The organism is Deltaproteobacteria bacterium (assembly GCA_009692615.1).
Lineage (GTDB): Bacteria > Desulfobacterota > Binatia > UBA9968 > UBA9968 > DP-20.
On sequence record SHYW01000027.1, the window covers coordinates 1 to 52,765 of the forward strand.

Consider the following 52,765-nt stretch of genomic DNA (forward strand, 5'->3'; position numbering starts at 1 on the left):
GCACCTCGATGTCGGCTCGTCACATCCTGGGGCTGAAGTAGGTCCCAAGGGTTCGGCTGTTCGCCGATTAAAGTGGCACGCGAGCTGGGTTCAAAACGTCGTGAGACAGTTTGGTCCCTATCCGCCGTGGGCGCAGGATACTTGAGGAGAGTTTTCTCTAGTACGAGAGGACCGAGAAGAACGCACCGCTAGTGTTCCGGTTGTCACGCCAGTGGCATCGCCGGGTAGCTATGTGCGGACAGGATAACCGCTGAAAGCATATAAGCGGGAAGCCCCCTCCAAGATAAGGTATCCCAGGTCGTAAGGCCTCTAAAGACCCCTTGTAGACTACAAGGTTGATAGGCCAGATGTGGAAGGCCAGTAATGGTTGAAGCTAACTGGTACTAATTGGTCGTGCGGCTTGACCATATTTATCAATTCGACTCCGTGTTAATTCGTTTTGCCCGTATTCAGTTGTGAGAGAATAGCTCTCAATAATTTCCGGTGGCGATAGCGGAGGTGTCACACCCGATCCCATCCCGAACTCGGCCGTTAAGCCCTCCAGCGCCGATGGTACTATGCGGTTGCCGTATGGAAGAGTAGGACGCTGCCGGATTTTACATAAAAGCCCCAACTTCGAAAGAGGTTGGGGCTTTTGTATTTTTTTCTATTTTGTCAATCACACTCTGCACTGCATTGTGATATTTTCCATCGTCGCGCAAGCGCTCCAAAATTAAATTCATACGCTCCTATTCTTTGGCCTCCGCGATTCACGATGAATAAATTGATTCATTCAGTGTCCAATAAGATTCGCCGCGATGTAAAGATGGGTCATTGCCTTCGTTCTGAAAGTTTGCGCGTTGGGTTGACCGCAAGTCCGCTACGGAATAACTTTTGTAGGAGTAACACCATGCGCGAAGATATGGCCAAAGTCATTGTCGAGCGCCCAAGGCGCGGCGGATACAGCAGGTGCAAAGGGCGATTGGGTAAAGACCTTGAAGCGCAACCGATCAAGCAAGGAATGAAATATCGCCTGGCCGACAACAAGTCGCTAAACGAGAACCTCGCGCCGCTGCGCCGCTACCTCGCTCGTCAGGTCGGTCGTCCGTGGGCCAGAGTTTACTCGGAGATTAGCGCCAATCTCAAAGCGACGAACGCGGTGCAGCAACATGTGCGCGATCATCTGAAAGACTACGTTGCAGTTAAGATGAGCGTCAACAAAGCGGGCGAACCGATGGTTGCGTCTCGTTGGCGGCGCTCTTACGATTTCTATGTCGACCCACAGGATGGAATCTTAAAACGCGCGAAAGCCGATACCGACAAAGCACGGAAACGCGCCAAGGAACAACGCCGGCAACGCATCGCGGTTGCGCAGAGCAAAGTCAACAATATCCAATTGGCACCGGGATCAGACTTGCGGCGACTCAACGGTATCTGGTTTGCGGTGAATTACTCACGGTCTCCTGACGGGAGTGAAATCATCAAGCAAAAACGTCAGCTTTCAACCAAAGAATTACGCCAACGTAATTTGCTCAATCAAGCAGTCTGCCCCGCAATTATCTATCGAAAGAGTCCTATAGGTATTGACCTTCGCGCGCGCGCACGTTAGCGGTAGGCGACGATACCAAACTCACTTTGCTCCAAAGATGGACGCTGTCATAGATAGCGACGCTCTTGCTGCTGCGACCGATTTGATCGGTCTTGATGAAAAATGGCTGCAGCCGTTCGATGTCGAGGATCCCTTTAACGGTGATTTGCGCTTGCGCGGCTTTCTCTGCCCAAAAACCGATCACCGTTACGGCGCCTTGGCGATCACCCATGTCGGTGACTCGCAAGCGCCACAGCTGATTCTAGCCACGCCCAAGTTGCATTACCCATTTGGCAAAGATGGTTCGTTTCATTTTCCGCCGATCAAAACCGTTCATCTCTATGAAAAACTCGACGGTACCAACGTACTTGCGTATCGCTATCGCGATGGCGACGGTCAATGGCGTCTGACCTACAAGCTGCGTTTGTCGCCGACGCTGCGCAACAGCCGCTGGGGACCATTTCTCGACATGTGGAAGGAATTGCTGCAAACCCACCCAGCGATTTCGCGACTCGTCGAAGTCAACGGCTGCCACATCAGTTTCGAGATGTACGGCGCGCGTAATTTCCACCTCATCGTCTATGAAAAAGCCCTCGCGGTGGCGGTGCTTTTCGGCGTGATGCCCGACGCGAGCGTAGTGCCGCAGCATCAACTTAATTTGCTCGACGTGCCTGGCACCTTGCTGTTCGGTGAGATCGCCGCGGGTGAAGACGCGGTGGCGAAGTATGCAGAGATTCGCGCGCAGATGGAGCAAAGAAATAAACCGACGGACGATGAAAAATTAACCGGCGTCGAGGGCACCGTCTGGTACGTTGAGGAACCGAGTGGCCGCGTCACTTTGTGGAAATGTAAGCCCGAATCCGTGGAAGCGATCCACTGGGCGCTCGGTGTCAACAAAAAAGCCGTGATCTCGACTTGTTGGAATCTTCTCGAAACCAGCGACGATCTCAGCTACGAAACGCTCCTGCCCATGCTCGCCGAAGAGTACGAGGTGCGCGACATCGAAGCGTTCCGGCCGCACATCGAAGAATGCATCCGGCAAGTCCAGCACGAATTTGAGTTCAAAGAACTGGTGTTGAACGAGTACGCCAAGCTCGGCGTCTCGATCCATGCCGATAAGGCGGTAGTCATGCGCGCTCTGGCGCAGCGTTTCGCCAGAAACGAGATGAAGAAGGTCTACGCGTTGATCGTCGCGAGCGGTCAACCATCGTAGCGGGTTTTGGCTAATCGTTGCCCGCTCGTTTTATCATCGCGGCCGATGTGTTTCACCGCCTCAGGGAGTATTTCGCGCGCCGGCTGGGGCACCTTCGGGGGCGCTTTTGCCGCGCGGCGCCAACACCAACACCTGTTTGTCGTTGTCGACTGACATCTGAAAGCGACCGAGAAAGTCCATTCCCAATAATCCTTCATAATTTGGATCACGCGAAAAATCATAAATTGCTATGCTTAAGCCCTTGACGGCTGCTTCACCGACTTTGATCGATTCGATTTGGCCAACGTCGTGCGCCACGGAACCGCCGATTCCGCTGCTTTGTTGCCAACCGACCGAATGTAGTCTGAGGTCGGAGGCGATTCGCTTTGATATTGTCGTTTGATCGGCCCCGGTGTCGACCGCCAAGTTAGCGATGACAGTGCTGTTACCGTTACTAAATGTCACAGGCACAATAACTTTGGAACGTATGATCTTGACCGGAATGGTGATCACGCCGGTAGCCGACGCTTTGGCTTCACGTTCTCCGGCAGGAGGCGTGGGGGCGAAAATCATCGTCTCTTTGGGCAGTGCGCGAAAATGATCGTCGATCTTTTTCGCCGCGTCGTTATTCGCGGTTTTGATCCATCCTATGTTGCCGTTTCTGGTTTTCACCATGAACCATTTCTCACCGCCACCTCCTGTCATCTCGGCGATGGGCGACAATGCCGTGCCGTCGCGGACGGTTTCAATCAACTCTGACGCCTCATCCGCCTCGGCGAAAAGCTGAGCCGCACTACTCTGCGCCGGTGCGCTCGCGCTCGACGCCGTCCGTACCACGTCGCCGAGCAAAGTGAAGGCTAGAAACGTGACGCTCAACAAAAGCCCGCGGCAAATTTGCCAGCAACGAATCCGAACGCGTTGGAAATGTATTTCAAGGAATATACTTTCAATCGAGAATAGCATAATCGTCGATCTCCCTATTGATTGGTATAACGAGCCTGTCCCTGGCTCGCTTCCACCATCATACCACACCGGCGCCACCAATGGTCCAGTAAGTTTTACTTCTTGCGCGGGGTTAAAATCATTACCTGTTTGTCGGCATCTACCGACATTTGAAAGCGGCCGAGAAAATCGAATCCCAACAAACCTTCGGTGCGGAAGTCATAGCCACGATCATGGATACTGACGCGCATATTCTTCACTTCTGCGTCGCCGACCTTAATTGAATCCACCTGACCCACATCGACGACGATCTGGCCACCGATACCGATTCGAATCTGACTATCGATAGCAGGCAGCCTAATCTCCCTCGCCATCCGTTTGGATATCATCGTTTGAGAGGCCCCGGTATCGACCAAGAGATTGCCAGTGGAGCTACTGTTGCCACTCGTTAGCGTGACGGGTGCGACCACCCTGGTGCCGAAAATTTTGATCGGGATTGAAATCACCCCAGTCGTCGAAATTCTCACCGCCGGTTCCGCCTCACTACTAGCGGGTCCAACGGATATGGACTCCTTCGGCATGGTGCGAAAGTGGTCGTTAACTCTTCGCGCTTCGGAATTGTCGCTCGACTTGATCCAGCCGACGTTGCTGCTACGGGTTTTCACCATGAACCATTTTGTACCACCGCCGCCGGTCATCTCCGCGATGGGCGACAACACTGCGCCGTCTCGAACTGTTTCGATCAATTCGGAAGCTTCATCGGCTTCGGCAAAAACTTGCGTCGCGGTATTTTGCACCGGGACGCTCGCGCTCGAAGCTACCCGCGTCGAGCTACTGAGCATGGTGAAGGCTAGCAGTATCACCCTAAGCAAAAGCCTTCGATAATTTTCAAAACGTTGCTGTGAAATCATCATAGTAGTCGATCTCCTGATTTGCGCCGGCAATTACTCCAGTCGATAATCCGTTACACCAACGTGATGTCTCAGGCCTACTTGATCACTTTGCCGGGGTACGAAAGCCGTTCCGTGCACATCGAATAGCAATAATGCGGCAACGAAACTACGAAGCCGACGGAATTTAACGATCGATAGCTCTCATCGCATAGACTTCCCCCAATCCAAAATCTAAAAGCGGCCCCGCGGACGCAAATCCAAAATTCTTCACTCACGCCCCGGCGAATTCCGGCTCTATGTCGATCTCCGGTTTTTCCACGTTGCGCCGGTCGACGGTCAACGCGAGGCACGCGGCGATCAGTCCCATGCAACCGCCGACGAGAAAAGCGTAGTGATAGTCGCCGAAGTGCACGCGCACCCAGCCGCCGAGGATGGCGGCGGAGGCGCCGCCGAGTTGATGGAAGACGAAGACCGTGCCGAAGATGCTGCCGACTCTTTCGGATCCGAAGGTGCGGGCGATGATCGTCGTGGTCGCTGGGCCCGACGCATACCAGTCGAGACCGTAGAGCACGGCGAACAGAAATAATCCCGTCGATTCGGTAACCAGTGTGAGTAGCAGCAACGCGGTGCCGCGTAGGGCGTAGACGACGGCGAGCACTTTGCGCGGATCGATACGGTCGACGAGATATCCGGAAAATGTCGTGCCGATGAAACTCGCGCCGCCCATGATGCCCACCGCCGCCGCCGCGGTCACTTGCGGGATGCCGCTCTCGATTGCGTGTGGGATCAGATGCGTGCCGATCAGTCCATTCGCCGTCACGCCGCAGATGAAAAAGCAGCCGGCGAGTATCCAGAACGTCGAGGTCTTCACCACCTCCGACATCGCCGCCATCGACATCGGTCGAATCACGCCGCGAGTGTAACTGGATCGTGTTGGCGCGCCGCTTCCCTGTCCAGATCGGTATGGTTCAAGTCCAACATCGGCAGGACTGTCGCGCATCCAGAACCAGATCGCGGGAATCAATAGCGACGCGGTCGCGACGATCATCATCAGCGCGCTGCGCCAACCAGTGGAGAGAATCACCGACATGAGTAGCGGTAGGAAAACAATTTGTCCCGCCGCGTTGGCATTGGTCATGATGCCCACCGCCAAGCCGCGCCGGTCGACGAACCAGCGCGCCGCGATGCTCGCGCCAAGCGCGGGAGTGATTCCGGTGGCAATGCCGAGGATCACGCCCCAAAGCAAAACAAGCTGCCAAAGTTGTTGCAGGAACACCACGCCGGTGAGACCGAGCGCGATGGCTGTGAGACTGCTGAGAATCACTCGGCGCGGCCCGAAGCGGTCGATCAACCAGCCGCCCACCGGCGCGAACAATCCGAGCAACAAAAGATTGAGGCTCGCCGCCGAGGCGATCTCGGTGCGGCTCCAACCGAACTCCGCCTCGAATGGATGGATCAACACCGACGGCGCCGAGCGGATGCCGGCCGCGGTGAGGTTGGCGAGAAAACTCAATCCGACGACGAACCAGCCGTAATAAAATGGCATGGCCAGCGGCGCGCGGGGGGACGATGGCGACTCTGGATATTTGTTCATAGGTTTTCTGTAGCACAGATTACCAATGGATAGAAAATAGGGTAGCGGTTCGGTTTCAATATCATCCTATGTAGGGGCGACCCTCTGTGGTCGCCTGTTCCGGAGGGCAGACACAGGGGTCCGCCCCTACGAAGACGATTCGTTTAAATCATAGTGAACCAGTGCCGAAAATAGCTGAGCGGGTTGACGCTGCTCTAATTACTGATGAACGGATTTTGTCGAATCGAAGCTGCTTTCTTTTCGTCATTCCGGCGCAGGCCGGAATCCAGGGGCGGATGGGAAGGGCGGGTCGCGACCCGCTCTACGGAAAAAAACTGGATGCCAGCCTACGCCGGAATGACGGAATTTAATCTTGACGATTACGGCACGACTTCGATCGCTATGCGATACGCCGGCAATTTGTAGCCGAGCGCCAGGGCGGGGAAGTCGCGGGCGTAGGTGAGGAAGGGCGTTTGATAATTCCACGGCACGCGGTCTTTGCCTTTGTAGATCGCGGGATAAAGATCGATCAGGTGTGTGCCGGGTGCGCCGCTGGCGACCAGATTGATGGTGATGTCGCCGTTGCTGTTGAAACCGCAAGCGTAGCCCATCGCCGCGTTGTCGTAGGTGACCGCGACCGTATTATCGAGCTCGGTCCAGCCGCTGCCTTTGATTTGAATCGTGAAGGGCTCGCCGACTTTCACCCGCCGTGGATTTACTTTGACCAGACTCTGTTCGACGTAGAAGGGGACTTCCGCCAGCACGCGATCGTGGGCGACTAATTTAACTACGTGCCAGCCGCCGAGATCGTCGGGGATCTGAAGATTCGTCGTTAACGTGCCGTCAGCTTTTGTCGTCGCGGTTGTGAGCGCCACGTTGTCGAGATTCCAACCGCTGGGCGTCATGCGGTTGCCGCGGGCGGTGACGAAGTGCAGACCGACTTCGCTGCTGGGTGGCAATCCCTTGGCATTCATGACTGTCTTGGTATGCACAGCTCCTGACGTTGGCGACAATTGTATTGATCCGGGAGCCACCGGTTTCATGCTCATGGTCGTGCGCGCCGCGTCGGCGGAAAGTTTTGCAACTCGAGTTGCCTCCGGCCAATCTAATTTATTGGGCGGCGGACCGGCGTCTTTGGTGACATTAAATGTGAAGCGAAACTCTTGCTGGTTGCCGAGATGAGAATAGATGTAAGCCTGCGGCGACTGTTGGGTGTTGAGATAAGCGCCCGGCGCGTAGGCGGTGCTGTTGTTGAGTTGGATGACATGCTTACCCGCCGGCCCGGCGGCGCGAATCTGAAACGTCGCGCTGCCCTTGGTCGTCACCGCGGAAATCTCGCCGGTATATTTATTGTCGTAGCGCAGGCCCATGAATTGTTCAAAGCCGCGCCAGCCCATGCCGTGCACTGTAACGACGATCGGTGTTCCGACCGGACCTTCGCTCGGCGTGATCGCGGCGCTGCGCAGAATACGAAAGCCGCCGCGCACTAGGTCTTGGCCGTCGATCGCGCCATGAATGTCGTGCACCTCGCCGAAATCTTCCGGCGCGGTTAATTTCAAACTCACCCGTCCTTGGCCGTCGACGGTGGCGCTGCCGAGGGACACGCGCTTCTCGTCGTAATTGCGCTCGTGATATTCGACGTTGTCGACCAACACTTTGGTAAGATATTGCGCGTCAACGGTGGTCCAGAAAAATTCCACTTTCTTGCCTGCGGCCAGGCCTTCGGCGCTGATCGTAAACGATGCGCCAACGTACCCTTTGACCGGTTCGACTTTGAGAGCTTTGAGCGGTGCGCTATTGCTGGCGGACTTGGTTTGTTGGGCGGATACGAATGACGACCCAGGCGCGAATAAAAATAATAGCGCCAAGGCGCTGAGCGGCACTGAACGACGCAAGCGAGGCAGTGGATTCATCATGCTGAAATATTCAATCGATGATCCGCACGCGGCTGTCGGCCGTGGTGGCTTTTTGAATCGGCGGCGAGAAGGTCATCTTCCTCCCGTCTTTGGTCGCGATGTCGATGCGATAGTCGAAGGAGCCCAAAGGATAGTCCGGCGGAATGTCCCAAGAAGTGTCCCACATCCAGGCGGAGCCTGGCAGCGCCGCGCCGCCGCCGCGCATGTTCCAGCGGCCGGGAACTTCTTCGCCATGGGGCAAGACCAATTTGACCGTCGCACCGTCTTTGTCGGTGACGCGCTTGCCGGTACTGGTGTCGAGGATATCGAAGCGCACGACGATTTTCATGCCGCGTTTGAACACGCCGCTCTGAATGCACGGTTGGGTCGGCGCATAGCCGTATTTGTTCGGCGCATTGGCTGTCAAAGTTTCGACATAGAAAAAGAACGGCCCCACCGGCTCATAGTAAAAAGCTGGCGCCGTTTGCGCGACGCGCGACGGAGCCGTCGAGGGAGGAGGAGGTGCCATTTTTCTCGCGCCGAGGACCATCGACACCTCCTCGCCGCTTTGTGTTGTCGTCGCCGGTGCGCAATTGAACGCTAGCAGCGGTAGGAACCCGAAAAACGCGGCGAAGACGAAGCTGCGAAGATAACATTTGTTGAGCATGGTGCCTCCTCGAAACAATTCAAACATGGAATCGAATAATAAGGCGCTGGCGGTAAAATAGGGGATGGAGTGCGCCACTGTCAAGTTGAAATTTGGCGGCGGTAAAATTCTGGAGAAAGAAGAAAAGGAGGGGAGCAGAAGATTCACCACAGAGCACACAGAGGGTTGGGAAATTAAATTTCTCTGTGTCCTCTGTGATCTCTGTGGTGAGAACATCTTTATCCGATATCCGCAAAGATGGCGGACATCCTTCGACGGACTCAGGACAGGCTCCGGTCCGCCTCTACGAAGATCCTCGGATTATTACTTCATTGTTGGGTTAGTACTTTCATGAGTTACAGCGCTGCCAGCGCCGGCATCACCCGGTCAGTGAACAGATGGAGATTTTTGAGCGCCAGCTCTTGCGGCATGCCGCCGAAGTGGAAGGTGCCGGAGAAGGTCGTGATCCCGGCTTCTTGGTGCCAGCGTTGGATTGTGTCGGCGCAGCGTTCGGGATCGCCGACGATGATGAAGCCGCGCGCCATGTCGGCGCCGATGTCGCGTTCGGTGAGTTTTCGCGTCGGATCGGCGGCGGTGTGGAGGTCGCTGTAGTTTTTCATGAACGGTGCGGCTTCGCGCATGCCCCGTTCGAAACTATCCGAGACGTAAATGTGAAACTTGCCGAGCACGTCGCGGCTGACGAAGTCATGGCCGGCGTCGGCCAACTCGCCGCGGTAGATTTTTACCAACTCGCGTAGCGCGTCGGTGGTCGGATGGACGAAGGGCACGGTCATCAAATCGTAGCCATGCTTGCCGGCCCAGCGAAAAGTTTCTTCGCTGCGGGTGGCGCCGACCCAGATGCGAGGATGGGGCCGCTGCACCGGCTTCGGTAAAATATCGACGTTGTCGTAATTATAGAATTCGCCGTGAAAATTAACCGGTCCATCGGACCAAGCTTGGCGGATGATCTCGGCGCATTCGATGAAGCGCGCCGTCGCTTCGTCGCGGTTCATGCCGAACTTGCGATACTCCACCGGTTCGCTGCTCTTGCCGATACCGAAATCCAAGCGCCCGCCGGAGATCACATCGGCTATGGCGTAAGCTTCGGCGAGTTCGATCGGGTTGTGCAGCGGCAACACCGCGACGGCGACGCCCAAACGAATGCGCGTCGTTCTGCTTGCTAGCGCGGCCAAGAACGTCGGCGGATGGGGCAAGCTGCCGCCGTAGACGCCGAAATGATGTTCGGTGATCCACGCTTGATTGAAGCCGAGCTTTTCAACTTCGATGATCTGGTCGTACATCTGCCGGTAAAAGTCCGGCAGCGGCCCTTCGACGTCCGGCATGTAGGTTGGAAGAATGTGAATGCCAAATTTCATGTGACCTCAATCATCCGATCGGAAGGGCAAGGCACGCCTTGCCCCTACGCGTCCGATTTCTTGTTTGCGCTCTTTGCGTCCTTTGCGGTTAAATAATCCCCGTCCGAGATCCACGGGCGCGATGAATCCCGTCACTACATTCGACTAAAACAGTACGCTCTTCAACTTCGCCAACACCGCTGGGTCGAGGTTGAAAATCGCGTCGACGGTTTTCTTCATATCCTCGGCGGTGACGGGTGCTAAGCCGAGACGAGCTTTTTCCGCTTCGGCGATGAACTCGGGATCTCTGACCGTCTCTTGCAAAGCTTTTTGCAGTAGCTGGGCGCGATCGAGCGGCGTGCCCGGCGGCAGCGCGAGAGTCTTGGTGATCTTGCTCGGAAAGTGAATGCCGATTTCGATCAGCTGCTTGGCTTCCGCTGTCTTCGCTAGATCGATGGCCAAGGGAACCTTGGGCAAATCGGCGAACGGTTTGGGCACGGTTTGCAGCACGATACCGACCACGCCTGTCTCTAACGATTTTTGCCAGGCGCCGCGCATGGTGTCCCAGCCCCAAGTGGTGCCGTCGATCTCGCCGCTCTCGGCGGCCAGCCGCATGTCGGCGGTGCCTTTGTAACCGGAAATAATTTGGATCGGCAAGTTCAACGCCGCTTTGATCACCTTGATGACGTTGTCGGTGCCGAAGGCGCCCGGCCCGGTGGTGCCCATCTTCACCGGCGTTTTCGCTGCGAACCATTTTTCCATGCTCGAAATGCCGCTCGCTTTGGTGAGCGCGATGGCGCTCTCGTCGCGCGCGGCGGCGCCGACGTAAACGAATTTCTTCATATCGAGAGCGATGCCCGGCTGTCCGGTCGCTTGGCTGAAAGCGAAGCCGCCGCTGAAGTGGCCCATGGTCAAACCGTCGGGCTTGGCGACTTTGTAAAGATGATTGGCCGCCAGCAAACTGCCGGCGCCGGCCATGTTGTCGACCAAAAACGTCGGATGGCCGGGAATGTATTTACCCATATGGCGCGACAGCATTCTTGCCAAGGCGTCGTAACCGCCGCCGGGCGAGTAGCCGACGATGATGCGAATGGTTTTGCCCTGATAGTAGTCGGATTGCGCGTCAACGTTGCCGACTAGAATTCCCAGCGCCAAGAGAACTTGACTGAAAATGTTTTTGCTCATGACAAATATCCTCAAGGACAATTTAGACTTGCAGCCGTCAATAATTTCCCGTCAGCGAATTCAAATTGCCGAACACTTCAATCAAACGCTGGCGCACCGGTGCGGGCAAGGCGGGCCGCAGCAGCGATTCGACATTAGCTTTGAGATGGGCTGGATTGCCTGTGCCGGTGAGCACGCTGTCGACTCCCGTCTCGTGACGGCAAAAGCGATAGGCGCCGTCTTGGATCGAAGTCGCGCCGCCTTCGTTGAGCAAAAAATCCAGCGGTGCGTCGGCGTTCACGGCATCGGCCGCAAGGGCGCCTTTGGCGATCAGCTCGGCGCAGAGTTTTTTCAAACGCTCCGGCTGACTCAAGGCGCGGCGCAGCGCGTAGCTGACCAGCACTCCAACGTCGTTCGCCTTGGCCAGCGGCAAGATGTTTTTGCGCGCGCAGGGATTGAGCAGGTTGAAGCCGACCATGATCACGTCCCAGACATTGTCGCGCAGCGCCTGTTCGAGCATGGTGTGCAAAGAGTCGACGACGAAACGCTCGGTGATGCCGAGCGCGCGAATCTTGCCTTCGTCTCGCAAACGCAACATGGTTGGCAGGTGGCGCTCCACGGCGTTGCGATAATCCTTCGGCTCGGCGCCATGAACATGGTAGACATCGACATAATCGGTGCCGAGATTTTTCAAGCTCTGTTCGAGCGAACGGCGAATCTCGCCGGCGGGATCGCCATGATCCTCAGGCACGATATTTTTCTTGGTCGAGATCACCAGCCGGTCGCGCGCCACGCCGGCAATCGCCTTGCCGACGACGGCCTCGGTGCCGTACCACTCCGCCGTGTCGAAAAAATTAATTCCTAGATCGATGGCGCCACGCACATGGGCGACGACATCGTTTTCGCTTTTGTTTTTGTCCTTGAGCCCCAAGCGGCTCGGCCCGCCGCAGCCCAAGCCGGCGATGCTGACTTTCAACTTTGTCCGACCTAGCGTTGTGTATTCCATTTTGGCAATTGCTCAACCGGTAACAATCTAGCGCAATCCTTCGCCGGCGTTGCGCGCCATGGTGAAGTCGAAAACCCGCTCCGGTGCGATCTGCGGCGGCGGTTTGACGCGCTGGGCTGCGGTCGCGATCATCTCGCGCTGCAATTTTTCATCGATGATGCCGGTGAGCGAGTAGCCTTGCACGGCCGCTTCGTAGGCGCGTTCGGCAAATCGTTCGCGTTCCTTGCCGAGCTCGACGTAGTTTTTTTGGATCAGCGTTTCGACGGCATAGCGCTTGTCGTTTTTTAACAAGCGTAGGGCGCGCAGCGTGGCGCGGATGACTTTGGTCACGACTTCGGGTTTCTCGCTGAGCAGCGCTTTGGTCACGGCGAGTCCGCCTTGCACGGCGCGGTAGTAGTCGCCGCCCGAGGCGACTTTTCGAAAGCCCTCGTCCTGGGCGACGAAGGTATTCGGTATCTGCAACATCACCGCGTCGATGACGCCAGCGCGCAACGACATATACGACACGTCGCCACCACCCAGCGATAAGAATGTAACCTGGTCGACGGGAATTTGATTCGCCAACAAGATTTGCCGGATGATTAACTCAGGTAAGCCGCCGACGCCGCCGAAGCCGATGCGCTTGCCGCGCAGTTGGGAGATACTCGCGATGCTGGCGTGGCCCATTAAATCGAAAGAGGGCCGCTCGCTCATCGCCATGACGACGCGCACGTCGGCGCCGTTGACCGCGGCGCTGAGCGCGGTGCCCGTGGCAGTGCCGAAATCAATGCTGCCGCCGAGCGTCGCCTGTACGGTTAGACTAGCTTTGAAAAGAATGATCTCGGCGTCGATGCCTTCGTCGCGAAAAAAACCGCGCTCGCGCGCCACCCAAAATGGCAAGTCGAGGGTGCCGCGCGAGACTACGGCGATGCGGATAGGAATGAGTTTCACCGATTTCTCCGCGGCGCATACTCGGGCAGCGACAGGGCTGGTTGCGATGATGCAAATTAATAGCAGCGACAGGCGCGCGACGCGATTCATGGGAGTCTCCGTGCCGCGAAACTAGTGCAAAGCGATCCATCCGTCAAATCGAAAACGCTGATCACGGCTCGTATCCGTAAATCTGCAATCTGCAATCTGCAATCTGGAATTTGGAATTTGTAATTCGCGCATCGCGCCGCCATTGACGCTTATGACGAAACTTTGTTAGAAGTTACGCAGCTGACTTAGGAAGGAGATTCGTTATGGCTTACACGCTCGAATCGTTTGCCTCGGAGATACAGGGGATACTCAAAGCGGACCCGGGCCGCACCGGTCGCGAGCAGGTTAAAAACCTGGTCCAGGAAGCGCTCAAAGACGAAAAGTTCGTCGCCGCTTACGTCAACGACAACACGCCCGACCGCCAGGTGATCTACGAAGACGCCGATCTCGGATTTTGCGTCTGCGCCCACGTCAACCGCGAGGCCAAAGAGGCCAATCCCCACGATCACGGCAGCTCCTGGGCGATCTACGGCCAGGCTTGGGGCGAAACCCAAATGAGCGACTGGGAAGTTATTGAAGCCGCCGCTGAAGGTAAGCCGGGAAAAGTCCGGCGCGGCCAAGTGTACATGCTCAAACCGGGCATGGCGCATATTTATCACGAAGGCGACGTGCACTCGCCCAAACGCACCGCGGCCACGGGGTTGCTGCGCATCGAAGGCAAGAACACCACGAAGTTGAAACGGTTCCCTTACAAAGCGGTGTGAGCGTCAAACGCCAAGCGCGCGCATTCACGCTATTGAATGTGCGAGGCTCGAATCACGCGATCAATTGTACGGGTTCTTGAACAGGCCGACGAGACCGGTGGTGCCCTTGGTGCGGCCATTCAATTTTGCCAAAAGCTCGTCGCGGGTGAGACCAGCCGGCAGTTCCGTCGGTTCGAGAGCAGTGGTAAATTCTCTTCATGGACATAGCTCGCCATCAAGATAGATCTTTTTTACGATGAAAAAGCTATCGCAAACGCGGCGAGATCTGTCAGGGCGATATCGGCGTCGGCGATAATCAAGCGCGCTATCGCGAGTGACCGGAGCAAAAAACAGGCTCTGGAAATTTTGCAATCTGAGATTTGTAATTTGAAATTGCCAGCGCAGCGGGCCTACGCGCGCGCCGCTTCGGCGCTCACCGGAAGGACGGGCGCGGCATCTCGATCCCGACGAATCATCAGCGCCATGCCGGCCGCCAGTAAACCCATCACCGCGCCGGTCAAAAAAGCATAATAGTACTCGCCGAAATGGCTGTAGAGCCAGCCGGCGCCGAGGGCGGCGATGGCACTGCCGATTTGGTGCGACACGAAAACCAAGCCGAAGATCACGCCGACCCGGTCTTGGCCAAAATGTTTGGCGATCAACGCGACGGTCGACGGTCCGGTGGCGAACCAGTCGAGGCCGTACAAAACCGCGAAGACGAAAAGACCCGCGGCGTCGGTCACGTAGGGCAGAACGAAAAGCGATAGGCCGCGAAACAAATACGCCGCCGACAATACCTTGCGCGCGTCCATGCGATCGCAGAGCCAGCCGGCGAAGGTCGTACCGATAAAACTCGCCACGCCCATGATGCCGAGCGCGGTGGCCGCCGTCACCTCCGGGATACCGCGCTCGATGGCGTGCGGGATCATGTGCGTACCGACTAGACCGTTCGACGTCATGCCGCAGATAAAAAAACTACCGCTCAACAACCAGAACGTCGGCGTCTTAATCGCGTCGCCGAAAGTGGCAATCGAGAAAGCGCGCGGCGCGGCGCGCGCCTGAGTGCGTTGCTCGGCGGTGGTCGTGGCATCTGTGTAAGGTTCGAGACCCAGTTCGCCAGGATAATCGCGCAGCCAGAGCCATATCGCCGGGAGCAGCAACAACGCAGTGCCGACAATCAACATCATCGCCGGCCGCCAGCCATGGGATAAAATCAGTGACATGAGGATCGGCAGAAAAATAACTTGGCCAGTGGCGTTAGCGTTGGTGAGAATGCCCAACGCCAAGCCGCGCCGGGCGATGAACCAACGGCTGGCCACGCTCGCCGACAACGCCGGCGTCACGCCGGTGGCGATGCCGAGCACGACGCCCCAGAGGAGAATGAATTGCCAGAGCTCGCGGACGAATACCGTGCCGGTGACGCCGAGTGCGATAGTCGAGAGACAACCGATCACGACCCGCCGAGCACCGTAACGGTCGAGCAACCAACCGCCCACCGGCGCCATGAAACCATAGGTCAGAAGATTCAAACTCGCCGCCGCGGAGATCGCCGTGCGGCCCCAACCGAATTCTTTCTCCAATGGATGGATCAGCACGGACGGCGCCGAGCGCACCGCCGACGCCGCCAGGTAGGCGAGAAAGCTGAGCGCGATGATGAACCAGCCGTAGTAAAAGGGAAACGCGAAAGGCACGCGCCGCGCCGTTGTCTTGGTGGAAACTTCCAACATCGCTTGTCCTTACCACAAAGAGCCAGGATGCATAAGGCCGGGTAGTGGTTCAGCCTGGCGAGATCCCTCACTTCGTTCGGGATGACCACCGTTCGCAATTTGTCATTTCGAGCCCAGCGAGAAATCTTGCTCACTCCATGTACCGACACCGTAATCTTACTGAACCATTACCTAAGGCCGAGGTCGGTTTTTCGTGCCGCGCCAAGCGCCACTTTCGTTCTTGATCCAACATTGATATGCACTCCAACAGTTCGAGTGCCGCGCCGCTCAATCTCGCTAGGGGGTGCTTATGTTACCGCTTGCCACTTCGAGGAAAATTTTTTCGCTTTGGCTATTTTTGCTAGTTGCCTGCGCACTCGCCGCGCCGCTTGGCGATATTCCGTTTAGCCACGGCGCTAGCGCGCCGACGCGGGTAACCATCGCTTATCCCAGTCCGAGCCCGCGCGTCGCGCCGCTGTGGGTGGCGCAGGATTTGGATTTCTTCGGCAAGTACGGCATCCGCGCGCAGACCGTGCTGGTACGCAATAACCAAATGCTCACCGCCGGCCTCGCCGCCGGCGATCTCGATGTCGGCTACACCGGCGGCACCACCGTGCTGCAAGCCGCGCTGGCGGGCGTGGAACTTAAAATGATCGCCAACCTCGTCACCCGCGGCAGAGGCTATCTATTGGTCCGATCGGATATCAAGAAAGCCGCTGACTTGGCCGGCAAGCGGATCGGCGTGCAGAGCATTGGTGGGACCATCTGGATGTACGTCATCCTTGCCCTCGAGCAGCTCGGCGTCGACGTGGCGCGCGACAAAATTCGTCTGCTCGTCATCGGCGACCAAACCGTCACCGTCCGCGCGCTGGAAACCCAGGTGATCGACGCGGCGGTATTCACTTCACGGACTTATATTCCGAGCCTACAGCAAAAAGGGTTTGCCATTTTGACCGACGTCTACCCCGCCATGGCGGCCACCGGCATCGTCACGCGCAAGAGTCATTTGGAAAAAAACCCAGCGATGATCGAGAATGTCGCCAAAGCGCTGATCGAAGGGGAATTCTTTGCTCTGGCGCAGAGCAACAAAGCTTTGACCGTCAAATCGATCATGAGTCATCTAAAACTCTCCGATCCGACGTCAGCCGAGGAAGGCTACGGTGAATTGGCCAAGGAGCTCGATACCAAACCCTATCCGTCCATCGATGGATTGAAAAACATGCAGCGGCTGATGGCGATGCAAAATCCCAAACTCAACGACGTCAACCCAGCCAATCTGATGGACGGTTCGATCTTGCGCAAACTCGAAGACAGCGGATTTCTTGCCCAGATGGCGGCGCGCTATCGGGAGTGAATGGCGGCGCTATTTAATTTTTTTTTGGGAAACTATGTTGGAATATGCGAATGAAGATGTCGGCAACATCGTGTTGTTGGAACATGTCAACTTGCAGGTTCCCGACCAAGCGTTGGCGACGCTCTTTTACATGGTCGGCCTCGGTTTGACTCGCGATCCCTATTTCAACATCGGCGTGCGCAACATGTGGGCCAATGCCGGCGAGCAGCAGTTTCATTTGCCGATCCGGCCGACGCAGGTCCTGCATGGTCACATCGGTGTCGTCCTGCCGGACCTCGATTCTCTCAAAGAGCGCTTGGCTTCAGTGGAAGAGCCGCTGGCTCAGACGAAATTCTCTTGGTCGGCGCAGGCCGATCATATCGCCGTCACTTGCCCGTGGGGAAATCGTTTTCGTTGCCACGCCGCCAGCCCAAGCTTTGGCGACATGGCGCTGGGCATTCCCAACGTCGAGTTTCTCGTCGAGCGCGATCGCGCCGCGGCGATCGCGCGTTTTTACGATCAAGTGTTGATGGCGCCGGCAAAAGTGGAAACCAGCGATGCGGGTGCGGTCGCGCGGGTGAAAATCGGCCGCCATCAAGCGCTGGTCTTTCGAGAATCCAACGAACCGTGGCCCGACTATGACGGCCACCACATCGCGATTTACGTATCAAAGTTTTCTCGTCCCTACGATTTTCTCAAACACCGCGGCCTAATCAGCGAAGAGGTGCGCAATCATCAATTTCGCTTCAAACAACTGGTCGACCCGACCAACGATCAGGCGATTTTTCTCGTCGAGCATGAAGTGCGCAGTTTGCATCATCCGATGTATCGCCGCGTGATGGTCAATCGCGATCCCAACGAGTCGGCGCGCCGCTACCGGCGCGGCCGCGACGATTTGAATCCGTACAATTAAGGTTTTTCAGGTTTTACCGTGAAGATGTTTTCACCACGAAGGACACGAAGAGCACGAAGTCCGGAGTCTTAATCATCCAACCCTTCGTGTCCTTCGTGCTCTTCGTGGTGAGCAAGATAAATTGAACGGCATGCATATCGATACTAAAGCCGGTAGAGCCACACTAAATTCATACGGACGCTTTATGAAATCATCCATCGCATGGTTCGGTTTACTGATCGCGTTACTCAACGTTACTACCGTCGCGGCGCAATCCGCCGGCGATATTTTAAAGACCTACGAGACGCTGGGGAAATCCGACAAGCGCGCGCGGTTGATCGACGGCGCCAAGAAAGAAGGCCGTTTCGTTTTCTACGGTACCTTGGGCGTCGATGCCGCGGCGCCGATGCTGGAAAAGTTTCGCCAAGCGCATTCGTATCTCACCATCGGCCATTACCGCGGCAACGGCTCGGGGCTGTTTAACAAAGTCGTCACCGAAGCGCGCGGCAGCAAGTTCGAAGCCGATGTCATCGAGATTTCCGCCGGGCCGTCGGCCGAGCTGATTCGCGCCGGCTACATCGATCCCTATCGCTCCACGGAGATTGAAACCGTGCGGCCGGAATTTCGCGACGGGAAAAATCTCTGGCATGCGTATCAATACCTGGTCGTTGCCCTTGCCTATAATAAAAATCGCGTCAAAGAATCCGAGCTACCGAAGAACTATCAAGACTTGTTGTCGCCGCGCTGGAAGGGCGGCAAGATGTCCCTCGACACGGATGACGCCGACATCTTCGCTGGGCTGCTCGACAGCTGGGGTGAAAAGCCGGGGCTCGAATATTTTCGCCGCCTGGCGAAGCAAGAACCGGTGCTGCGCAACGGCCACACGCTGCAAGCTCAACTGCTCGCCGCTGGCGAAGTCGATCTCCATCCCTGGTCCCACGCCCAACGTCCGCTCTTGATGGCCGACCGCGGCGCGCCGGTGGCGATCGAATTCATTCAGCCGGTGGTGTCGAAAGCCCAGGGTTTGCTACTAGCGAAAAAATCGCCCCATCCCCACGCCGCGGCATTGTTCATCGACTGGGCGCTGTCCGAGGAAGGGCAAACGTTTATCGGCATCGACCTAGTGCGCAGCCCGGTGCGCGCCGGCACCAAACAAAAATACACAGTGCTGGGAACACCCAAGACCAAAGTCCTCACGCCGGATTTCTTAGGCCGAGATTTCGAGCGGTATAGTAAACTGTATCGCGAGATATTTGGCGTGCGGTGAGGCACGATCAGATCCGCTTCGATGCGACATATTTAACAATTACTCATTTCGTGATCGCCCGCCACATGGTCCAGGTCGGGGTGCCGATGATTTCTTCCTCGTGCTTTACGGTGAAACCGAATGTTTTGTAGAACTGGACGTTCTCGGGTTTATCGGTCTCAAGATAGCCGGCGGTTTTTTCTTGGTCGAGATGTTCAATGTAGCGCGCCATCAAGGCGCTGCCGATGCCTTGGCGTTGTCGTTGCGGATCGACGCCGATGGGACCGAGGTGGATGTGCGGTTCGGCGGGATCGAGATGGCACCAGCGGCTGTACCAGCGGATGACTTTTGGAATCGCTTCGCCCAGCGGCCTGAGCGTGGTCGCCGCGGCGAGGGGAATCTCTTCGGGCAGCGGCAGACAATCGGGCGCGGCGTTGAAGTGCATGTAGCCGCCCACCGTGCCGTCGATCAGTGCGACGTAGGCTTGGCCGAAAAACATGTGGCGCAGGCCGATGCGAAAAAACAGACGGCCTTGATCCGTGCGCCCGGCGCCGAAGGCCGATAAGTGGAGCGGGTTGGTGACGAAGGCGTTGGCGAGCATTTCGACGCACTCGTCCAAGCGCGCGGGAGAATATGTCTTTACTTCAAGCACGCGGGCGATGGCGCTGTGGAGATTTCAACTCGCGGCTGTTCACTTGAATGTCTTCAACCGTTCTTGCATTTCACGGGCGGAAATTTCTTGGCCGTATAACGGTCCGCCTTGGGCGAAAAACTTCGAGCGTTCGAGGGAACCGATGACCACCGGCTCGAAGCCGGCGTCGCGCACTAGTTTCGCGGCGATTTTCAATGCCTCTTGATCGTCGCTGGCGATGGGAATCGCCATGGGCTCGCCCGGTCGTTTGGCGTTGTCGGCGAGGCGGCGCACGCCCATGGTGTTGAAGGCGCGCACTATGCGCGCGCCGGCTATATATTTTGCCGTCGTGATGCCGACGCCGACCTCTCGCGCTTCTTTGCCGGCTTCACCGTCGCGCGCCAACACGGCGTTGGAAGCGTCGACGACGATCTTACCAGCGAATTCTTTGGCGTAATCTTTACCGAGCTGGGGAATCGCGCCGTAGGGGACGCCAATTAAAAACACATCGCCGAAGGTTAGAGCATCTTTCACCGTGCCGGCGCGTGCCAACGGTCCGAGCCCGTCGATGAGCGGCTTCAACTCTTCGGGATGGCGCGACGAGAACATCACCTGATGACCGGCCTTGACCCAAAAGCCGCCGACGGAGCCGCCGATGTTGCCGGAACCGATGACGCCTATTTTCATCGCCGCGCTTGGCACTTGCGCGAACAGCGAGTGGGGCTGCGCGCTAAAGATGAATGTCAGCACGACGATGACAAAGCTTGGGAAAAAAGTTTGAAAATATTTGTTCATATTGACTTCCTCAGGTTGAGCTAAAAGCGTCCTTCGAGTTCCAGTTTCTTGACAAACCGTTCGTCGACCAACTCTTCGGCTTTCAAGGCGCGAATCTTGTCGTTGCTGGCGCCGAGAAAGCGGATGGTCGAGCGAATGCCGTCGACGTTGGGGAAAATTCTTCTCTGATACATGTTGCCGAGCCGCTCGTAGCCGCCGAGCGCATCCTCGGCGCGCGTCAGACGCAGCCCTTTGGCGATGCTCTTCAGCACCAGCGCCTTGTTCTTCGGCTCGAGCACGAAATTGACCGAGTCCGACATGGCGCGCAATAATCTCTCGACCATCTCCGGTGCGCTGCTCAAATATTTCCGCTGGGCCAACAGAGCGGTGTTCTGATAGGGGATGTTGAGTTTGGCGAGATCGGCGAGGACGCGAAAGCCTTGGCGTTCGAGCACCGACGCGAACGTGTAGTTGAAATAGGCGCCGTCGATGACTTTGTTGGGCAGCGCTTGGGCCAACAACGATTCGTCGCCGACCACGCGCAGATTGATTTTATCGCGCTGGGGTTCGAGCCCCCAGTATTCGAAGGCGAGCATGGAGCGCATCCAGACGCCGCCGCCGATGCTGGTGACGCCGATGCTTTTGCCTTTTAAATCCGCCGGCGTTTTGACTGCCGGTATGACGACGAAGGTGCCTTCCAATTTATGAATTAAACTAGTCACGAACACCGCGTCCATACCGCTGGCGATGGCGCCGAGCGTGGAGCCGGTGGCGGCGCCCATGTAAAATTGCGCTTCGCCGCTCGCCAGCGCGGACAACGCTACCGCGCCGTTGCGCACATGCACCGGGCGAACGTCCAAGCCATGCTTGGAAAAAATTCCGTAATCCTGGGCGACGAACAACACAGTCTCGCGCTCGCTCAGGCTGCCGAAGGTAATCAGCAGCTGGTTCGATGGCACCGCGGCACTGGACGGCGACGCGCTGGCGAAAAACAGCAAGCACAGCACGAACATTCGCATGATCATCTTCATGGGTTCTTCCCGCATCCTGAGTTAATGAGCCTGATAGCCCGGATTATTCACCCTACGAGGCAACATGACGACACTCTGTCGATCAAGGTGTGACTCTAGAGGAACGAAGGCATCGGCGCAATTGTTTCATTTTCTGTTCGGCGCTCGGCACGACGGTTGAACTTTTCGCCGCTAATTTCACAGCAACTCGCCCCGCTGGCATCGGCAAGGCACAACTGCCGCAAGGCAATCGTCCGCAGAACCGCGCGCCGCAACCGACCGGGCTGTTCGCTATTGCGCTGGCAAAAGCGAAGCAGAAAAAATAACCGACGGCTTACTGGCCGCGAAACAGCTGAGCCAGAAAACCGTCTTTGTCCAACTCGTCGATGAAGCGGTTCGAGATGTAATCGCGGGCGCGAAGATTTTTCGCGTCCGGACGGCTTCTCTTTAGAACTTCCAGCGCGTACTCCATGCCCTCGGCGCTGGGATAAGGCCGAGCCGGGAAAATCTTGCCGTAGTAGCGAAAGGTTTCGTCAAGCTGTTCGCGGTCCTTGTCGCGGTCGAGTTTCAAAAATCTCGCCACAGCGCCGGTGATCAGTTCCTTCTTCGCCGGATCTTTCCAGTAGCTGGTACCCTCGATGAAGCCTTTCAGGAATCGAGTTACCGCGTCGGGATAGCGTTCGATGAATTCGCGCCGCGCCGCGACATGGAGATGCGGATAGGCGATGCCGGTTTCGGAAATATCGATCAGATCGCGGAAGCCCAGCCGCCGCGCCACTAGATTGAACGGCGGACTGACGATGGTCGCATCGATGGCGCCCGCCCGCAGCGCGGCAAAGCGTTCGCTCTGCCCGCCGATCTGCAGAATCGTCACGTCTTTGTCGGGCCGCAGCTGCTCGCGCTCCAAGGTCAACCGCGTCGAAGTATCCGACGCCGAGCCGAATCGGCTGATGCCGATCTTCTTGCCCTTCAAGTCCTGGGCGCTGCGAATCTCGCTCTTGGACACGATGTTGTATGGAAACGTATTGACGTTGCCGGCGATAAACACCAGGTTGGCGCCGCCGAGATTCGCCGCCAAGATCGGCGGCCCATCGATCAACCCCAACGGCATCTCCCCCGACAACATCGCCTGCACCAACTGCGTGCCGCCCTGAAAAGCGACCAGCTCGACGTCGACGTTATGCTTGTTGAACAACCCAAGCTGCTTGCTGACAAACGGATGGGAGTTGCTGCCGCTGATGCCGGCAACACCGAAGCGAATCGTTTGAGCGGCCTTTGCGGCTTGGGCAAACAAAGGCCCTGGCAGACAAAGCAGAACCAAAGCGAACACCAGAGCGCAAGACCTGGAAGCCAAAGAAATCAATGACGGAAACCATTTCATGAATCTAAAACCGCCCTTCCTGTTCCAGCTTCTTGACGAACCGGTCATCGACCAAATCCTCCGGATTCAAAGCGCGAATCTTTTCGTTGCTGGGACCGAGGAAGCGAATCGTCGAACGAATGCCATCGACATTGGGGAAGATGCGCCGCTGGTACATACTGCCGAGCCGTTCGTAACCACCAACGGCATCTTCAGCGCGGGGGAGACGCAGTCCCTTGACCATACTTTGCAGCACGCGTTCCTTGTTTTTCGGATCCAGGGTAAAAGCGACGGCATCGGACATCGCCCGGATCATGCGCTCGGTCACATCGGGTGAGCCATTGACGTATTTCCGCAGTCCCAGGAGCGCGGTGTTTTGATAGGGGATATTGAGTTTGGCAAGGTCAGCGAGCACACGGAAACCCTGGCGTTCAAGCACTGACGCAAAGGTATAATTAAAATAAGCGCCGTCGATGACTTTGTTGGGCAGCGCCTGGGCTAAGAGCGACTCATCGCCAACGACGCGAAAGTCAATCTTGTCGCGCTGGGGCTCCAATCCCCAGTGCTCGAAGGCGAGCATGGAGCGCATCCACACGCCGCCGCCAAGACTCGTGACGCCAATATTCTTACCTCTTAGTTCCGCCGTGGTTTTGATCTTCGGTTGGACCACGAACGTGCCTTCCAAGGTGTGAATCAAGCTGGTGACAAACACCGCGTCCATGCCGCTAGCAATGGCGCCGAGCGTCGAGCCGGTGGCCGCGCCCATATAAAACTGTGCTTCGCCGCTTACCAACGCCGACAGCGCGACGGCGCCGTTGCGCACATGCACCGCGCGCACGTCCAACCCATGTTTGGCGAAGAGGCCATGATCCTTAGCAACGAAGATCGCGGTTTCGCGCTCGCTGAGGCTGCCGAAAGTGATGAGTAATTGATTAGCAGGTGTGGCGGCATTGGCTTTTGCCGCAACCGCAGTGAGTAAAATAAAAACTGAAAGTGCTCTAAGCATCATCGCCGTTCTCTCCTCAAAATTGTCCCCGATGCCATGGCTGAACCTCAGCGGAAACATAACACAGAGCATAGCTTCAAGGAACAAACACCAATGATAGCGTGCTTTGACCAAGCTTCGCTTATCGCACCGTCGAAAGATTTGACATCAAATTCTCAGAAATGTTAAAGAGTGATAGCTAGATCGGGTGGTGGTTTAGCGAAACTCTTCTATGAGGAGATACGATGGCAAAATTAGAAACGATCGCAGACGTTCCCGACGCTCCTAAAAAGGACAGCCCCGGCATGTACGGGCCAATTGTCGGCGCCATGATTATTTCAGAGGATGAAGCCTCTGGCAGAACGTACACACACAGGGGAGGCGGCAGATTACCTGGGAGCCGGCGTTATGGCTTCTTCGATAATGAGAGAGGCATCGCCTTCAGTGCCAGCATGTCAGTCTTTAGCCGGGAACGCATGAACCCGCGTCATCGCCATGATTTCGACCAAGTGCGATTTTTCCCGAAGGGCGGGGAGAATTACGGCAAAGAAGTGCTAGGTCTCGGTGATTGTATATATATTCCTGAAAACTGTCGCTACGGGCCGACATTCACCGCCGAGGGTTGCGACGAAAACGTCAGAATCAACTTGCAATTTCCCGGACCGTCGCGCCGACCGTACCAGCATTCCTACGACATCATGCGCGCCACTGAAGAATTGTCCAAGATCGCAACCATCGAAAAAGGTGTCTACCGCTTCCCCGACGGGCGCAGACAAGATAGCTACGAGGCGATCATTAGACACTTGACCGGCAAACCGGTCGATTACCCATCCCCCCGTTACAAGAACTACATCGTAATGCACTCAAACCATCATACCTGGCTTCCGCTCGAAGACCGGCCGGGCGTTTCAGTCAAACATCTGGGTTATTTCAACGAAGTCGGCCCGAATATCAAGCTGGTCAAACTGGAACCCGGGGCGACGTTGCCGTCGAACACCGCACCGTTTCAACAAGTGCGCTTCGTGCTCGACGGCGAAATTATTTACGGCGAGAGGCAATATGATGCGGTCTCATGCATGTACTTCCCGGCCAATCAAAGCTATCCGGCGATTGCGAGCCCAAACGGCGCAACCCTGTTCGTGGTGCAAACGGCCTGGACCGATATGAAGCCACTGCCATTTTGCCTGATTTAATCCCGCACTTGGAGAGCGTAGCGGCGACTGAAGCCGCTGCGCTCGCTAGTCGAGCTTCATCAGCTTGCGATACAGTTTGAAGTATTCGTTGTAACGCTCACCCATCTCCGGCCGCACCGGCACGATCTTCATACCTTGGGGAAGTTTTTTGAGCACGTAAGAATCCACATCTTTGCGCCCGATGGTGTAGCCGTAATTGGCGATTTCCTGCTGAGCTTCTTTGGAGAGCATAAAATCAATGTAGAGCTTAGCGGCGTTAGGGTGGGGCGCGCCCTTGGCCAGCGCCAGCGCGAACTGACGGCTAATCAACGGATCGAGCGCAATCCATTCCACCGGCGCCCCTTCACGTTTCTTTTGTTCCAGGCCATGGACCAGAGAGACCACGATGATCGATGCTTCGCCCGCCGCCACCAGCGTATGCATCTGCGAGTGGCCGCCGATGACTTTAATATCTTGCTCTGCGAGCTTGCGCAGGAACTCCGCCGTTGGATCTTCCTTCCACACCGTCATCACACCGGCCATCCATTTGCTTTCATTCTCGTCGATCAACATCTTGCCCTTCCACTTGGGTGATGTGAGATCAGCAAAACTTTTGGGCACATCCGCAGTTTTGACCAGATTGGAATTGTAGGCGAGAACCGAGAGGGTTTCACTGGCTATTGTCCAGAACCCCTTTTCATCTTTATACTCCGGTTTAAACGCCACTCGCTCCGGCGATTCGTAACGATCGATGAAACCCTTTTTAAACAGGCCGTAAAAATCCATCTCCGATTCGGAAATCACATCCGCTTGCACGCTCTTGGCTTGTGCTTCGGCTGTGACTCTAGCGGCCAGCCGCTCTGAGCCAAGGCGAATGAAATTGGTTTTGATGAACGGATACTTTTTCTCGAATAGCCCAGCGAGTTTGTTGGACAGCTGCAACTCCATGGTCGCGTAGAACGCTAACTGTCCTTCCTTCTTGGCCGCTTCGATCATCACGCTCCCCTGCGCTCCAGCGAGGGACAATGAGGCGATAAAAAACCCTGCGACAATAAGAAAATGGAGAACATTTTTATTAATGTTCATAGTTAACTCTCCTTGATCGATTCATATCCCCCAGGCGAGAGCGCAGCACATCTACAATCCCTGCGCCGCGGCGTGCCTGCCGGCCAAGCGCGAAAACACCACATTGCGGGTCTGCCCGGTGCAGGATGGATAGTTATGGAAGAACAAACCGATGATATCGCCTGAAGCGAACAAGCCACGGATCGGATTGCCGCTGGCATTAACCACCTGGGCGTCGCCGTTGATCTCGATGCCGCCGAAAGTAAAAGTGATACCGCCGGTCACTGGGAACGCTTGAAAAGGCGGCTCATCGATGCGCTCGGCCCAATTGGATTTTCGCGGCGCGATGCCCTCGGTGCAGCGGCCATCGGTTTTCGAGGCATCGAACGGAATATCGTCACGCACCGCTTTATTGAATTCGCTGACCGTGTGGCGCAGCACCGCCGGTTCGATGCCGATCTTGCACGCAAGCTCTTCAATGGTCGGCGCTTCCAGCGGCGCGGCGAATTGATAATAGCTGGCATCTTGCAACGCTGCGCCGCGCTGGTCGAAAATCTGATAGGCAACGCCGCCCGGCTCCATCAATACAGCCCAGCCGGTCTTGGCGTAGGTGTAGGAGATATGCGCTTCGCCTTCGTCGAAGAAACGCTGGCCGAGTGAATTCACCGTGATGCCGAAAGTATAGCCGTAGCGGTTGGCTTTGTTGCTCAACTCGACGTCGCCGAAAGTTGCGTCGATGGGAGTCGCGTGGGCGCCCTGCCAGTGGCCCGAAGCTTTGCAGCCCAGTGCCAGGGCCATTTGCAGCACTTCACCGGTATCGTGACGGCTGCCGCGCACCTTCATCAAGTCGGCGTTGGCGCCGAGATAACGCGCGCGCATTTCCGGATTGGCTTGAAAACCACCGGCGCAGAGAATCGTCGCGCCAGCGCGAATCTCATATTCTTCTCTGGGGTCGGAGACACGCACGCCTTCGACATGGCGATCGTTGCCGAGCAGCTCGCGCACCCGCGACTCGTAGCGAATCGCCACCCCCATGCGCGTGGCGATATCGCGCCATTGATTGAGCTGGCTGATGCCGCCGCCGATGCCGCCGGTGGGATGGATGACGATACCAGGCTCAAAATAATGTTTGCCGGCGATCTCCACATGGCCGGCAGGTTCCCACTGCATGCCGAGTTCATCCATCCAGTGGACGGCGACGTTGGATTCGTTAACCAAGACTTCAGCGAGTTTTTTGTCGATCCGCCCGCGCGTCACACGCATGAGATCGGCGGTGAAATCCGCCGGCGTATAGCCGGGCAAGTGCAATCGGTCGATCTCGCCAGCGCTCATGTTGGGCATAAAGCCGCGAATTTCCGCTGCGCCGGAATAGGCAAAGCGAAATCCGGTGTGCGAGAAACGCGCGTTGCCACCGAACTCCGGCTCGGGCGCTTTTTCCAATATGACGACTTGGCGCGCACCGCTTTGCTTTGCTGCCACCGCCGCTTCAAAGGCGGCGCTGCCGCCGCCGACAACTACGACTGCGCTATTCTCGACTCTCATAATTCTCCGCGCGCAACCCTGGGTTGAAATTTTTAAGAGTTCACCACGAAGGACACGAAGGTTCGGAGGTTAAGTCTCCTAGCTTCGTGGTCTTCGTGCCTTCGTGGTAACAGTTCTAGGGTTAGCGCTTTTTCGTCACGCTCTGGACGAAACCGGAAGTTTCGAGTTTGTGAACAAAGCCGTCGTCGATCAAAGTTTCGACTTTGACCTCGCCCAGTTTTGGGTTGATCGCCAGGAGCAAGCCATGCAGTCGCTTCATGCCGTCGACCGTCGGTGTCGGCACGCGTTCATAGGATTGAGTCACCGCCCGATAAGCTTCGTCAGCCTCGCTCGGATTGGACAGACGTAAGTTCGTCGCCATGATGCGCGTTACGTTTTCCTTGTTGCCGGAATCGAGCATGTAACCGATCGCCTCGACAAGTCCTTTCAAGTACCCTTCGATAACCTGTGGCTTGGCTGCGGCAATACGGCGGGTCGTGACCAGCATGGTCTGGGGCATAGTCACCCCAGAACCCTTAAAATTGTAAAGCACGGGATAACCCTTGTTGGCGTAAGTATCGCCGACTGAACCGTTCAACGTGGTAGCGTCGATGCTGCCGCTCTCCAGCGCTAGACGGCGGGTGATCTCGGTGCCGGAAATCGTCAGAAACGTAATCTTCGCTTGGTTCGGATCGATGGCTAAGTTTTGTAACGCCAACAGCGAAACCAGATGGGAGGTCGCGCCGGGGCCGCTGATGGCGATCGTTTTGCCGCGCAGATCTTCTTTCTTTTTAATGTCCGGCCGCACGTTAAGCCGGTAGTCTAGTTTCTGAACGAAATTGGCAACACCAATCACATCGGCGCCGCTAGCGCCAGCGTTAACCAGGTGGCCCGGCCCAATCACCGCCACATCGATTTCGTTGGCCAGCAACGCGGCCACGGCAAGCGGCGAGCGCGGCATGAGGATATACTGGGACTCAAGGCCATATTTCTTGAACAAGCCTAACTGCCGCGCAACCCAGACCGAGGCCATGCTCTCACTGGTAATGCTGGAGGCGAAGTTGGAACGAATCTGAGCACACAGCTCGGCTGGTAACAGCGCAAACGCTACGAGCAGAAAAAGCAATCCACGGCGCATCACTAGTTTCTCTAGTCACGAATAAAGTTCAAACCGTTTGAACTTGCGAACACGGTTTGAACGGGTTTATTGTTTCTTCTTGTCGCCGACCAGCTCGACGTTGAGAAAGCCATGCTCGGAGATATCGAAAAAGTTGCCGTCAATATCGGAGCAACGGGTTTCCGCGTAGGGACGGTCGTTTGGGCGCTGTTTGGGCAACTTATTGGGGTTGATCTTTTTCAATCGCTCAACGATCTTCTCGCCGTTTTCGACCTCGAAGCCAAAGTGATAAAGCCCGTTGGGCGAGTTCTGCTCTTTATTGGGCAGAATAGCGAGATTGAAATAACCGTCGGTCAAATAAATCACGCCGCCTTCGTCTCGCTCCTTGTGCAGTATCTGCATCTCAAATACATCCATGTAAAACGCCGCTAACTTCCCGGTATCTTCTGTTCGAATCGCCAAATGGCGTAGCTTGGGCATAGGAACCTCCTTAGAATCGATTTAGCTTCAGCATTAATGCGGCGGACCCGGCGCTGTCAAGCCAAGGCGTTTTGCTCGTTAGCGTAACCTTCCCCAGCAGGACGATAGTGGGTAAAATCATGGGTTCGATGAAATCGATCTTTTTGCCGTTAATTTCCTGCGTGCTGAATCACTTCGTGCATCTCGAACACATTCGGCCCGGCGAAGATCTCCGCCGGCGGGCGCTTGTTATGAGCTTCTTTAAACTCCGCGCTGTCGGTCCAGGCGCGAAACGAAGCTTCGTTGTCCCAGTGAGTCAGGACGATGTAGTAATCGCTTTTCACCGGCCGGAGAATTTCCAGGCGCACGAAGCCCGGCATGTTTTCGACCAGCCGCGCGCGCCCTTCGAAACGTTTTTCGAAATCGGCTTCGTGACCTTTGGCTACCTGGAGCCGGTTTGAAACGACGATCATTATCAATTTCCTTTTGATGGACGTTTATTGGATTTACCGTAAAGATGTTTTCACCACGAAGGACACGAAGATCACGAAGTTCGGAGGATAAATTATCCGAACCTTCGTGTCCTTCGTGCCTTCGTGGTGAACAAAATGAATGGCAGACGACAGAGTCCCGACACGACAATTTAAAGAACTCATAATTGCTTCTGCTTCGAGCGCCGGGGTTAATTCGCCCAGCCGCATTCCGACACGACAACGCGATTGTCTTCCGGGTCGTTCAACTGGATTTCCGCGGCGGACTTCTCGGAGAACTCCACGCCGGCTTCGCGCAGGCTCGCGCGCACGGCGGCGAGGTTGGGGACTTCGATGCCGAAGTATTGAATGCCGCTCTTCGTGCGGGTTTGTTCTTGAGTTAGCTTCAAAGTGATAGTGCCGTCGCTCAAGCGAATCGATCCATCGGCGTCGCGGCCGAGCAGGGTCAAGTCGAATTGACCTTGATAGAACTCCCTCGCCTTTTCCACATCTGGGACGTGGATCACCGCCAAGCGCACGGCGGGAAGTTTTTTTTCTTCCCGGCCGAGAAAGCCCTTCGCCGACAAATCGACGTTGTTGCCCCAGGGATCGATGAAGCGCATCTCCGCCGGCCGCGCCCCTTCGGCTCCGCCGACGCCGTCCGAGGCTTGCGGACTGTTGGCGCGATTGAGCGATGGCGGCAGTTTCGCCACGGCTTGATCGAGGTTGTCGACCATGAAGCCGTAGTGATGGAGGCCGGGCTCACGCTCCAACTCGGCGCCGTCGGCGCGATGGGTGCCGATCACCTCGGCGACTTTGTCGCGCCGCTTCAAAAACGCCAGGTTAAAAAGTCCGTCGATGACCATGCGCGAGCCGCTGGGAAATACTTTGATTTCCTCCAGCGAAAAATGTTTTTGGTAAAAATCGCTGAGCTTTTTCGGCTCAGGGGAAATAAACGCGATATGTCTAAGTTTCGCCATGGTCTTCTCCTTCGCGATCTTGGTAGTGAAAAAAATTATGCCAATTTGTAAAAGCGCGCGACGTTATCATGTAGCATCTTTTGCTTGACGCCGTCGGACAAGTCTTGGCGCGCGCGGACGCCTTTCACGGTGCGCGGCCAATCGCCGTCCCAGTGCGGGTAGTCGGAGGAGTAGAGAATCGTATCTTCCAAACCCCAGCGCATGGCGTCGGGAATGGTTTTCTCTTCGCACTCGACGCCGAAGTAAATCCGCCCGCTCTTGACGTACTCGCTCGGCAGTTTCGTCAGATAGGGCGCTTCGACCGCGCCGCGCTTTTCCACTTCTTCGTCGAGGCGGTCGATCATGTAGGGCACCCAGCCGATGCCGGATTCGAGATAGCCAATGCTTAGTTTGGGAAAGCGCTCGAACACGCCGCCGATAATCGTCGCGATCAACGCCATCATCTGTTCGGCGGGATGATCGATGGTGTGGGCCGAGAGAAACTTGCGAAAGCGTTGGCCACCCAGAGAGTCGCCGGAAGTGCCGGTGTGAAAGCCGATGCCGACGCCGAGCTGTTCCGCCGCGGCGTAAATCGGATCGTAAAAGCTGTCGCCAAAGTCCGGCATCTGCGGCAAATAGGTCGGCAGCACGCCGGCCAAAGCGCCGCGTTCGTTGACGGCGCGCTTCAGCTCTTGCGCCGCCGCTACTGGATCTTGCGGCGCAAGTAAGGCGACGAATTTTAACCGTCTCGAATCCTTATTGCAAAAATGAAACAGCCAGTCGTTGTACGCGCGGGTGATGCCCGTGGCGTAATCTCTTTCGTGCAGCGCGGAGACGTGCAATCCAGCGGTCGGATAAAGCACCATGACGTCGATGCCCTCTTCATCCATGGCCCCCAGTTGGTCTTCCGGTCCCTCCGGCTTTTGTCCTAATTTGCCATGCAGGTCACGATCCCACTCATCGTTGGGAAACAAATTGCGCCGCTGCCAGCGCGGCTCCAAAAATTCGCGCATGCCAGAAATAGACTCACGCACATGCCCATCGGCATCGATCACTGTGTAGCTCGCCATTGTTCCTCCTTTCGCACATGTAAGGGCGGGTTTCAAACCCGCTCCTACTCTATAGTCTACCGGTCTTCCAGATAATTCTGCCAGACATGCTGTGGTTTGAATCCTAGCATGCGGCGCGCTTTTGTCGAATCGACGCAGCTCCAGTGCGTGCCGGCGACTTTTTTTATTTTTGCGCCGCTCGGCAGAAACTCTTTTACCAGCGTCTTGGTCGGTTGAATCATGCAGTTGAGCGGTGCCGAGGCGATGAATACTTCATGGCCGGTGAACTTCGCTTCCAGCGCGAGGCGGCAAGCGGCGGCCGCGTCGCGGGCATCGATGTAAGTCCAAAAGCCGCTGGCCCGCGTTTGCGGGTTTTTCCAGCGGTCGCGGAAGCTTTCGTAACCGAGATCGAAGTTGACGCCGGGGAAGCGCATGCTGCTGACGGTCATCTGTTTGTGCACCGAGACGATGGAGTCGGCGATCTGCTCGCCGAGAACTTTCGATAGGCCGTAGGAATCCTGCGGCTTGGACGGATGGGCTTCGTCCAACGGCAAATATTCCGGCGCCCACAGTTTGTGCGCGTAGATAAATCCGAAGGCCGCCGTGCTCGACGCCATCACGACTTTCTTTACACCCATGTCGGCGGCGGCGCGCAGCACGTTGTAGCTTGCCGACACGTTGTTGCTGAGGGTCTCGGCATCGGGCGCCAGATTGGGCGCCTGATAAGCGCCGAGATGAATGATGCCGTAGGCGTCGCGCAGCGCTTCGAATAGATCCCCTGATTGGCGCAGATCGACCAGCCAGCTCATGCAAAGTTTTTCCCGCGGCGGCACGCGGTCGAGACTCAGCACCTGATAACGATGCGCCAGCAGTTCGCCAATGACAAACTGACCCAATCTGCCGCTGCCGCCGGTGACTACAACTTTTTTCATTGGTGGAGAAGCTCCGTCCGCGCCTTCTTGTTATCGCTGCGCCAACGCGCGCACGGGCGACCGGCCGGTCGCCCCTACATCGAAACGCGCTGAACCCGCCTTACCCTTCACGACTCACCGCTTAGCGCTTCGGTATCAATATATCTTTCAACTTAGCGATCAGCGTCGGACTGAGATCGTACAAGCTGGCGAAAGTCTTCGCCGTGGTCGGGCCGTCGATGGGCGCGACTTCCAACTGCGATTTGTCCGCCTCGGCGATCAGTTCGCGGTCTTTGAAAGTTTTCATGAATGCCTGTTGCAGCGCCGCTAAGCGCTCGGGCGGCGTGCCCGGCGCGACGGAAAAAGGGAATTGATAGACATGGACGTTGTCGGCGACGCGTAGCAAGGTTTTCGCTTCCTCGGTCTTGGCGTAAGCGATCGCCAGCGGCACCTTCTTCAATTCCGGATGGGATTTGAAAGTCGCTTGCAGGACGACGTTGATCTTTCCCGCTTCCATTTGGCTGCGCCAGGAAACTTTGGTCGCCTGCCATGAAGCGCACAGCCCGTCGACTTCGCCGCTTTCGACGGCGATGCGCGCTTCGGCGCCGCCCTTGTAGCCTTCGACCATTTCCAGCGGCAGATTGAGCGCGGCTTTCAAGAGTTTCGGCACATCGGACAAACTCGTGCCTGGTCCGATGGAAGCGATCTTCACGGGCCGCTTGGCGTTGACCCAGTCGTCCATGGTTTTGATGCCGCTCTGACTGTTGAAATGACAGGCGGTGTCGTAGGGACCGGGAATGCCGACCCAGCCGACTTTACGACCGTCGAATTTGATCGCGTCGTTGCCCATCACATGTTGGAGAATCAGCGGCGACGCCCAGGCGGCGATGGTCAAGCCATCCGGCTTGACGCGATTGTAGAGGTGATTGGCAGCGATGATGCCGCCGGCGCCGGGCATGTTTTCGACGATACGCGTCGGAGTGCCGGGTAAATATTTGCTGATGTGCCGCGCCATCAATCGCGTGTACTGGTCGTAGGTGCCGCCCGGCGAATAGCCGACGATGAAAGTCAGCGTCTTGTCTTTGAACGCGTCCTGGGCAAATGCCGCCGATGCGAAAGCGGCCGCTATCGAAACCATCAAGCCAGTGAGAATAGCGCGAGTCCTGTCAGCCATGTTGTCCCCCATCAATTCACTGAAAACCTACTACAACTTCCCGCCGTGTTCCACCGCCATCCGTATAGCCGCAAGGTGAAATGAGCGGCAATTTGAAATTTGGAAATCTGTAATTTGAAATGCGCCGCGCCAGCGGCACTACTTGAGCGCGTCGCGCAACTTAGCGATCAGCTTCGGTGACAGCTTGAACATATCGCCGACCATTTTTTGCACTTCTTGGCCGTCGATGGGTTCGAGATCGATGCGCGATTTTTTCGCGTCGGCGACGAACTCGGGATCTTTCATGGTCGCGTTAAACGCATTGCGCAACAGCTGCACGCGCTCCTTGGGCGTTCCCGGCGGGACCACGTAAGGACGGTTGGTGATGGCGGGGATCGTCACGCCGTACTCGATCAGTTGGCGCGCCTCTTCAGTCTTGGCATAGCTGATTGCCAGCGGCACCTTGGGCAAATCGGGATGCGGCTTGGAAACCATTTGCGTGACCATGACGGCGTCGCCGCTGTCGAGGGCGCGCGCCCAGGTCGACTTGATCGAATCCCAGCCCCAACAGCCACCGGCCAATTCGCCGGCTTCGGCGGCGAGACGAATGTCGGCGGTGCCTTTGTAGCCGGAGACTAAATGGATCGGCAGGCCGAGCGCCGCTTGCAAAATTTTCGGTCCGTCGTGGACCAGATCGCCGGGGGCGGTGGCGCCGACTTTGACCGGCGTCTTCGCCGCCATCCAGCGTTCCATGCTGGTGATACCGCTCGCTTTGGTGAAGACGCAGGAGCGATTGTCCTGCACCGGCACGCCGAGAAACTCGAACTTGAGCGCGTCGAACTCGATGCCGACGCCGCCCTTGAGTTGCTGCATGAACAAGCCGCCGCCGAAGTTGCCGATGGTCAAGCCGTCGGGGCGCGCCGCTTTGTAAACATGATTGGCCGCAATCAAGCTTCCCGCGCCGCCCATGTTCTCGACGATGATCGAAGGATTGCCGGGAATATGGCGGCCCCAGTAGCGTGCGATGGCCCGCGAATAGGTGTCGAAGCCGCCGCCGGCGGCGAAGCCAACGACGATGCGCACTGTCTTGCCGCGAAAAAATGGTTCCTGGGCGGAAGATGCGAGGGGCGGGAAAGAAAGCAATGCGGTCAGAATCGCGAAAATGCTTCGAGAGAATTTATTTTGCACCGTGAAACCCTCCTAGCCGCTGGGTTAGTTTTGCAGCCTAGTCAGCTTGGGCATGCGCGTCAAGGCGCACGATTCTTCTCTTACCCCTCTTTGGAAAAGAGGGGTAAGGGGAGATTTTCTTTGCGCTCGCATGGCGCTGGCGTCTCGGAGAATTACCGAACAGAAGACCGCACCACCTCCCAACCAAATCCCCCTTCGATCCCCCTTTTCCAAAGGGGGTAAAGATAGGAACCGATGCTCGATTCACGGTCACTGCCGATTTCGATTCTCAGCTCTGGTGCAACGTGATCGCGGCGTGATACAAGGCGGGCGAAACGAATTTTGCTGAACGATCCAATTCGCACTGAAGGAGTAAAGCCATGGCCAGTATCATTGCAATCGATGCCGACGGGCATGTCATCGAGAAGGAAAGCGACATCCGCAAATATTTATCCGAGCCGTGGAATCGCCGCTCGACCGGGTTGCGGCCGGGCGATCAACCTTGGGATAACTACATGTTCGATCACTTCGTTACCGAGCGGACCTGGAGCCGGCTTTCGGCCAGCGAGCAGGTCAAGCGTTGGGACGACATCATGGACGAGCACGGGATGGAGTACGCGGTTTGTTTTCCCACCGGCTCAGGCAGCGTCGTCCGCTTGCAAGAGCAGAAGTTTCAGATCGCCGTGGCCAGCGCGTGCAACGATATGTTCGCGGCGGAATATAACGCGCTGTCCAAGCGCGTTAAATGCGTCGGCGTGTTGCCGATGCGTTCGCCGCAAGCGGCGGCGGAAGAGTTGGAGCGGGCGGTGAAAGAAAAGGGTCTCATCGGTTTTGAAATTTTACCGGTGGGTTTGTCGCACGCGTTGGGCGATAGTTTTTACGATCCGATTTACGCCGCGGCGGAGAGGTGCGGCGCGGTGCTCGGCATCCACGGCACGCGCAGTTGGTCGCGGGAGCTTGGCGCCGAAGGATTGAATACGTTTGCCGAAGTTCACGCTTACGCGTTTACCGCCGGCATTTTGCTCCAGTTCACCAGCATGATCTGCCAGGGCGTGCCGGTGCGTTTCCCCAAGCTGCGTTTTTCTTTCTTGGAAATCGGCGCGACTTGGCTGCCGTATTACTTGGACCGCCTCGACGAGCACTGGGAAAAGCGCGCCGAGATTGAAATGCCCTTGCTCAAACAAAAGCCCAGCGAGTTGGTGCGCCAGTCGGAAGTTTATTTCAGCATCGAGTCCGGCGAATCGCAGTTGCCGGCGGCCATCGATTACGTCGGCGCCGACCATTTTCTCTACGCCTCCGACATTCCCCACTGGGACTGCGAGTTTCCGGGGAACTTGCAGCAGCTGCGCGAGCATCCGCAGTTATCGGCTGAGGTCAAAGAAAAGATTCTCTACAAGAACGCCAAGCGGCTTTACAACTTGTAATTGAGAAACAAGTTTTCACCACGAAGACGCGAAGAGCACGAAGTTGTAGGGGCAAGGCGTGCCTTGCCCTTTCGACTTCGTGTCCTTCGTGTCTTCGTGGTGAAAATGTGAACCCTACCTAACGGAGAACAAAACATGAGCCCGACTCACTCTGCGATTCAACTCGACGATCCGCTGATCCCCGTGGCGATTCCGGAACAGGTTGCGGCCAAGGAGGGATTGGCCGAACTTCCCGGCACGCGGCTTTGGTATTGGGATACTGGCGGCGACGGTGTGCCGGTGATTTTTCTTCATCCGACCACTGGCAGTACGTTGATCTGGTTGTATCAGCAACCGGTGTTCGCCAAAGCCGGCCATCGTGTCATCGCCTACTCTCGGCGCAATCATTACAATTCGGATCTCGCCAGCGAAGACAATCCTGGCTGCGCTTCGGAGGATTTGAATAATCTCGCTGGCTATCTCGGTGTGAAAAAATTTCATGCGGTGAGCTCTGCCGCCGGTGGCAGCGTGGCGACGGATTACGCGCTGTCTCATCCTGAACGTTTGTTGAGTCTGACGGTGTCGAGCAATAACTTGGCTGCGCGCAATGGCTACATCGAACAAACCGCGGCGCGGATTCGTCCCAAAGAAGAAAAAGATTTGCCGCGTTGGTTTTGGGAGCTTGGGCCATCCTATCGCGCGGCCAACCCCGCCGGCGTGGACAAGTGGAACGAACTGACGCGCCGCTCGGTGAGCGGCAAAGGGGCGCGGCAAAAATTAGCCAACGAAGTCACGCCGGCGAAGTTAGAAACGATAAGAGTTCCGACGCTGCTCATCACCGGCGCCGCCGATCTGGTCACGCCGCCGTCGATCATGCGCATGATCGCGCGCCATGTTCCCGATAATGAGCTGGCGATCGTTTCGGAGTCGGGCCACTCGCCCTGTTGGGAGCAGCCGGAGGTTTTCAACCGCACGGTGCTGCATTTCATTTCACGCCATGGCGTGAAATGAAACTGTGATCGTGTTCGTGCTCGGGGGGTAATTCCTATCACGTCCACCAACACGATCACGATTCCGCCACGTTAGTTAATCGCGAAACAGTAGAACAATCCGTTGCCGCCGGAGCTGCGTAACGCTTCTTGGCTGCAACCGCGGGAGGGGTGGGATGCGTTCCACGACCTCGACGCCTCGTCGTCGTTCAAGCCTTGGCGGTTATGGTGGCCGAGCATCGCCGCGCCGATGGTGCTGCTGGTCCAGTTGCTGCACGTCATGTCGGCGTTGCCTAAAAACGCCCGACCGTCGGCTTGGGAGCCGGTGAGTATATCGTGCATGTTCGGTTTGTCGCCGCTGCCGTTGATCGTTGCGCCTTTTTCACTGAGCGCGGTTTCTTTATTGAGATTATTTTTGCCGTGCAGTTCGTCGACGTTGTGGGCGATGATTATTCTATTGGCATTGTGCCATGGGCCGTTGCCGATGCGATCGCGGGCATTGACCGACGGCTGACTGCCGGCGGGACTGACGCTTAAGTAGGAGCGCCAAGTGCGGTCGCCGGCGCCGACGGATTGCGCCAGCGCTTGGCAGCGCCGGTCGGCGCCCGCCAAGCCGCCCAAGTCGGCGCCTTTGCCGGAGCCTTCGCTGGTGACGAAAAAAGTCATCGGCGGCGGCTGGCTCTGCATGGCGGCGCAGGAAGCCGAGAAGAATAACGCCAGCGACAAAATAAATTTTCTTTGCGCGAAACGATTCATGGCAACCCTCCTATTAGGGAGGGCGGACACACCGGTCCGCCCCTACGATAATGCCGGGATTGACAATCTAAATCCCAAACAGCCGGCGTGCGTTGGCGCCGAGAATATTTTGCCGGACCTGGTCGGGCAGCGGCAGCATTTGTTCTTCGATTACCGTTTGCGAATTGGGCCAAGTGCTTGCCGGATGCGGATAGTCGGAGCCGAACATGACTTTGTCGGCGTCGAGCACGGTGCCGACCATTTTCACGCCGAGGGGATCGTCGACGAAGCTGATCCAAATTTGCCGGTGAAAATATTCGCTCGGCAAAAGTTTCGGCAATGCGATCGGCGCGTTGCCGGTGAGCCGGCGGCCGTCGCGGGTGCGCTGATACCAAATGTCGAGGCCCTGGATCATGCTCGGCACCCAGGCGAGTCCGGCTTCGGCCATGACGATTTTTACCCGCGGATGACGGTCGAGGACGCCGGTGAAAATCAATCCGGTGAGCGGTTCGAGCAGCTGCATGCCGGGCGGCTCTTGGGCGTAGCGCGACGCGGTGGAGACGACGAGATTGGTAATTTCTTGACTGGAATCGGTGAGCCGAGTTTTTTTGACTAACACGGCGAGATGAAATCCGATGGGCACGTTCACCTCTTCGGCCAACGACCAGAACGGCTCCCAAGCTTTGTCATAAACCGGCGGCGTTGCCCGCGAGGCAAGAATGTTGACGTGGCGCAAGTCGCCGCGTTTGGCGAGCCGTTCGAGTTCGTCGCGCGCGGCCAATGGATCGTCGAGGGAAAGTTGCGGCACGCCGATTAGCCGCTCGGGCTTCGCTGCGCAGAATTCCGCCAACCAGTCGTTGTAGGCTTCGTTGCAGCACCGTCTGAGTTCCGCGTCGGCGACCGGCATCGGATCGGTGGGGCCATACATCACCGACATGTCGGCGCCGTCGCGGTCCATGTCGGTCAAGCGTAGTTCCGCCGTGGTTGGACGGATCTCGCCTTGACGCATCACGCCGCCGCGCTCGATGGCCCACATGGCGCCGCTGCCCTGGGCCGCGGTGTAATAGCCGTGGGGGCTAAAAATGTTACCTTCCCAAGTCCAGTAGAATCCATTGTCCTTTTCGACCACCCGCGGGCCGCGCTCGCGCAGGCGCGCCGGCAATCGTTCGCTCCATAATTCCTTCGGCAGCCAGCGCAGATCGATGTGATCGTCGGCGGAGATAAATCGGTGCATCATGTCCTACTATAGTTCACAGTTTACACAGCCTGTGCAAATGTTCCGGGCCCCTGTTCTTAAGCCGCCTGCTTAACTACAAAATACTCCCTCACCACGAAGGACACGAAGGTTTCGGAACCATAATTTTCCGAACTTCGTGATCTTCGTGTCCTTCGTGGTGAAAAACTCTTTCCCAATTGGTTGCGGCTGTGACGTGCTAGGCTATCTGCCATAGACAGCCTCGATAAAACCGCTCGCTTCGATTTCTTTGACGATGGAGTGGTCGATGAAATCGCGCGGATCGGCGTCCTTGGCTTTCGGTAAATCTTTCGCCAAGGCGTCTAGGGTATCCTTGATCGCGCGCACGGAAGGATAGGGCACCTTCAAATAATACGGGCGCTGATAATTGTAGCTCTGCTTCAACACTTCGCGATCGCTGAGCCGGGTGTGCTTGGCCAGCGCGCGCAGGGAAAACTCTTCATCGCTGGCGAGAATTTTCGTGCCTTCGATCATGCCCATGACGAACTGCCGTGCTTGCAAGCGATCGGCGGCCAGGAAAGATTTTTTCACGCCGAGGCCGGAAGAAACGTAATCGACGCCGAGCGTCGTCATGTCGAAAAGAATTTTGAAACCGGCTTTGAGCGCGACGAAAGACGAAGGCGGCGACAGCGTGCCGGCATGAATGATTTTCGCGCGCAGGGCCGCGACTGTTTCCGGCGCACCGCCGACGCCGCGGATGGCCACGTCCTTGTCCGGTATCAGGCCGGCTTCACGAAGCGCCAAGCGGCTGGCGAAATCAGTGGTGCCGCCGATGCCCGAGACGCCGACCACTTTGCCTTTCAAGTCGAGGATCGAAGCGATCTCCGGCGCGCCGAGCATGGTGAACAAGAGTTTATCGGTGAAGTTGGCGATCAACACCGCGTCGGCGCCGCCGAGGACCGCCGCCGGCACGGTGCGGCTAGAAACGCCTTGGGCGAAGTGCACCGAACCGCCGACCAACGCCTGAATCGTCCGCGCGCCGGTGACGATGTAGCGCACCTCCATGCCGTATTTTTTGAAAACGCCGGCGTCAATGGCGACGAACAACGGCGCTTGCAACAAAGACACGGCCGGCACCGCGACGTTGATGATTTTCAACGGCGCGTCCGCCGCGAAGAGCGGCGGTGCGTGGAAAAAAATGCAAAAGGTGAAAAACAGTCCTATCAGCCGTCGGTTCATCGTCATTCCTGTGGCAATCGACGTATGTCCCGATTACTGCAAGCCAGGGCAAATGTCTAGGTCGAATTCTGGTTTGAAGGTTAACCGAGGTGATTTCGAGAAGTAGGAGCGAAAAAATTTACGCCCTCCGGCTTCAGCGCTTCTTGTAAAGCTTGTCGACAAATCCTTCGCGCACCAGTCGGTCGACGATGGAATTATCGGCGACGGTTTCCACGGCGATAGGTTTTTTACCCATGAACTCGACGATCGGCGCGATCGCTTCCGCTTCGAGGCGCGGCACGCGATCGAGGAACTTCACTGAGTCGCTGTACAGCTCTTCGATCAATTTTTGATCTTTGAGGCGGGTATATTTTTGAATCACCTTGAGGGCTTTGTCTTTCTGCTCGTGGGCGGCGGCGACGCCTTCGAGGTAGCCGCGCACGAAGGCGTCGAGGGTTTCCGGGTTGCGCTTTTGAAAGTCGCGCGACACGGTGATCACCACGTTGGAGTAGAGAAAGTCGAGCTCGGACAGGTCAAGCAGCATACGCATGGGCGCGTTGACGCGTAGCGCCGAGATCACCGCGCCGGCGATCTGCCGGTGCAGAAACGCCGCCGCTGTCTCCGTGGTGCCGCCGAACTGGCGCACAATGACCGTGCCTTCGAGGTTTTTCTTGCGCAGCAAGATGCGCGTCATGTTGTCGTTCACCGAGCCGAAGCGCGACACGCCCAAAGTTTTGGCGCGCAATTCTTCGACGCGGGTAATTTCCGGCTGCACCCACAGACGATAGTAAGGCCGGTTGATCAAACTCATAATCGACACCAGCGGCGCGCCGCCCAACACCGCCGCGATCACCGCATTGGTGGCGGCGAAGCCGCCTTGCAGATCGCCGCCGAGCAGCGCCTGCACCACCACCGGCCCGGAAGAAATAAAAATCAGATCGGCGTCGATGCCATATTTTTCAAAGGCGCCGATCTCCTTGGCCATCCACAAGCCGGTGCCCGCCGGGCCAACGGTGGAATAGCCGAGGCGAAACTTCTTTAGCTCGGCTGCGTCGGCGGTGATCGCGAAGAATAAAATCGCCAGCGTGTTCAGTAGCGCGCGGGCAACCTGGTGTTGTCGATGTTTCATAGTTTTTATTGCCGGTCGATTGCTTGATCGGCATCCTAGCAAACATCCAATGGCTGTACCAAGGGAGCGCGATGGTGGTTTTTTGCTGCGGAAGCTTACAGCGGTCATGCGATTGCGTTAAGATCGCCGCGATGGCGCCGATCATTTCTATTTCCAACTTGACCAAGACCTATGCGTCGGGGCATCAGGCGCTCAAAGGTGTTGACCTGCAAATCGACAAAGGCGAAATCTTCGCGCTCCTAGGTCCCAACGGTGCCGGGAAAACTACGTTGATCAGTATTGTCTGCGGCATCGTCACGGCCACCGAGGGTGCGGTGGTCGCCGATGGCCACGATATTACCGGCGATTATCGTGCGGCGCGTGGGATGATCGGTTTGGTGCCGCAAGAGCTCAGTACGGATGCCTTTGAGTCGGTGTGGGCGACGGTGAGTTTTAGCCGCGGTTTGTTCGGTCTCGCGCCGAATGCCGGTTACATCGAACGGGTGCTGTGCGATCTATCTTTGTGGGATAAGCGGCAGAATAAAATTATGACGCTTTCGGGCGGCATGAAGCGGCGCGTGATGATCGCCAAGGCGCTGGCGCACGAACCGCAGATCTTATTTCTCGACGAGCCGACGGCGGGCGTCGATGTCGAACTGCGCCGCGATATGTGGGCGCTGGTGCGCCGGCTGCGCGACAGCGGCGTGACGATCATCTTGACCACCCACTACATTGACGAGGCGGAGGAGATGGCCGACCGCATCGGCGTGATCAATAAGGGCGAGCTGATCCTGGTCGAGGAAAAAACCCGGCTGATGAAGAAGCTCGGCAAAAAACAATTGACGCTCAATCTAGTTGCGCCGCTGGCGGCGGTCCCGGCGGCATTGAATGATTGGCATTTGGCACTTAACGCCGGCGGCACAGAATTGGATTACACCTTCGACGCCACCGAAGAACGCGCCGGCATTCCAGCGCTCTTGCAGCGGCTGAGCGATCTCGGCATCCGCTTCAAGGATTTGAACACACGCCAAAGTTCGCTGGAAGATATTTTTGTTAGCTTGGTCAGCGACCGATGAGAAAAATTCGGATTCGGATTGATCAACCGCAAAGTACGCAGAGTACGCAAAGGAAGCCCAATGAGTTGTATTTGGAATTCTAATCCGAACTTTGCGTTCTCTGCGTACCTTGCGGTGAAATATCCTATTCTGAATGGCCGAATGAGAAAATGAGCAACCTAGCCTTCAACCGGTACAGCGTCTGGGCGATTTATAGATTCGAGATGGCGCGGGCGTTGCGCACGCTGTTTCAGAGCGTGATCGCTCCGGTGATCACCACTTCGCTTTATTTCGTCGTCTTCGGTTCCGCCATCGGTTCGCGCATGACCCAAGTCGACGGCGTCGACTACGGCGCGTTCATCGTGCCGGGGTTGATCATGCTTTCACTGCTCACCCAGAGCATTTCCAACGCTTCGTTCGGGATTTACTTCCCCAAATTCACCGGCACGATCTACGAACTTCTGTCGGCGCCGGTCTCGTACTTGGAAATCGTCATCGCCTACGTCGGCGCCGCGGCCTCCAAGTCGATTGCGCTGGGATTGATCATCCTCGCCACCGCCGCGCTGTTCGTGCCGGTACGTATCCAACATCCATTCTGGATGATCGCTTTTCTCGTCCTCACCGCGGCCACTTTCAGCCTGTTCGGTTTCATCATTGGAATCTGGGCTAAAAACTTCGAGCAGTTGCAATTCATTCCGATGCTGGTCATCACGCCGCTGACTTTTCTCGGCGGCGCTTTCTATTCCATCGACATGCTGCCGCCGGTCTGGCGCACCGTCACCTTGTTCAACCCGGTGGTCTATTTGATCAGCGGCTTTCGCTGGAGCTTCCACGAATCGGCCGACGTGAGTGTCGAGCTGAGTTTGGCGATGACGCTGGGATTCTTCGCGCTCTGCCTTTGTGTGGTTGGCTGGATGTTCAAGACCGGCTTTCGGTTGAAAAGCTGAGTTATTAGAAGCCCATTCCTGCCTCCAAGTGTGGTGGACCACTGCACTATACTCCGCATGATATGCGGTGGATATATTGCCAATGCGGTGATTAATCGTTATATTCACCGAATAAGGTGCGGTGAATGAGCGAGTTTATTCATGAATTGCCGGATTGGCCGAACTTTCGTTGGGATTCGACCCTGATATCGAGCCCACTTGCGGCACTACGCCACCGGCAAGGGCGGCTGGTTGGACGAATGGAAGCGCTCGGGGTTTCCCTACGCGCCGAAACGACGCTCCAGGCGTTGACCCTAGAAGTTGTAAAATCATCCGAGATCGAAGGGGAGATTCTCAACGGCGATCAGGTGCGCTCTTCGATTGCCCGTCGGTTGGGTATGGATATCGGCGCCCTCGCTCCCGTCGATCGCAATATCGAAGGTGTGGTCGAAATGATGCTCAATGCCACACAGAATTTTGCCGCGCCACTGACTGCGGAGCGATTGTGCGGCTGGCATGCCGCGCTTTTTCCGACCGGCCACAGCGCTATGCGCAAGATCGCGGTGGGCCGCTGGCGCGACGATTCCACCGGACCTATGCGGGTGGTTTCCGGTCCATTGGGGCAGGAGCGGGTGCACTTTACAGCGCCGGCGGCTGAGCGCCTCGAAAAAGAAATGTCGATATTTCTTCAATGGTTCGACGGCGCAACGACGACCGATCCAGTCCTACGAGCCGCGCTTGCCCATTTGTGGTTCGTCACCATTCATCCATTCGAAGACGGCAACGGGCGCATTGCGCGAACGCTCGCCGATATGGCGTTGGCACGCTCTGAACAAAGCGCGCAACGATTTTATAGCATGTCGGCGCAAGTCAGGATCGAACGAAGCGGTTATTACGACGTACTCGATAAAACTCAGAAGTCGGACCTCGACATCACGCCTTGGCTGGAGTGGTTTCTCAGCTGTCTCAACCGCGCCTTTGACGAAACCGAAAACCGTCTCGGCGGCGTGCTCGGCAAAGCGCGGTTTTGGGAAACCCATGGGCAAAAGTCTTTCAATGACCGCCAGCGTTTGATGCTGAACAAATTGTTGGACGGCTTCGAAGGTAAATTGAATACATCCAAATGGGCGACCATCGCGAAATGTTCTCAAGACACCGCCCTGCGCGACATCTTTGACCTGGTTGCGCGCGGCGTGCTTGCCAAAGATCAAGGCGGTGGGCGTAGCACAAGCTATTCGTTGGCTCCGGCGACAGCACAGCCGAATATTGAATAGCCGATAGCGCGCATCTTCTTTATGGTCATACCTCGCGCGACCCTCCTTGACATAGAACCGATTCTAATAAAAGCATGATTGATTCATCCACCGAAAGCTTCGAAAAAGGATTTTTCAACACCCAATTCTTGTCGGTGTAGTGGAGAGAGAAGCATGCCAGCGCAGACTCATATCGCCAGAACCATTTTGTCAGTTGCGCTCATTGGCCTGCTGCTATTCGCGACCGCCGCTTACAGCCAACAAGGTAAGGCCGCGAGCTCGGCGGAATGGGACAAGTTAGTCGAGGCGGCGCGCAAGGAAGGCAAGATCGCGATTTCACTGCCGGCCAGCGCCGAATTGAAAAAACAGATCGAAGAGCAATTTAGAAAACGTTTCGCCATCGAAGTGGAAGTTTTTACTTCGCGCGGCGCCACCGGCGTGCGCCGCATGGCGGACGAATTCAAAGCCGGCGTGCGCTATTTCGATCTGCACATCGGCGGTTCGTCGTCGATCCTCTCCGGCATGTACGACGAGGGGATTATCGATGCCATCGATCCCTGGCTGGTGCTGTCCGAAGTGCGCGATCCGAAACAATGGTGGGGCGGTCATCTATGGGTCGATAGCGCCAAACGTTTCATTTACATGTTTCAAGCCTATTTGCCGGAAAGCATTTGGTACAACAGCGATCTGGTCAAACCGAGCGAGCTACGCTCCTTCGAAGATCTTCTCAATCCCAAGTGGAAAGGCAAGATCGGCTTTCTCGATCCACGCACACCCGGCGGCGGTGACAGCCATTGGTCGTATATGTGGCAGGTCAAGGGCGAGGACTACTTGAAGAACTTGGCGGCGCAGGATTTATTTCTCGGCCGCGATCAACGGGTGCTGTCGGAGAGTTTGGCCAAGGGACGCATCGCCGTGTTGGTCGGCAATACTTTCTATTCATTCCAGCCGTTCGTGAAAGCCGGACTGCCGGTGAAGCCGCTGCCGACTCCGAAAGAGGGAACCTTCGGCACCGGCGGCAGCGGCAACTTAGCGATCATCAAAGCGCCGGCGCATCCCAATGCGACCAAAGTGTTCGTGAACTGGCTGCTCAGCCACGAGGGGCAGGAAGTGTTTTCCCACGGCCTAGCGCAAGCGACGAGACGTAACGACGTTGACACCAAGTGGCTGCGCGAAACCGGCACGATCGCGGCGAAGGATACGATGTCGGTGGAAGAATTTTGGAAAGTGGAAAATCAGTCGGAAGAAAAATTTGAGAAAGTACGCAAGCCGGCGGCCAAGGCGGCGCAGACACTGTTGAAATAGCGCGCTTGGTTTAGAATAGAATGAATAAGGCGCGGCCGCCAATGAAAGGATTGTCAATGGCGACGAACGGAACAAATAAAACTAACTTGGATATCTTGGAGGGATATTTCAAAAGATATCCTGACGTTCACAAGGAAACGATTCTCAAACAACACATGTTGAGCCTGGGCCACTGGTTCAGCGACTCGGCGCTCGAAGCCTGCGAGGGCGCGCTGGTGAAATCTTACCGGCTGTTCTCCTACGATCTGGTGCCGATGTCCTATTTTAAAAGGAACGAGCATCGGCGCGTGCCGGAGCATTTCGTTCTGATCAACGGGCCGCACGACATGCGCCCGGTGGCGATCCAAACTTCATTGTCGCCCGATTCGCCTTATCTCGTCGACATCGTCGAGGGCCGGATGGTTTTGACCGTCGATGGTCAAGAGGTGTCCGAGGTGCGCGTGCCCAAGACGCCGGATTATTATTCTAAGAGCTTGCCCGACGGTACGCCCTATCATGAGATCGTCGCCTTTGCTTCGTTCATCACGATCTTTCGCAACTGCCAATACTGGGGTGCGAAGGAGGAATGTAAATTTTGCGACATCAATGAAAATGCTCGCCAGATGAAGCTGTCGCGCGACTTTACGCTGTCGGCGCCCGTGAAATCGGTTGAAGATGTCCTGGCCGTTTGTAAATACGTCGCCGAAGACGCCAAAAAAATTGGCGCGGGCCAGGGCTTCGTGCTGAGCGGCGGCACGATTACGAAAACGCTGCACGGCAAGAGCGAAGCGGATTTCTACGTGCCCTATATCGAGGCGATCAAGAATCTCGACAGCCATCCACGCATTACCTTCGAGGTCAACGCGCGGCCGCGCGAGGAAGTGAAGCGTTACAAGGACGCCGGCGCCGACAACATTCACTTCAACATGGAGACCTGGGACAAAGAGCTATTCGCCTGGATCAATCCCGGCAAGGCCGAGCGCGTCGGCTGGGACAACTGGGTGCGCTGGATGGAAGACGCCGTGGAGGTCTTCGGTCCTGGCCAGGTGCAGCCGAGTTTTGTTTCCGGTATCGAGATGGCGCGGCCGCATGGCTTCAAGACCGTCGAGGAAGCGGTCAAGTCGACCACCGGCTGCTTCGAATATCTGATGTCGCGGGCGATCATGCCTCGGCCGCAGCAGTGGCGTCGCGAACCGTCCACCGCGCTGTGCAAAGAAGCCGAGCAACCGCCGGTGCCTTTGGACTATTATATTCAGATGACCCGCAATTGGTACGAAACCTATCAGAAGTATCGCGACAAGCTGCCCAAGTTCGGCACTCGCAAGGCCGGTTTGTTGGCCGAGCGCAACCTATTGGGACCGGTGCACGGCGCCTACGGCGATTTCGCTATGTTGAAAGAAAATTTATTTCCGGCCGACGTCGAAGAACAGATCAATCGGCGCAGCGTGCCGTGGGAAAGTATCGAGGTGACCGCCCATGTTTAGTAATATTTCCCCGGCAATGCAGCAAGTGATGCGCGCCATGGAAGAACAACTGGCGCGCGATCAAGCGTCGCTGCGCAGCGTCGACACCGACATGGGACGGCTGTTAACTCTGCTCGCCATGTCGGCGCCGGCGGGGGCATTTCTCGAACTCGGCAGCAGCGGCGGCTACTCGAGTATCTGGCTGTCCCTGGCCGCCCGCGCCCGGGGCGTGAAGCTGACCACGGTCGATCTGAATGAAAAAAAAGTCGCTCTGGCGAAAGATAATATTTCCCGCGCCGGCGCCGCCGATGTCGTCGAAGTGCATCACGGCGACGCTTTTGATTTCGCGGGCCGCAACGAACCCTTGGCGTTCTGCTTCTCCGACATCGAGCCGCCGGAGCTAAACGCCAAGATCTACGAACTCGTCGTGCCGCGCCTGGTGCCCGGCGGCTGGCTGGTCGTCGACAACGTCACCTCGCCGCGCCACCAAAAAGATTTTATCGCACGCGCCTACAGCGACCCACGCGTCGACTGCGTGCTCCTGCCGTTTCCCAAGGGCGATATGATTTGCCGCAAGTGCTGAAGTTTAGCAGTGGGATTGAACGGGAATATATCGGCGAGAACATTCACAGACAAAACCAACCTTAGCGGTAAACACTTGCGACAAATCCACTTTGATCGAGTTGCCGGATGATACTGGCATCGACGAAGTCTTCCGGCTTGTAGTTCTTCGCCTTCGGGATTTGGCCGGAGATCTCGTCCAATATCGGCTGAAGTCCTTCTAAGGCCGGATAAGGAGTCTTTTCATACAGCACCGAAAAAACTCTGTAGGTTTCCTCGAGTATCTCGCGATCGTTGGACCGCAACATTCTCCCCAACACTTTGATGGCAAATTCTCGATCCGTCTTGACCCGATGAATACCCTCGATGACTGCCTTGGCAAATTGCCCGAATGTTTCACGCTCCCTGCGCAATTGGCTTTCCCGCGCAACGATAACCGTCGTGGCGTATTTGAACTCCTGGCCGAGATTGGCCAGTTCGGTAAAACCGAAATTCTTCCTGCCGATGTATGCCCGCGGTGGATCGAGCACGGCCGCGTGGACGCGCCGTTTTTCTAAAGCGGCGACACTTTAGACATAGCCGCCGGTGCCGAGAAATTTGACGTCTGATTCGATGCCCCATTTTTTCAGCAACCGTTGGGTCAACAGTGTCGGTGAGCCGCCCAGGCTGCCGACACCGATCAGCTTGCCTTTGAGATCGCTCGGCCGTTTGATTTCCGGCACCGTCATGACCGAGAGCGTGAATGAGTTCAGCAGTGCCATCATGATGATGGTATCGGCGCCTTCGATGCGCGCTCTGACGGGAGTTGTTCCGGATAGGCTCGCTGCCAAGGTATCTCCGGCGTAAAGCAGCTGCACCTGGCGGGCCGCGGACTGTAGGCCGAGCAGCTCGACATTTAGGCCGTGCTTGGCAAACAATCCGGCGTCGCGCGCCGCCCAAAGCGGCAGCTGCACCGATCCGAGACTCAATGAGATGCGCATGGGTTTTAGTTCTTGAGCCTGTATGGCGGGCAAAAATCCGCACGAGATCGCGCAGACAATCGCTAAACACATTTGTCTTGTCTTGCCCATGAACACTGCGGCTCCTAAAGCAACTACTTGATAACGCCGGCCTCGGCGAAGAATTTCTCCGCCCCCGTGTGTAAGGGAATCGCCAGCCCGCGCAAGCCCGTTGCCGGCGACTCGCCGCGAAAACCGTCGTTCATCTTTTGCAATTCAGCCATGCGCGAGTAGACGATCTTCAAGATTTGATAAACCACGTTAGGGTTGACGTCGTCACGCGCCACCAGCGGCCCGGGCAGTCCCACGGCTCGCGCGGAATAGGGGTAAGCGGGATAGTAAGTCTTGATATCGACGTCGAGATAAAGCGGCGAGCGCTTTTGCAGCGCTTGAATACGCGCGCCATCGAGCGGAATGATCTTTAGCGTTTTTTGCTTGACCATCTCGTCGTAAGCCGGCACTGGCAGACGGGCGATGCTGAAGACGGCGTCGATTTCTTTTTTCTCGAGAGCTTGGCGCGCCTTATCGGTGTCTCCCCTGGTTGCCGTCACCTCCGCGGCGATACCGTAGACATCGAGTATCTGTTTGCCCAGCAGCGCCGAGCCGGTGCCGCCACCGTAGACGATCTTTCGCCCCGTTAAATCGGCGATGGATTGAATGTTCGAGTCGGGATGGGTGTAGATGAACAGGAGACTGAAACCGAAACTCGCGACGTGGCGGATGCGCTTTTGCGCCCGTCCCTGAAACTCTCCCGTCCCGTCGTAGGCTTCCTTGACCGATTCCGCGGTACTGGTGCCAAAAGAAGCGCGTCCTTCATTGACCGAAATCATGTTGCTCGGTCCGCCCTCGGACGGCAACGTGACCAACGTAAAATCGCTGGCGTATTGGTTCACCAAGTTGGCGAAGTAGAGCATATTCACGTAGACGCTGCTGTTGAGACCCGAAGTGTGAATTGAATATCGACCATCGGCTCCGTGCGCGGCCACGGCGCAAAGCGCTTGCAATAGAAAGCCGCACAGCGAAATATTTTTTATTGCGAGCATCGAAGTTTACGGACCGGCAATTCAAAGTTAATAGAGATACCCCGGTCGTAAGTCAAGGTAATATTGCGCTCACCGGTTGACAGGCTCCACGTCGCTGATCTACCTGTATTATTCATTCATGAGTCGAAGATTATTTGTTGCACCGCGTCGCACGTTGAAGGGAGAACAGTGACCATGGCAGCTAACTTTTTACAGTCGATGGCGGTATTAGAGGGCGCGCGCGCTGCTTTGAAAGTGGGCGCGGTCAGCAAGGGCGAACGGGTCGGTTTTATTTGCGATCTGCGCGTCGAGCCCGATGTCATTTACGCTTTTTTCGCCGCCGCCAGCGAGCTTGGTGCCACGGCTTTTTTATGCATGGTCGAGCGCGGCCGCGGCTACGGTCCGCCGGACGAGTTTGTCGAAACGATTAAAACCGCCAACGTGCTCTATTTTTCCTGGGAGATGGCCAACTCTTTAGTCATCAAAGCGCTACGCCAAGAGCGCGGCATTCGCTGCGTCGGTTTTCCTCATTGCCGCACGGCGGCGTTGCTCTCGGACGACGCGGTGCGCTTCCCGCTCGATGTGCTCTCCGCTTTATACCCAAAAACCTGGGATGTATTTCGCAGCGGCAAAGATGTCGATGTGCAAATTACGGACCCCAAGGGAACCGACTTTCGCGTCACTCTCACGAAAGAGAATATCGAGGAGAAATTTGCCCAAGACCCGCGTTACTCCGGGCAGATCGTCGCCAACAAGCCGGGTTATGTCAGCCACCTGCCGGTAGGCCACGGGCCAAACGTTTTAAGCCCGTCTGAGCCGCATAACGCAACCAGCGAAGGAATCATTCGTCTCGACGCCTTGACGCTCGCACCGGGGGTTTATCGCGGCTGGGCCGGCGATTCCGCCTATCAGGAACCGGTGACTTGCCACATGAAGCAAGGCCGCATCGTTTCAATTGACGGCGGCAAAGAAGCCGACATGTTTCGCCGCGTCATTGCCGAAGATCTCGATAACGTTTGTCAGCTCCGTGAAATCGGCGTCGGCCACAATCCCAAAGTGCCGACCTTTCGCGGCGAACGCGGCTATCACGGCGCCAATCACGCCGGCGCCGTCCATTGGGGTTTTGGCGGCGGCCATCAGAAAAAACGCATTCACGTCGATGCGATTATTTTTCAAACTACCGTGAAAGCCAATGGCACAGTGATCATCGATCGCGGTCGCCTCAAGGCTCTCGACGATCCTGAGATCCGCCAAATGGCAAGCCAATACGGCGATCCAGATCGCGTTTTGGCGGAAGCGCTATAACGGTCTGGTCGCACTCGGCCTACCAGGCGGGTTTCCTGCGCCCAGCGCTGATGACATCGCGAGACGAACCCGCGAGGCAAACAGACGGCGCGACAACGAGTCAGATGAGGAGCGGAGTCGGCCAAGACATGGCAACTCCACAACGAACATTAGCCAACCGATCGGCCTTCGCCTGCGCCCGGCAACCTGCCCCGCTCATTTGAAAACCCCGTCTCGTTCGAGCTTGCGCACGATGCGCTCGTCGACGAGTGACTCGGCTTTCATGCGGCCGAACTTGGGATCGACGCGGTCGAGGATGCGCAGCGCGTTGCGCACGCCGTCAGTGGTGGGAAAGATCCGGCGGGTGTAGAGATTACGCACGGCGTCGTAGCCGGCGGCGGCATCTTCGATTTTTTGCAGTCGCAACCATTTGGCTAGGATCGCCACCACTGTCTGTTTATTGGCCGGGTCCTGGTAGTAGGCGATGGTGCGGCTCAGCGCTTTGAGCGTGCGCTCGGCGACATCGGGGGATTGATCGAGAAAAGCCTTGCGCGCGACGATGCCGATACCTTGGTAGGAAAGCTCGACGTTGGCGAAATCTTGCAGCACGCGAAAGCCTTGGCGCTGGACCAACTTGCTAAAGGTATAGCCGAGAAAAGCTGCGTCGGCGGCGCCGCTGATCAGTCCTTGAGCGATCACCGATTGATCGCCGAGGATGCGAAACTGAATCTTGTCGCGCTCAGGGTTCAATCCCCAGTGATCCAGCGCCAGCATGGAAAATGTCCAGATGCCACCGCCGATACTCTGGACGCCGAGATTTTTTCCCTTGAGATCGGCCGGCGACAAAATCTTCGGCGACGCCACGAAGTCGCCGTCCAACTTGTTGATGATGCCGGCGATGAAAACCAGATCGAGGCCGCCGGCCATCGATCCCAGCGTCGAGCCGGTGGCCGAGGTCGTGTAGAACTGCGCTTCGTTTGCCGCCATGGCGGCCACAGCGACGGGACCATTGCGCACCTGAACAATCTGCAAGTCCAAGCCCTGCTCTTCGAAAAAATGGCGATCCTTGGCGACAAAGATAAAGCTGGTGCGCTCGTTGAAGCCGGAAAAGACGAAGACTACTTTTTGCAGCGCCGCGGCAGCGTCCACCGCATTCGCTTGAAACAAAGCGATCGCCAACGCGATGACGCCGGCCCACCGGTATAAAAAGCGCTCTTGCCGCATGGCAGCCCTCCTGGCCAAAGTAGATTTCAACCGACCCATACCCATGTCCTTGAATCTAGCTACACGAGTGCGGTCAGTGCAGTCAATGACGGGGGAGAACAAGTCAATAAGACCTCAAGCCAATGAACCTA

49 protein-coding genes and 2 rRNA genes are annotated in these 52,765 nt (G+C 56.8%); 18 read left to right on the forward strand and 33 right to left on the reverse strand.

What is annotated here, in order from left to right:
* From EXR70_08660 to EXR70_08675, 4 genes are all read left to right on the forward strand, one after another.
* Positions 1 to 410, forward strand: a 23S ribosomal RNA gene (locus EXR70_08660); the annotation flags it as partial.
* 69 nt (positions 411 to 479) lie between these two features.
* Positions 480 to 595 (forward strand): 5S ribosomal RNA (rrf, locus tag EXR70_08665).
* A gap of 294 nt (positions 596 to 889) precedes the next feature.
* Positions 890 to 1,588, forward strand: coding sequence for a hypothetical protein (locus tag EXR70_08670; GenBank protein ID MSP38547.1), 699 nt, complete (start codon positions 890 to 892; stop codon positions 1,586 to 1,588).
* Between the two features lie 37 nt (positions 1,589 to 1,625).
* Positions 1,626 to 2,780, forward strand: coding sequence for a hypothetical protein (locus EXR70_08675; protein MSP38548.1), 1,155 nt, complete (start codon positions 1,626 to 1,628; stop codon positions 2,778 to 2,780).
* A gap of 60 nt (positions 2,781 to 2,840) precedes the next feature.
* Here EXR70_08675 and EXR70_08680 read toward each other — a convergent pair whose 3' ends face one another.
* From EXR70_08680 to EXR70_08720, 9 genes are all read right to left on the reverse strand, one after another.
* Positions 2,841 to 3,722, reverse strand: a complete 882-nt coding sequence (locus EXR70_08680) for a hypothetical protein (GenBank protein MSP38549.1) — start codon at positions 3,720 to 3,722, stop codon at positions 2,841 to 2,843.
* A 95-nt stretch (positions 3,723 to 3,817) separates the two neighbouring features.
* Positions 3,818 to 4,615 carry a hypothetical protein gene (locus EXR70_08685; GenBank protein MSP38550.1) on the reverse strand — a complete coding sequence of 266 codons (798 nt, stop codon included), beginning with the start codon at positions 4,613 to 4,615 and terminating at the stop codon, positions 3,818 to 3,820.
* A gap of 250 nt (positions 4,616 to 4,865) precedes the next feature.
* Entirely contained in the window at positions 4,866 to 6,188 is a 1,323-nt protein-coding gene (locus EXR70_08690; protein MSP38551.1) for an MFS transporter, read from the reverse strand.
* A 359-nt stretch (positions 6,189 to 6,547) separates the two neighbouring features.
* On the reverse strand, positions 6,548 to 8,083 hold the full coding sequence (locus EXR70_08695; GenBank protein ID MSP38552.1) for a hypothetical protein: 1,536 nt from the start codon (positions 8,081 to 8,083) through the stop codon (positions 6,548 to 6,550).
* Between the two features lie 10 nt (positions 8,084 to 8,093).
* Entirely contained in the window at positions 8,094 to 8,729 is a 636-nt protein-coding gene (locus tag EXR70_08700) for a hypothetical protein (GenBank protein MSP38553.1), read from the reverse strand.
* A gap of 335 nt (positions 8,730 to 9,064) precedes the next feature.
* Positions 9,065 to 10,084 carry an LLM class flavin-dependent oxidoreductase gene (locus tag EXR70_08705; GenBank protein MSP38554.1) on the reverse strand — a complete coding sequence of 340 codons (1,020 nt, stop codon included), beginning with the start codon at positions 10,082 to 10,084 and terminating at the stop codon, positions 9,065 to 9,067.
* Between the two features lie 144 nt (positions 10,085 to 10,228).
* Entirely contained in the window at positions 10,229 to 11,248 is a 1,020-nt protein-coding gene (locus EXR70_08710) for a hypothetical protein (GenBank protein ID MSP38555.1), read from the reverse strand.
* Between the two features lie 37 nt (positions 11,249 to 11,285).
* Complete coding sequence (locus EXR70_08715) at positions 11,286 to 12,233, reverse strand: aldo/keto reductase (protein ID MSP38556.1); 948 nt, start codon at positions 12,231 to 12,233, stop codon at positions 11,286 to 11,288.
* A gap of 27 nt (positions 12,234 to 12,260) precedes the next feature.
* Positions 12,261 to 13,253 carry an ABC transporter substrate-binding protein gene (locus tag EXR70_08720; protein MSP38557.1) on the reverse strand — a complete coding sequence of 331 codons (993 nt, stop codon included), beginning with the start codon at positions 13,251 to 13,253 and terminating at the stop codon, positions 12,261 to 12,263.
* A 203-nt stretch (positions 13,254 to 13,456) separates the two neighbouring features.
* On the opposite strand from EXR70_08720, the gene EXR70_08725 reads away from it, so the two are divergent.
* Complete coding sequence (locus tag EXR70_08725; GenBank protein ID MSP38558.1) at positions 13,457 to 13,957, forward strand: hypothetical protein; 501 nt, start codon at positions 13,457 to 13,459, stop codon at positions 13,955 to 13,957.
* A 389-nt stretch (positions 13,958 to 14,346) separates the two neighbouring features.
* Here EXR70_08725 and EXR70_08730 read toward each other — a convergent pair whose 3' ends face one another.
* A complete protein-coding gene (locus EXR70_08730) occupies positions 14,347 to 15,663 on the reverse strand; it encodes an MFS transporter (protein MSP38559.1) in 1,317 nt (438 codons plus the stop codon).
* A 289-nt stretch (positions 15,664 to 15,952) separates the two neighbouring features.
* On the opposite strand from EXR70_08730, the gene EXR70_08735 reads away from it, so the two are divergent.
* The 3 genes from EXR70_08735 to EXR70_08745 all read left to right on the forward strand — a co-directional run bounded on the left by EXR70_08735 (position 15,953) and on the right by EXR70_08745 (position 19,134).
* The gene (locus tag EXR70_08735) at positions 15,953 to 16,996 is read left to right on the forward strand and encodes a hypothetical protein (GenBank protein MSP38560.1); all 1,044 of its coding nucleotides are present in this window, start codon (positions 15,953 to 15,955) and stop codon (positions 16,994 to 16,996) included.
* Between the two features lie 34 nt (positions 16,997 to 17,030).
* On the forward strand, positions 17,031 to 17,888 hold the full coding sequence (locus tag EXR70_08740; GenBank protein ID MSP38561.1) for a hypothetical protein: 858 nt from the start codon (positions 17,031 to 17,033) through the stop codon (positions 17,886 to 17,888).
* A 121-nt stretch (positions 17,889 to 18,009) separates the two neighbouring features.
* Positions 18,010 to 19,134 (forward strand): extracellular solute-binding protein, encoded by a 1,125-nt coding sequence (locus EXR70_08745; GenBank protein ID MSP38562.1) that lies wholly within the window; start codon positions 18,010 to 18,012, stop codon positions 19,132 to 19,134.
* 43 nt (positions 19,135 to 19,177) lie between these two features.
* Here the strand turns inward: EXR70_08745 and EXR70_08750 are convergent, their stop codons facing one another.
* From EXR70_08750 to EXR70_08770, 5 genes are all read right to left on the reverse strand, one after another.
* Positions 19,178 to 19,714 (reverse strand): N-acetyltransferase, encoded by a 537-nt coding sequence (locus EXR70_08750; GenBank protein MSP38563.1) that lies wholly within the window; start codon positions 19,712 to 19,714, stop codon positions 19,178 to 19,180.
* Between the two features lie 90 nt (positions 19,715 to 19,804).
* Positions 19,805 to 20,431 carry an NADP oxidoreductase gene (locus EXR70_08755; protein MSP38564.1) on the reverse strand — a complete coding sequence of 209 codons (627 nt, stop codon included), beginning with the start codon at positions 20,429 to 20,431 and terminating at the stop codon, positions 19,805 to 19,807.
* A 128-nt stretch (positions 20,432 to 20,559) separates the two neighbouring features.
* A complete protein-coding gene (locus tag EXR70_08760; protein ID MSP38565.1) occupies positions 20,560 to 21,564 on the reverse strand; it encodes an ABC transporter substrate-binding protein in 1,005 nt (334 codons plus the stop codon).
* A gap of 298 nt (positions 21,565 to 21,862) precedes the next feature.
* Positions 21,863 to 22,957, reverse strand: coding sequence for an ABC transporter substrate-binding protein (locus EXR70_08765; protein MSP38566.1), 1,095 nt, complete (start codon positions 22,955 to 22,957; stop codon positions 21,863 to 21,865).
* Entirely contained in the window at positions 22,914 to 23,966 is a 1,053-nt protein-coding gene (locus EXR70_08770; GenBank protein ID MSP38567.1) for an ABC transporter substrate-binding protein, read from the reverse strand. Before EXR70_08770 ends, EXR70_08765 begins: the two co-directional genes overlap by 44 nt.
* A gap of 152 nt (positions 23,967 to 24,118) precedes the next feature.
* On the opposite strand from EXR70_08770, the gene EXR70_08775 reads away from it, so the two are divergent.
* Positions 24,119 to 25,066: a hypothetical protein gene (locus EXR70_08775; protein MSP38568.1), complete on the forward strand. Its 948-nt coding sequence runs from the start codon at positions 24,119 to 24,121 to the stop codon at positions 25,064 to 25,066.
* 45 nt (positions 25,067 to 25,111) lie between these two features.
* Here the strand turns inward: EXR70_08775 and EXR70_08780 are convergent, their stop codons facing one another.
* The 10 genes from EXR70_08780 to EXR70_08825 all read right to left on the reverse strand — a co-directional run bounded on the left by EXR70_08780 (position 25,112) and on the right by EXR70_08825 (position 34,937).
* The gene (locus EXR70_08780) at positions 25,112 to 26,131 is read right to left on the reverse strand and encodes an extracellular solute-binding protein (GenBank protein ID MSP38569.1); all 1,020 of its coding nucleotides are present in this window, start codon (positions 26,129 to 26,131) and stop codon (positions 25,112 to 25,114) included.
* Between the two features lie 51 nt (positions 26,132 to 26,182).
* Entirely contained in the window at positions 26,183 to 27,652 is a 1,470-nt protein-coding gene (gene tcuA, locus EXR70_08785) for an FAD-dependent tricarballylate dehydrogenase TcuA (GenBank protein ID MSP38570.1), read from the reverse strand.
* Between the two features lie 121 nt (positions 27,653 to 27,773).
* On the reverse strand, positions 27,774 to 28,769 hold the full coding sequence (locus tag EXR70_08790; GenBank protein ID MSP38571.1) for an ABC transporter substrate-binding protein: 996 nt from the start codon (positions 28,767 to 28,769) through the stop codon (positions 27,774 to 27,776).
* A gap of 66 nt (positions 28,770 to 28,835) precedes the next feature.
* Positions 28,836 to 29,228 (reverse strand): VOC family protein, encoded by a 393-nt coding sequence (locus tag EXR70_08795; GenBank protein ID MSP38572.1) that lies wholly within the window; start codon positions 29,226 to 29,228, stop codon positions 28,836 to 28,838.
* Positions 29,229 to 29,377: 149 nt separating this feature from the next.
* Positions 29,378 to 29,680: an antibiotic biosynthesis monooxygenase gene (locus EXR70_08800; GenBank protein ID MSP38573.1), complete on the reverse strand. Its 303-nt coding sequence runs from the start codon at positions 29,678 to 29,680 to the stop codon at positions 29,378 to 29,380.
* A gap of 209 nt (positions 29,681 to 29,889) precedes the next feature.
* A complete protein-coding gene (locus EXR70_08805) occupies positions 29,890 to 30,657 on the reverse strand; it encodes a hypothetical protein (GenBank protein MSP38574.1) in 768 nt (255 codons plus the stop codon).
* Between the two features lie 35 nt (positions 30,658 to 30,692).
* A complete protein-coding gene (locus tag EXR70_08810; GenBank protein MSP38575.1) occupies positions 30,693 to 31,706 on the reverse strand; it encodes a hypothetical protein in 1,014 nt (337 codons plus the stop codon).
* Between the two features lie 56 nt (positions 31,707 to 31,762).
* Positions 31,763 to 32,617, reverse strand: a complete 855-nt coding sequence (locus tag EXR70_08815) for an NAD(P)-dependent oxidoreductase (protein ID MSP38576.1) — start codon at positions 32,615 to 32,617, stop codon at positions 31,763 to 31,765.
* A gap of 121 nt (positions 32,618 to 32,738) precedes the next feature.
* Positions 32,739 to 33,782 (reverse strand): hypothetical protein, encoded by a 1,044-nt coding sequence (locus tag EXR70_08820; protein MSP38577.1) that lies wholly within the window; start codon positions 33,780 to 33,782, stop codon positions 32,739 to 32,741.
* Positions 33,783 to 33,908: 126 nt separating this feature from the next.
* Positions 33,909 to 34,937: a hypothetical protein gene (locus tag EXR70_08825; GenBank protein ID MSP38578.1), complete on the reverse strand. Its 1,029-nt coding sequence runs from the start codon at positions 34,935 to 34,937 to the stop codon at positions 33,909 to 33,911.
* Positions 34,938 to 35,296: 359 nt separating this feature from the next.
* Here EXR70_08825 and EXR70_08830 point away from each other — a divergent pair, with 359 nt between their 5' ends.
* On the forward strand, positions 35,297 to 36,340 hold the full coding sequence (locus EXR70_08830; GenBank protein MSP38579.1) for an amidohydrolase: 1,044 nt from the start codon (positions 35,297 to 35,299) through the stop codon (positions 36,338 to 36,340).
* A 135-nt stretch (positions 36,341 to 36,475) separates the two neighbouring features.
* Positions 36,476 to 37,330: an alpha/beta fold hydrolase gene (locus EXR70_08835; protein ID MSP38580.1), complete on the forward strand. Its 855-nt coding sequence runs from the start codon at positions 36,476 to 36,478 to the stop codon at positions 37,328 to 37,330.
* 71 nt (positions 37,331 to 37,401) lie between these two features.
* Here the strand turns inward: EXR70_08835 and EXR70_08840 are convergent, their stop codons facing one another.
* The 4 genes from EXR70_08840 to EXR70_08855 form a co-directional block, all read right to left on the reverse strand.
* Positions 37,402 to 38,064, reverse strand: coding sequence for a hypothetical protein (locus tag EXR70_08840; GenBank protein MSP38581.1), 663 nt, complete (start codon positions 38,062 to 38,064; stop codon positions 37,402 to 37,404).
* A 67-nt stretch (positions 38,065 to 38,131) separates the two neighbouring features.
* Complete coding sequence (locus tag EXR70_08845; GenBank protein ID MSP38582.1) at positions 38,132 to 39,280, reverse strand: amidohydrolase; 1,149 nt, start codon at positions 39,278 to 39,280, stop codon at positions 38,132 to 38,134.
* A gap of 201 nt (positions 39,281 to 39,481) precedes the next feature.
* The gene (locus EXR70_08850) at positions 39,482 to 40,483 is read right to left on the reverse strand and encodes an ABC transporter substrate-binding protein (protein MSP38583.1); all 1,002 of its coding nucleotides are present in this window, start codon (positions 40,481 to 40,483) and stop codon (positions 39,482 to 39,484) included.
* A gap of 127 nt (positions 40,484 to 40,610) precedes the next feature.
* Positions 40,611 to 41,693 (reverse strand): ABC transporter substrate-binding protein, encoded by a 1,083-nt coding sequence (locus EXR70_08855; protein MSP38584.1) that lies wholly within the window; start codon positions 41,691 to 41,693, stop codon positions 40,611 to 40,613.
* A 23-nt stretch (positions 41,694 to 41,716) separates the two neighbouring features.
* On the opposite strand from EXR70_08855, the gene EXR70_08860 reads away from it, so the two are divergent.
* The 6 genes from EXR70_08860 to EXR70_08885 all read left to right on the forward strand — a co-directional run bounded on the left by EXR70_08860 (position 41,717) and on the right by EXR70_08885 (position 48,128).
* A complete protein-coding gene (locus EXR70_08860; GenBank protein ID MSP38585.1) occupies positions 41,717 to 42,640 on the forward strand; it encodes an ABC transporter ATP-binding protein in 924 nt (307 codons plus the stop codon).
* Between the two features lie 149 nt (positions 42,641 to 42,789).
* Positions 42,790 to 43,566, forward strand: a complete 777-nt coding sequence (locus EXR70_08865; GenBank protein MSP38586.1) for an ABC transporter permease — start codon at positions 42,790 to 42,792, stop codon at positions 43,564 to 43,566.
* Between the two features lie 125 nt (positions 43,567 to 43,691).
* Positions 43,692 to 44,819 carry a Fic family protein gene (locus EXR70_08870; GenBank protein MSP38587.1) on the forward strand — a complete coding sequence of 376 codons (1,128 nt, stop codon included), beginning with the start codon at positions 43,692 to 43,694 and terminating at the stop codon, positions 44,817 to 44,819.
* A gap of 153 nt (positions 44,820 to 44,972) precedes the next feature.
* The gene (locus EXR70_08875; GenBank protein MSP38588.1) at positions 44,973 to 46,103 is read left to right on the forward strand and encodes an extracellular solute-binding protein; all 1,131 of its coding nucleotides are present in this window, start codon (positions 44,973 to 44,975) and stop codon (positions 46,101 to 46,103) included.
* Between the two features lie 20 nt (positions 46,104 to 46,123).
* Entirely contained in the window at positions 46,124 to 47,566 is a 1,443-nt protein-coding gene (locus tag EXR70_08880; GenBank protein MSP38589.1) for a radical SAM protein, read from the forward strand.
* Complete coding sequence (locus EXR70_08885) at positions 47,559 to 48,128, forward strand: O-methyltransferase (protein ID MSP38590.1); 570 nt, start codon at positions 47,559 to 47,561, stop codon at positions 48,126 to 48,128. Before EXR70_08880 ends, EXR70_08885 begins: the two co-directional genes overlap by 8 nt.
* 61 nt (positions 48,129 to 48,189) lie before the next feature.
* Here EXR70_08885 and EXR70_08890 read toward each other — a convergent pair whose 3' ends face one another.
* Genes EXR70_08890 through EXR70_08900 form a run of 3 tightly spaced genes read right to left on the reverse strand, consistent with a single transcriptional unit; the run spans position 48,190 to position 50,147 of the window.
* Positions 48,190 to 48,636 (reverse strand): hypothetical protein, encoded by a 447-nt coding sequence (locus EXR70_08890; GenBank protein ID MSP38591.1) that lies wholly within the window; start codon positions 48,634 to 48,636, stop codon positions 48,190 to 48,192.
* A 39-nt stretch (positions 48,637 to 48,675) separates the two neighbouring features.
* Positions 48,676 to 49,176, reverse strand: a complete 501-nt coding sequence (locus tag EXR70_08895) for an ABC transporter substrate-binding protein (GenBank protein MSP38592.1) — start codon at positions 49,174 to 49,176, stop codon at positions 48,676 to 48,678.
* A 23-nt stretch (positions 49,177 to 49,199) separates the two neighbouring features.
* The gene (locus tag EXR70_08900) at positions 49,200 to 50,147 is read right to left on the reverse strand and encodes a TAXI family TRAP transporter solute-binding subunit (GenBank protein ID MSP38593.1); all 948 of its coding nucleotides are present in this window, start codon (positions 50,145 to 50,147) and stop codon (positions 49,200 to 49,202) included.
* 174 nt (positions 50,148 to 50,321) lie between these two features.
* On the opposite strand from EXR70_08900, the gene EXR70_08905 reads away from it, so the two are divergent.
* Positions 50,322 to 51,431: a hypothetical protein gene (locus EXR70_08905; GenBank protein ID MSP38594.1), complete on the forward strand. Its 1,110-nt coding sequence runs from the start codon at positions 50,322 to 50,324 to the stop codon at positions 51,429 to 51,431.
* A gap of 195 nt (positions 51,432 to 51,626) precedes the next feature.
* Here EXR70_08905 and EXR70_08910 read toward each other — a convergent pair whose 3' ends face one another.
* Positions 51,627 to 52,679, reverse strand: a complete 1,053-nt coding sequence (locus EXR70_08910) for a hypothetical protein (GenBank protein MSP38595.1) — start codon at positions 52,677 to 52,679, stop codon at positions 51,627 to 51,629.
* Between the last annotated feature and the right edge of the window lie 86 nt (positions 52,680 to 52,765).

Excerpts from the sequence above, each read along its gene's own strand:
- EXR70_08670 (MSP38547.1), top strand. The coding sequence starts at position 890 with ATGCGCGAAGATATGGCCAAAGTCATTGTCGAGCGCCCAAGGCGCGGC.
- EXR70_08675 (MSP38548.1), top strand. The coding sequence starts at position 1,626 with ATGGACGCTGTCATAGATAGCGACGCTCTTGCTGCTGCGACCGATTTG.
- EXR70_08680 (MSP38549.1), bottom strand. The coding sequence starts at position 3,722 with ATGCTATTCTCGATTGAAAGTATATTCCTTGAAATACATTTCCAACGC.
- EXR70_08685 (MSP38550.1), bottom strand. The coding sequence starts at position 4,615 with ATGATGATTTCACAGCAACGTTTTGAAAATTATCGAAGGCTTTTGCTT.
- EXR70_08690 (MSP38551.1), bottom strand. The coding sequence starts at position 6,188 with ATGAACAAATATCCAGAGTCGCCATCGTCCCCCCGCGCGCCGCTGGCC.
- EXR70_08695 (MSP38552.1), bottom strand. The coding sequence starts at position 8,083 with ATGATGAATCCACTGCCTCGCTTGCGTCGTTCAGTGCCGCTCAGCGCC.
- EXR70_08700 (MSP38553.1), bottom strand. The coding sequence starts at position 8,729 with ATGCTCAACAAATGTTATCTTCGCAGCTTCGTCTTCGCCGCGTTTTTC.
- EXR70_08705 (MSP38554.1), bottom strand. The coding sequence starts at position 10,084 with ATGAAATTTGGCATTCACATTCTTCCAACCTACATGCCGGACGTCGAA.
- EXR70_08710 (MSP38555.1), bottom strand. The coding sequence starts at position 11,248 with ATGAGCAAAAACATTTTCAGTCAAGTTCTCTTGGCGCTGGGAATTCTA.
- EXR70_08715 (MSP38556.1), bottom strand. The coding sequence starts at position 12,233 with ATGGAATACACAACGCTAGGTCGGACAAAGTTGAAAGTCAGCATCGCC.
- EXR70_08720 (MSP38557.1), bottom strand. The coding sequence starts at position 13,253 with ATGAATCGCGTCGCGCGCCTGTCGCTGCTATTAATTTGCATCATCGCA.
- EXR70_08725 (MSP38558.1), top strand. The coding sequence starts at position 13,457 with ATGGCTTACACGCTCGAATCGTTTGCCTCGGAGATACAGGGGATACTC.
- EXR70_08730 (MSP38559.1), bottom strand. The coding sequence starts at position 15,663 with ATGTTGGAAGTTTCCACCAAGACAACGGCGCGGCGCGTGCCTTTCGCG.
- EXR70_08735 (MSP38560.1), top strand. The coding sequence starts at position 15,953 with ATGTTACCGCTTGCCACTTCGAGGAAAATTTTTTCGCTTTGGCTATTT.
- EXR70_08740 (MSP38561.1), top strand. The coding sequence starts at position 17,031 with ATGTTGGAATATGCGAATGAAGATGTCGGCAACATCGTGTTGTTGGAA.
- EXR70_08750 (MSP38563.1), bottom strand. The coding sequence starts at position 19,714 with ATGCTCGCCAACGCCTTCGTCACCAACCCGCTCCACTTATCGGCCTTC.
- EXR70_08755 (MSP38564.1), bottom strand. The coding sequence starts at position 20,431 with ATGAAAATAGGCGTCATCGGTTCCGGCAACATCGGCGGCTCCGTCGGC.
- EXR70_08760 (MSP38565.1), bottom strand. The coding sequence starts at position 21,564 with ATGCGGGAAGAACCCATGAAGATGATCATGCGAATGTTCGTGCTGTGC.
- EXR70_08765 (MSP38566.1), bottom strand. The coding sequence starts at position 22,957 with ATGACCGGTTCGTCAAGAAGCTGGAACAGGAAGGGCGGTTTTAGATTC.
- EXR70_08770 (MSP38567.1), bottom strand. The coding sequence starts at position 23,966 with ATGCTCTGTGTTATGTTTCCGCTGAGGTTCAGCCATGGCATCGGGGAC.
- EXR70_08775 (MSP38568.1), top strand. The coding sequence starts at position 24,119 with ATGGCAAAATTAGAAACGATCGCAGACGTTCCCGACGCTCCTAAAAAG.
- EXR70_08780 (MSP38569.1), bottom strand. The coding sequence starts at position 26,131 with ATGAACATTAATAAAAATGTTCTCCATTTTCTTATTGTCGCAGGGTTT.
- tcuA (MSP38570.1), bottom strand. The coding sequence starts at position 27,652 with ATGAGAGTCGAGAATAGCGCAGTCGTAGTTGTCGGCGGCGGCAGCGCC.
- EXR70_08790 (MSP38571.1), bottom strand. The coding sequence starts at position 28,769 with ATGCGCCGTGGATTGCTTTTTCTGCTCGTAGCGTTTGCGCTGTTACCA.
- EXR70_08795 (MSP38572.1), bottom strand. The coding sequence starts at position 29,228 with ATGCCCAAGCTACGCCATTTGGCGATTCGAACAGAAGATACCGGGAAG.
- EXR70_08800 (MSP38573.1), bottom strand. The coding sequence starts at position 29,680 with ATGATCGTCGTTTCAAACCGGCTCCAGGTAGCCAAAGGTCACGAAGCC.
- EXR70_08805 (MSP38574.1), bottom strand. The coding sequence starts at position 30,657 with ATGGCGAAACTTAGACATATCGCGTTTATTTCCCCTGAGCCGAAAAAG.
- EXR70_08810 (MSP38575.1), bottom strand. The coding sequence starts at position 31,706 with ATGGCGAGCTACACAGTGATCGATGCCGATGGGCATGTGCGTGAGTCT.
- EXR70_08815 (MSP38576.1), bottom strand. The coding sequence starts at position 32,617 with ATGAAAAAAGTTGTAGTCACCGGCGGCAGCGGCAGATTGGGTCAGTTT.
- EXR70_08820 (MSP38577.1), bottom strand. The coding sequence starts at position 33,782 with ATGGGGGACAACATGGCTGACAGGACTCGCGCTATTCTCACTGGCTTG.
- EXR70_08830 (MSP38579.1), top strand. The coding sequence starts at position 35,297 with ATGGCCAGTATCATTGCAATCGATGCCGACGGGCATGTCATCGAGAAG.
- EXR70_08835 (MSP38580.1), top strand. The coding sequence starts at position 36,476 with ATGAGCCCGACTCACTCTGCGATTCAACTCGACGATCCGCTGATCCCC.
- EXR70_08840 (MSP38581.1), bottom strand. The coding sequence starts at position 38,064 with ATGAATCGTTTCGCGCAAAGAAAATTTATTTTGTCGCTGGCGTTATTC.
- EXR70_08845 (MSP38582.1), bottom strand. The coding sequence starts at position 39,280 with ATGATGCACCGATTTATCTCCGCCGACGATCACATCGATCTGCGCTGG.
- EXR70_08850 (MSP38583.1), bottom strand. The coding sequence starts at position 40,483 with ATGACGATGAACCGACGGCTGATAGGACTGTTTTTCACCTTTTGCATT.
- EXR70_08855 (MSP38584.1), bottom strand. The coding sequence starts at position 41,693 with ATGACCGCTGTAAGCTTCCGCAGCAAAAAACCACCATCGCGCTCCCTT.
- EXR70_08860 (MSP38585.1), top strand. The coding sequence starts at position 41,717 with ATGGCGCCGATCATTTCTATTTCCAACTTGACCAAGACCTATGCGTCG.
- EXR70_08865 (MSP38586.1), top strand. The coding sequence starts at position 42,790 with ATGAGCAACCTAGCCTTCAACCGGTACAGCGTCTGGGCGATTTATAGA.
- EXR70_08870 (MSP38587.1), top strand. The coding sequence starts at position 43,692 with ATGAGCGAGTTTATTCATGAATTGCCGGATTGGCCGAACTTTCGTTGG.
- EXR70_08875 (MSP38588.1), top strand. The coding sequence starts at position 44,973 with ATGCCAGCGCAGACTCATATCGCCAGAACCATTTTGTCAGTTGCGCTC.
- EXR70_08880 (MSP38589.1), top strand. The coding sequence starts at position 46,124 with ATGAATAAGGCGCGGCCGCCAATGAAAGGATTGTCAATGGCGACGAAC.
- EXR70_08885 (MSP38590.1), top strand. The coding sequence starts at position 47,559 with ATGTTTAGTAATATTTCCCCGGCAATGCAGCAAGTGATGCGCGCCATG.
- EXR70_08895 (MSP38592.1), bottom strand. The coding sequence starts at position 49,176 with ATGGGCAAGACAAGACAAATGTGTTTAGCGATTGTCTGCGCGATCTCG.
- EXR70_08900 (MSP38593.1), bottom strand. The coding sequence starts at position 50,147 with ATGCTCGCAATAAAAAATATTTCGCTGTGCGGCTTTCTATTGCAAGCG.
- EXR70_08905 (MSP38594.1), top strand. The coding sequence starts at position 50,322 with ATGGCAGCTAACTTTTTACAGTCGATGGCGGTATTAGAGGGCGCGCGC.
- EXR70_08910 (MSP38595.1), bottom strand. The coding sequence starts at position 52,679 with ATGGGTATGGGTCGGTTGAAATCTACTTTGGCCAGGAGGGCTGCCATG.